General features: G+C 67.8%; 50 protein-coding genes and 2 pseudogenes. 18 read left to right on the top strand and 34 right to left on the bottom strand.

Translation table 11 applies throughout. The features are described 5' to 3' along the window. Positions 1-38: 38 nt before the first annotated feature. Together CA984_RS09550 and CA984_RS45370 are read left to right on the top strand one after the other, a co-directional pair. Positions 39-1,331: an NsdA family TPR-like regulatory protein gene (locus CA984_RS09550; protein ID WP_133061592.1), complete on the top strand. Its 1,293-nt coding sequence runs from the start codon at positions 39-41 to the stop codon at positions 1,329-1,331. 71 nt (positions 1,332-1,402) lie between these two features. After that, the gene (locus CA984_RS45370; protein ID WP_133061591.1) at positions 1,403-2,386 is read left to right on the top strand and encodes a PIN domain-containing protein; all 984 of its coding nucleotides are present in this window, start codon (positions 1,403-1,405) and stop codon (positions 2,384-2,386) included. A gap of 188 nt (positions 2,387-2,574) precedes the next feature. Here the strand turns inward: CA984_RS45370 and CA984_RS09545 are convergent, their stop codons facing one another. After that, positions 2,575-3,108, bottom strand: a complete 534-nt coding sequence (locus tag CA984_RS09545; protein WP_133061590.1) for a hypothetical protein — start codon at positions 3,106-3,108, stop codon at positions 2,575-2,577. 22 nt (positions 3,109-3,130) lie between these two features. Here CA984_RS09545 and CA984_RS45365 point away from each other — a divergent pair, with 22 nt between their 5' ends. The 3 genes and pseudogenes from CA984_RS45365 to CA984_RS49230 form a co-directional block, all read left to right on the top strand. Next, on the top strand, positions 3,131-3,358 hold the full coding sequence (locus CA984_RS45365) for a hypothetical protein (protein WP_133061589.1): 228 nt from the start codon (positions 3,131-3,133) through the stop codon (positions 3,356-3,358). 65 nt (positions 3,359-3,423) lie between these two features. Beyond that, positions 3,424-3,627 (top strand): DUF7660 family protein, encoded by a 204-nt coding sequence (locus CA984_RS45360; RefSeq protein WP_133061588.1) that lies wholly within the window; start codon positions 3,424-3,426, stop codon positions 3,625-3,627. Between the two features lie 4 nt (positions 3,628-3,631). Further along, positions 3,632-3,685 (top strand): annotated as a pseudogene (locus CA984_RS49230) (hypothetical protein); the annotation flags it as partial. 150 nt (positions 3,686-3,835) lie between these two features. On the opposite strand, the gene CA984_RS45355 reads toward CA984_RS49230, so the two are convergent. Both CA984_RS45355 and CA984_RS09540 read right to left on the bottom strand, forming a co-directional pair. After that, a complete protein-coding gene (locus CA984_RS45355) occupies positions 3,836-4,372 on the bottom strand; it encodes a hypothetical protein (protein ID WP_133061587.1) in 537 nt (178 codons plus the stop codon). 264 nt (positions 4,373-4,636) lie between these two features. After that, complete coding sequence (locus CA984_RS09540; RefSeq protein WP_207620797.1) at positions 4,637-5,500, bottom strand: YwqG family protein; 864 nt, start codon at positions 5,498-5,500, stop codon at positions 4,637-4,639. A 612-nt stretch (positions 5,501-6,112) separates the two neighbouring features. On the opposite strand from CA984_RS09540, the gene CA984_RS09535 reads away from it, so the two are divergent. Beyond that, a complete protein-coding gene (locus CA984_RS09535) occupies positions 6,113-6,898 on the top strand; it encodes a DUF4328 domain-containing protein (RefSeq protein WP_165781179.1) in 786 nt (261 codons plus the stop codon). A 167-nt stretch (positions 6,899-7,065) separates the two neighbouring features. On the opposite strand, the gene CA984_RS09530 is transcribed toward CA984_RS09535, so the two are convergent. The 5 genes from CA984_RS09530 to CA984_RS09510 all read right to left on the bottom strand — a co-directional run bounded on the left by CA984_RS09530 (position 7,066) and on the right by CA984_RS09510 (position 10,886). Next, entirely contained in the window at positions 7,066-7,539 is a 474-nt protein-coding gene (locus CA984_RS09530; protein WP_086570359.1) for a GNAT family N-acetyltransferase, read from the bottom strand. 361 nt (positions 7,540-7,900) lie between these two features. After that, a complete protein-coding gene (locus CA984_RS09525) occupies positions 7,901-8,308 on the bottom strand; it encodes a tyrosine-type recombinase/integrase (RefSeq protein WP_165781178.1) in 408 nt (135 codons plus the stop codon). Between the two features lie 60 nt (positions 8,309-8,368). Further along, positions 8,369-9,229, bottom strand: coding sequence for a site-specific integrase (locus CA984_RS47060; protein WP_108724544.1), 861 nt, complete (start codon positions 9,227-9,229; stop codon positions 8,369-8,371). Then, complete coding sequence (locus CA984_RS09515; protein WP_086570355.1) at positions 9,229-9,435, bottom strand: helix-turn-helix domain-containing protein; 207 nt, start codon at positions 9,433-9,435, stop codon at positions 9,229-9,231. Before CA984_RS09515 ends, CA984_RS47060 begins: the two co-directional genes overlap by 1 nt. Before the next feature lie 20 nt (positions 9,436-9,455). Then, on the bottom strand, positions 9,456-10,886 hold the full coding sequence (locus CA984_RS09510; protein ID WP_165781181.1) for a replication initiator: 1,431 nt from the start codon (positions 10,884-10,886) through the stop codon (positions 9,456-9,458). Positions 10,887-11,318: 432 nt separating this feature from the next. Between CA984_RS09510 and CA984_RS09505 the strand changes: the two genes are divergently transcribed. Further along, entirely contained in the window at positions 11,319-11,582 is a 264-nt protein-coding gene (locus CA984_RS09505) for a hypothetical protein (protein WP_133061586.1), read from the top strand. A 334-nt stretch (positions 11,583-11,916) separates the two neighbouring features. Beyond that, positions 11,917-12,870: an Imm10 family immunity protein gene (locus tag CA984_RS09500; protein WP_165781177.1), complete on the top strand. Its 954-nt coding sequence runs from the start codon at positions 11,917-11,919 to the stop codon at positions 12,868-12,870. Between the two features lie 669 nt (positions 12,871-13,539). On the opposite strand, the gene CA984_RS09495 is transcribed toward CA984_RS09500, so the two are convergent. The 10 genes from CA984_RS09495 to CA984_RS45345 all read right to left on the bottom strand — a co-directional run bounded on the left by CA984_RS09495 (position 13,540) and on the right by CA984_RS45345 (position 24,550). Next, the gene (locus CA984_RS09495; RefSeq protein ID WP_207620796.1) at positions 13,540-14,007 is read right to left on the bottom strand and encodes a DUF4279 domain-containing protein; all 468 of its coding nucleotides are present in this window, start codon (positions 14,005-14,007) and stop codon (positions 13,540-13,542) included. A 415-nt stretch (positions 14,008-14,422) separates the two neighbouring features. Next, a complete protein-coding gene (locus tag CA984_RS09490; protein ID WP_086570349.1) occupies positions 14,423-14,632 on the bottom strand; it encodes a hypothetical protein in 210 nt (69 codons plus the stop codon). Between the two features lie 621 nt (positions 14,633-15,253). Beyond that, positions 15,254-18,442 carry a S8 family serine peptidase gene (locus tag CA984_RS09480; protein ID WP_165781176.1) on the bottom strand — a complete coding sequence of 1,063 codons (3,189 nt, stop codon included), beginning with the start codon at positions 18,440-18,442 and terminating at the stop codon, positions 15,254-15,256. 257 nt (positions 18,443-18,699) lie between these two features. After that, positions 18,700-19,548: a CU044_5270 family protein gene (locus CA984_RS09475; RefSeq protein WP_086570342.1), complete on the bottom strand. Its 849-nt coding sequence runs from the start codon at positions 19,546-19,548 to the stop codon at positions 18,700-18,702. After that, on the bottom strand, positions 19,541-20,113 hold the full coding sequence (locus CA984_RS09470) for an RNA polymerase sigma factor (RefSeq protein WP_086570340.1): 573 nt from the start codon (positions 20,111-20,113) through the stop codon (positions 19,541-19,543). Before CA984_RS09470 ends, CA984_RS09475 begins: the two co-directional genes overlap by 8 nt. Positions 20,114-21,266: 1,153 nt before the next feature. Further along, positions 21,267-22,070, bottom strand: a complete 804-nt coding sequence (locus CA984_RS09465) for an inositol monophosphatase family protein (RefSeq protein ID WP_086570338.1) — start codon at positions 22,068-22,070, stop codon at positions 21,267-21,269. Between the two features lie 287 nt (positions 22,071-22,357). Beyond that, positions 22,358-22,546, bottom strand: a complete 189-nt coding sequence (locus CA984_RS45350; protein WP_133061585.1) for a hypothetical protein — start codon at positions 22,544-22,546, stop codon at positions 22,358-22,360. A gap of 129 nt (positions 22,547-22,675) precedes the next feature. Then, positions 22,676-23,149, bottom strand: coding sequence for a GNAT family N-acetyltransferase (locus tag CA984_RS09460; RefSeq protein WP_086570336.1), 474 nt, complete (start codon positions 23,147-23,149; stop codon positions 22,676-22,678). A gap of 364 nt (positions 23,150-23,513) precedes the next feature. Next, positions 23,514-23,813 (bottom strand): helix-turn-helix domain-containing protein, encoded by a 300-nt coding sequence (locus tag CA984_RS09455; protein ID WP_086570333.1) that lies wholly within the window; start codon positions 23,811-23,813, stop codon positions 23,514-23,516. Positions 23,814-24,139: 326 nt separating this feature from the next. After that, positions 24,140-24,550 carry a hypothetical protein gene (locus CA984_RS45345; protein ID WP_133061584.1) on the bottom strand — a complete coding sequence of 137 codons (411 nt, stop codon included), beginning with the start codon at positions 24,548-24,550 and terminating at the stop codon, positions 24,140-24,142. A gap of 398 nt (positions 24,551-24,948) precedes the next feature. Here CA984_RS45345 and CA984_RS09450 point away from each other — a divergent pair, with 398 nt between their 5' ends. Together CA984_RS09450 and CA984_RS09445 are read left to right on the top strand one after the other, a co-directional pair. Beyond that, positions 24,949-25,386, top strand: coding sequence for a GNAT family N-acetyltransferase (locus CA984_RS09450; protein ID WP_086570371.1), 438 nt, complete (start codon positions 24,949-24,951; stop codon positions 25,384-25,386). A gap of 394 nt (positions 25,387-25,780) precedes the next feature. Continuing rightward, a complete protein-coding gene (locus CA984_RS09445; protein ID WP_086570331.1) occupies positions 25,781-26,083 on the top strand; it encodes a hypothetical protein in 303 nt (100 codons plus the stop codon). A 130-nt stretch (positions 26,084-26,213) separates the two neighbouring features. On the opposite strand, the gene CA984_RS09440 is transcribed toward CA984_RS09445, so the two are convergent. The 5 genes from CA984_RS09440 to CA984_RS09420 all read right to left on the bottom strand — a co-directional run bounded on the left by CA984_RS09440 (position 26,214) and on the right by CA984_RS09420 (position 30,390). Further along, complete coding sequence (locus CA984_RS09440; protein ID WP_086570329.1) at positions 26,214-27,194, bottom strand: zinc-binding dehydrogenase; 981 nt, start codon at positions 27,192-27,194, stop codon at positions 26,214-26,216. Between the two features lie 215 nt (positions 27,195-27,409). Beyond that, entirely contained in the window at positions 27,410-28,060 is a 651-nt protein-coding gene (locus tag CA984_RS09435) for a class I SAM-dependent DNA methyltransferase (protein ID WP_086570327.1), read from the bottom strand. A 121-nt stretch (positions 28,061-28,181) separates the two neighbouring features. Next, positions 28,182-29,204 (bottom strand): hypothetical protein, encoded by a 1,023-nt coding sequence (locus tag CA984_RS09430; protein ID WP_242675835.1) that lies wholly within the window; start codon positions 29,202-29,204, stop codon positions 28,182-28,184. A gap of 434 nt (positions 29,205-29,638) precedes the next feature. Then, positions 29,639-30,025, bottom strand: coding sequence for a VOC family protein (locus CA984_RS09425; protein WP_086570323.1), 387 nt, complete (start codon positions 30,023-30,025; stop codon positions 29,639-29,641). A 5-nt stretch (positions 30,026-30,030) separates the two neighbouring features. Beyond that, positions 30,031-30,390 (bottom strand): DUF1801 domain-containing protein, encoded by a 360-nt coding sequence (locus CA984_RS09420; protein ID WP_086570321.1) that lies wholly within the window; start codon positions 30,388-30,390, stop codon positions 30,031-30,033. A gap of 168 nt (positions 30,391-30,558) precedes the next feature. On the opposite strand from CA984_RS09420, the gene CA984_RS09415 reads away from it, so the two are divergent. Further along, entirely contained in the window at positions 30,559-31,476 is a 918-nt protein-coding gene (locus tag CA984_RS09415; RefSeq protein ID WP_242675834.1) for a LysR family transcriptional regulator, read from the top strand. A 30-nt stretch (positions 31,477-31,506) separates the two neighbouring features. On the opposite strand, the gene CA984_RS09410 is transcribed toward CA984_RS09415, so the two are convergent. The 3 genes from CA984_RS09410 to CA984_RS09400 form a co-directional block, all read right to left on the bottom strand. After that, positions 31,507-31,755 (bottom strand): hypothetical protein, encoded by a 249-nt coding sequence (locus tag CA984_RS09410; protein WP_086570317.1) that lies wholly within the window; start codon positions 31,753-31,755, stop codon positions 31,507-31,509. A gap of 131 nt (positions 31,756-31,886) precedes the next feature. After that, the gene (gene mltG, locus CA984_RS09405) at positions 31,887-32,888 is read right to left on the bottom strand and encodes an endolytic transglycosylase MltG (protein ID WP_086570315.1); all 1,002 of its coding nucleotides are present in this window, start codon (positions 32,886-32,888) and stop codon (positions 31,887-31,889) included. Continuing rightward, the gene (locus CA984_RS09400; RefSeq protein WP_012887604.1) at positions 32,885-33,397 is read right to left on the bottom strand and encodes a SigE family RNA polymerase sigma factor; all 513 of its coding nucleotides are present in this window, start codon (positions 33,395-33,397) and stop codon (positions 32,885-32,887) included. Before CA984_RS09400 ends, mltG begins: the two co-directional genes overlap by 4 nt. Positions 33,398-33,854: 457 nt before the next feature. Between CA984_RS09400 and CA984_RS09395 the strand changes: the two genes are divergently transcribed. Continuing rightward, on the top strand, positions 33,855-34,361 hold the full coding sequence (locus CA984_RS09395; protein ID WP_086570313.1) for an SRPBCC family protein: 507 nt from the start codon (positions 33,855-33,857) through the stop codon (positions 34,359-34,361). 119 nt (positions 34,362-34,480) lie between these two features. Here the strand turns inward: CA984_RS09395 and CA984_RS09390 are convergent, their stop codons facing one another. The 3 genes from CA984_RS09390 to CA984_RS09380 all read right to left on the bottom strand — a co-directional run bounded on the left by CA984_RS09390 (position 34,481) and on the right by CA984_RS09380 (position 37,023). Continuing rightward, positions 34,481-35,050, bottom strand: a complete 570-nt coding sequence (locus CA984_RS09390) for a dihydrofolate reductase family protein (protein WP_086570311.1) — start codon at positions 35,048-35,050, stop codon at positions 34,481-34,483. A 210-nt stretch (positions 35,051-35,260) separates the two neighbouring features. After that, positions 35,261-36,373, bottom strand: coding sequence for a sensor histidine kinase (locus CA984_RS09385; RefSeq protein WP_086570309.1), 1,113 nt, complete (start codon positions 36,371-36,373; stop codon positions 35,261-35,263). Continuing rightward, positions 36,370-37,023 (bottom strand): response regulator transcription factor, encoded by a 654-nt coding sequence (locus tag CA984_RS09380; RefSeq protein ID WP_086570307.1) that lies wholly within the window; start codon positions 37,021-37,023, stop codon positions 36,370-36,372. The genes CA984_RS09385 and CA984_RS09380 overlap by 4 nt, the downstream gene beginning before the upstream one ends. Before the next feature lie 87 nt (positions 37,024-37,110). Here CA984_RS09380 and CA984_RS09375 point away from each other — a divergent pair, with 87 nt between their 5' ends. The 3 genes from CA984_RS09375 to CA984_RS09365 all read left to right on the top strand — a co-directional run bounded on the left by CA984_RS09375 (position 37,111) and on the right by CA984_RS09365 (position 42,185). Beyond that, a complete protein-coding gene (locus CA984_RS09375) occupies positions 37,111-38,481 on the top strand; it encodes a S41 family peptidase (RefSeq protein WP_086570305.1) in 1,371 nt (456 codons plus the stop codon). Positions 38,482-38,661: 180 nt separating this feature from the next. After that, the gene (locus tag CA984_RS09370) at positions 38,662-38,940 is read left to right on the top strand and encodes a hypothetical protein (protein WP_086570303.1); all 279 of its coding nucleotides are present in this window, start codon (positions 38,662-38,664) and stop codon (positions 38,938-38,940) included. Between the two features lie 191 nt (positions 38,941-39,131). Further along, positions 39,132-42,185 carry an AfsR/SARP family transcriptional regulator gene (locus CA984_RS09365; protein WP_086570301.1) on the top strand — a complete coding sequence of 1,018 codons (3,054 nt, stop codon included), beginning with the start codon at positions 39,132-39,134 and terminating at the stop codon, positions 42,183-42,185. On the opposite strand, the gene CA984_RS09360 is transcribed toward CA984_RS09365, so the two are convergent. Then, positions 42,149-42,625 (bottom strand): SRPBCC family protein, encoded by a 477-nt coding sequence (locus CA984_RS09360; RefSeq protein WP_086570297.1) that lies wholly within the window; start codon positions 42,623-42,625, stop codon positions 42,149-42,151. The genes CA984_RS09365 and CA984_RS09360 overlap by 37 nt on opposite strands. A gap of 333 nt (positions 42,626-42,958) precedes the next feature. Between CA984_RS09360 and CA984_RS09355 the strand changes: the two genes are divergently transcribed. Continuing rightward, positions 42,959-44,188: a lipase family protein gene (locus CA984_RS09355; protein ID WP_086570295.1), complete on the top strand. Its 1,230-nt coding sequence runs from the start codon at positions 42,959-42,961 to the stop codon at positions 44,186-44,188. A 121-nt stretch (positions 44,189-44,309) separates the two neighbouring features. Here CA984_RS09355 and CA984_RS09350 read toward each other — a convergent pair. Together CA984_RS09350 and CA984_RS09345 are read right to left on the bottom strand one after the other, a co-directional pair. Beyond that, positions 44,310-44,423 (bottom strand): annotated as a pseudogene (locus CA984_RS09350) (mycothiol transferase); the annotation flags it as partial. A 121-nt stretch (positions 44,424-44,544) separates the two neighbouring features. After that, positions 44,545-44,931 carry a glutaredoxin domain-containing protein gene (locus CA984_RS09345; RefSeq protein ID WP_086570294.1) on the bottom strand — a complete coding sequence of 129 codons (387 nt, stop codon included), beginning with the start codon at positions 44,929-44,931 and terminating at the stop codon, positions 44,545-44,547. 428 nt (positions 44,932-45,359) lie between these two features. Here CA984_RS09345 and CA984_RS09340 point away from each other — a divergent pair, with 428 nt between their 5' ends. Beyond that, a complete protein-coding gene (locus CA984_RS09340) occupies positions 45,360-46,823 on the top strand; it encodes a multicopper oxidase family protein (protein ID WP_086570291.1) in 1,464 nt (487 codons plus the stop codon). Positions 46,824-47,439: 616 nt separating this feature from the next. Here the strand turns inward: CA984_RS09340 and CA984_RS09335 are convergent. Then, on the bottom strand, positions 47,440-49,638 hold the full coding sequence (locus CA984_RS09335) for a molybdopterin-dependent oxidoreductase (protein WP_086570289.1): 2,199 nt from the start codon (positions 49,636-49,638) through the stop codon (positions 47,440-47,442). A 460-nt stretch (positions 49,639-50,098) separates the two neighbouring features. On the opposite strand from CA984_RS09335, the gene CA984_RS09330 reads away from it, so the two are divergent. After that, positions 50,099-50,482, top strand: coding sequence for a VOC family protein (locus CA984_RS09330; RefSeq protein ID WP_086570368.1), 384 nt, complete (start codon positions 50,099-50,101; stop codon positions 50,480-50,482). A 191-nt stretch (positions 50,483-50,673) separates the two neighbouring features. Here the strand turns inward: CA984_RS09330 and CA984_RS45340 are convergent, their stop codons facing one another. Then, positions 50,674-51,222, bottom strand: coding sequence for a hypothetical protein (locus CA984_RS45340; RefSeq protein ID WP_133061583.1), 549 nt, complete (start codon positions 51,220-51,222; stop codon positions 50,674-50,676). Positions 51,223-51,455: the final 233 nt, after the last annotated feature.

Here is a 51,455-nt window from a genome sequence, read left to right as displayed (position 1 = left end):
TCCCCCTCTTGAGCCCCCAGCCGCGAGGAAGACCCGAGATGCCAGACAACATCCCGAATGTCCAACTCCGAGCGTGGCGTAATGAGCACCAGCTCACTCGCGCTGATATGGCTGACCGAATTAACGCCACTCCGGCCGGTATCGCCGAACGGCTGAATTGCGATGAGGAGCGGATCAGACGGTGGGAGGCCGGCGAGGTCTCCTGGCCGCACACCTCCTACCGGCTTGCCCTCACCCAGTTGACCGGCTTGCAGCCCGAAGCCCTGGGATTCCGCCAGAACCGGCGCGGTCAGAGTCGCCTGATCGAAGCCACCGTGATGCCCCCCGTGGACGCGCTCCGGGCCGAGGCCGACCTGTACGGCACCATGGAACTCGCCCAGCAGCTCCAGGCATCCGACGTCGGGAACGGAACGCTCGAAGCGCTCTCCGAGGCCGTCGATCTGCTGTGCCGCGCCTATCCGGTCGTTTCCGCCGCCACATTGCGCGATCGGACGCAGAAGCGTCTCGCCCAGGTCAACGGCCTACTCGGTGGACGGATCACCCTCGCTCAGCACCGCGAACTCCTCGCCATCACGGGATGGCTGACGGCCTTGCTCGGGTGCGTTCACTACGACCTGGGAGAGCGCGAGGAGGCCGAGACCGCTCGACGCGCTGCCTACGAGATGGGCCGCCAGGTCGGGCACGGTGAACTCATGGGCTGGGCCTACGAGATGTCCGCGTGGTTCGCCCTGGTCGAAGGCCGCTACGAGGATGTCGTGACCGCCGCCCGCATGGGCCAGGCCGTCGCCGGCCAATCCAGTGCCCAAGTCCAACTCACTCTGCAAGAGGCCCGCGGACTGGCCCGCATCGGCGATCGCCGCGAAGCGGACAGGGCCCTCACCCGAGGAGCCGACGCGCTCGCCAAGCTTCCTCTGCCTGGGAATCCTGACCATCACTTCGTGTTCGACCACGCCAAGTGGGTCTTCTACGCCGCCACCGCATACACCTGGCTTGGTGACGACGACCGCGCCGAAGAACACGCCCTTGAGACGATCCAGATGCATACACGCCCTGACGGCACTTCCAACGCCCCCATGCGCGTTGCCGACGCCCATATAGATCTCGGCATCGTTCACGCTCGACGCGGCAACCTTGATGCCGCCATCGAACAAGGTATGGCAGCGTTCGACATTGATCGTAAATCTCTCGCCGACCTCGTCAATCGAGCCGGAGACCTTGACCGCGTCCTACGCCAACGCTACCGACGCGAAGCCCTTGCCGATGAGTTTCATGAGCGTTACGTGACTGGCCGCCGGGCACTTAATACACTCCGCTACGACTTGCTTGACTAACATGCCGTTCGAGTCGATGATGACTCCAAAAATCTCAAGACTTAAACGGTAGTGCATGCCATAATTTATCCATGCTTCACCTTTTCCTCGACACGTCAACTTGGCTTGACCTTGCCAAGCACCGGAAAGGCCAGCGCTGGATTGTCCCCATCCGAGTATTTGAGCATCAGAAAAAGCTGGAGCTATTAGTTCCACAATTAGTCACAGATGAGTTCAATCGAAACCGTCCGCGCGCCGAGTCAGCTGTAACCGCTAGCGTCCGCGAAAGATTCCGCCTACTTCGAAACGATCTACATGAGTATGGCGGAGAAGAATCACACACCTGGCTGGAAGAAATGACACACCAGGTCCCCCTTTTAAGCGCTGCCACTCTCCAAAACTTCCGCGAAATAGGGTCGCTACTGGAGGGCGGGAGACGAGTAGAGCCGACCGAACGAGACTACGAACGAGTCGTCAAACGGGGCATAAACAAACAAGCACCACTTCACCTCCAGAAAAACAGCGTGGCAGACGCACTGTTAATCGAACTATACGCCTCTTCGTATGAATCCCGAGCACAAAATGATCAGTACGCGTTCATAACGAGCAACCACCAAGATTTCTCCATCCCCAATGGGGACCGCCGAGAACCGCACCCCGACCTGGAAAAATACTTTAACGGGACGAAATCTCATTATCTCTATGGCATCGACGGCTTAAATAAAATTCTCGAAGAATACTTCGGCGAAGAGTTTATCGAAGAAGCCGACGATACCGAGTTTTTACACCAAGACACGCGGACGTTTACCGAAATCCTGGAGGCGGAGTATGAATTCTTCGATAAAATATCTCACGTTCGCAAGATAATCATAGCCGAGCGGGATGCGGCTGCCAAAGGCATACCCATTCCGCCCGAAGTTGAAGCTCGATTAGATGCGGCGAACCGAGCCATGGAAGAACGATACGGCGCCGAGAATATCGGCCCCTGGGATGACTGGGGATGGGGCTTCGTTCACGGCAAGCTCTCAGCGTTGCGATGGGTTCTCGGTTCCGAATGGGATTTCTTGGACACGTAGATTTGCCGAATTGTTCTTATAGGTATCAAGCGGCGGCGCGCCGCCGTACCCGGCCCTCCGCCGCCCGCCGGCCGGGCGTGCGGCGTGGGCGCCGGTCCCGGCCGGCGGCGCCCCGGGCCGTAGCCGCACCGCGCGCCCGCCGTACCCAACCAACGCGCCGACCTCAGCGACGCACCGCCGCCCACACCTCAAGCCCAGGCAAGACACCTCAGCGGTAGGCCGTCATTACGGACCGCGCGACCGTTGTACCGCAGGCCCGAAGCCCACCCGAGCAGGAACTCCGTCATGCTCTCGTGGATAGGACCCAGCACCAGGTCATGACGGTAGAGCACAAGCACCGGCCAGTCCTTCGGCTCGCCCACCGTCAGCCAGCCGAACGCCTCGCCGTCAATTGTGGTGCCCCACTCGATGAAGCCACCGGACTCCGGCCACATCGCCAGCGGATAGCCCTCAGGCGAGTCATCGCGCAAGTCGCGGTACTCCTCCCCCCACTGAGCCGGATCCCTCCTGTCCTCCTGGGGCAGCCCCCGAGGGTCATAGATCGCCAGCCACCTAGCGAACTGGCAACTGCCATACCGCTCAAGGAAGGCCATGTAGTCAGCAGGAAACCTCAGCCCCATATCAGAGGCCAGTTCCTCCCAGCTCCCGATACCGAAGACCGGTTCTGCGGGTGGAGGAACCAATGCGACGAGATGCTCAAGGACGGTCTGATCGTCACTCATGGCCTGACTGTAGTGACGCACCATGACAACCAGCCTCCGGCGGGGGCGCTCCGGCTCCGGGATGTCCACCAAGGGCGCGTTCATCGCCGCCGGTCTCTCGATGGCTGAGGTAGGGGGCCTGCTCATCCCGTCTGCCGTCGACCCGGGACAAGCCGAGCAGACCACGGGCCGGGGCGCCAGGTCGTTCGTCCAGCAGGGCGCTCCACCTGGCGCCCCGACCCATGCCCTGCTTCCCCTGCGGGCGGGTTGACGGCAGACGGGATGAGCAGGCGGGCTGGATGTGCGGGTTTGCTGGGAGCCCACCACTATGGAGCCATGGGACAGAACGACATATCGCCGGCCGCAGCCGAAGCCGTCGAGACCCGCGAAGATCTCGCCCGTTATGTTGAGGCTCTCCATACAGAGCTGACCAACGGAGCGGTCTGGGAGAACGACCGCCTGGGGCGTTTCTTGGAAGCGCTGGCCGCCTGGGTCAGCGTCCCCTGGCTACTACGCGAACACGGGCCGTCCCGCACCTGACGATGCCTCCTGGTCGTTCTTCGCCAACGCGCTGGGGGCGGCAACGATCTACGAGTAGGCCGTGCCCGTTGCGTGCCCGTCAGTAGAGGGAATGAGGGGGACTCATGGGGAATCCTGGGCAGCCGGAGCACTCTCCCGCAGGTCAGCGTTTCCCCAGTTCAGTGGCCAGACACACTAGAGACTTCCCAAGCTGACAATGCAGATCGCTCTATTCCACGCCAGCTTGCCTGGGTCGTTCAGAGTTCAGCCAGTATTGAAAGGATGAACTCGTAGATTTGAGCACGGTGGGATCACGTAGCGGCTCAGGCCAGATTTGCAGGAAGTAGTGATCACCTATTTCGATCGCGACCTCTTCGTCCATACCTCTGACGTGGTACCGCAAACGATACGCTCCGGGACCGGCGGGCAACGGAGGAAGAGAATATTCCCTCCCTTCCCACTCCTCCAGAGAAACACGGCCTGATGGGGACTCATAGCTGATCTCGACGATGTCCTCGTAACCATCGAGGTCAGCACCCGGATCCCGATCGGCGACAGCCACCGTGAACTCCACCGTTCCCCACTGAGGACCCACAATCAGGGAGGCCCTGCCTTTCTCCACTCGGATGATCCCCACAGGGTGGCCCGGCACGCCATCAAACTGGCCGCACGCGTCACACCCCTCATCCACGAGATAGACCTGACTGTAATCCACCCCCACATCCAGCTGCTTGACCTGCACGACAGGAGTCTCATCTCTGGTCATGGGCGGGAAGCATAGACTTCGCCACCGACAAGATCGCCTATCAGCGGCAGCGCAACCAGGCTGCCGTCAAGCGATAGACGACGAGCGAGCTTCCCGTGCCAGATGCGTGCCAGAACAGGCGGGGAACCACGGTCACTCAGGGGGACTCACGGGGACTCGACCCGCCCTGACCTGCACCCCTGTTTTCTCAGCTCAGGACAGCAAGCTCAGTAGATGATTCCCAAGCTGACAGTACGGTTCGGTTCCTGACCGCGTCGCTCGGCTTCACGACCATTGGCTGACTCCTCTGACGGGCCGGTCAGGGCACTGCGAGCAGATGAAGAGGTACGTCGATCCCGCGTCGCCGATCATGATGCCAGCGGGCCCCATACGTTCGGGATCGAAGTCCGAGCTGAGAAGATGCCGTTCTTTGAGCGGTACCCATCTGATCGCGGATCCAGGATCATGCTCCCAACTAGCGATCGTCAGCAGGTGCTCCATCTCATGGTCTTGATCGCACTCGACGCTCTCCGGGGACTGTACCCAGTCGACCCACCCGCCGACCTTCGTTCCCGGCGCGACCGACAGATGGTACTGATAGCTCCATTCCTCTGGGCCGTCCAGAGACGATTCCCATGCATCGATCTTCGCGTACAGCTCCTCCGACGCTTCCCAGACTGCGGGATACTCCTCGACTCGCTCAGGCGAAAGCACGCAGGGCCGCGGACGATAGCCCTTCTCACTGGCTACGGGCTCCGGGGCCTCGGCGAGGTCCGTGAGGAGATGCGAATCGCGCCAGACCACGTGCACCACGGGCCGGTAGTCGGACTCGTGGACAAAGGGGCACCACAACACCTGGCACACGTCCGTATCCGGCGGGAACGGCAGTTCCGGCACATCCCGGGCGTAGATCTGGAGGATCGGCACCATCGCGATCGACTGCAAGGCCGAGAGGTCCTCATGGTCGGAGGACCCACAGAACGGCCATGACTCACCGGCAGGCCAGAGCAGCGGCCCACCCATGGAACTGTCCGTGACGGCCGGAGCTCCGCGGCGAGGATGCAGTCGGACCGTGGTCCTGCTCCGGCCGGCCAACTCAGGAAAGAGGGCCACCACATCCACCGGTGCGGGCGGTGTCGTCAGTCCCACGCCTTCTCACTCCGATCATCCGGAACACTGTGACCACACACCGTAGGACAGAGGTCAGACAGAACGGGTCTCTGCCTCTAGGCATGATCAGTGGGCCATTAGCGGGCCATTAGCCAGGGTGACGAGGGGTCAACCACGGTCACTCACGAACAGCCGAACGCCCAGCTCAGCCGCCCCGCAAGGCGTGATCGATGCACTTTCCAAGCTGACAGCGCGGGTTCGATTCCCGTCACCCGCTCCACGCTTCAAGCCCAGGTCAGGGACGGATTCCCGACCCGGGCCTTTCCTCCCTGCCCCTCTTCTCGAAGGTCAGAGCGAGATGATCTTTTCTGACACATGAGGAACGTTAGCTGGCACTCAAGGCACGTGGAATCGACGTGGTGTGGGTGGGCGACACCACCGGCGCCACGGCACTGTGTGGTGGCTGCCGTTCCTGCTCCTTCAGTCGCATACGTGAAGGCAGGCTTTACGCACTGCCCGCTCTCACCGAGACCATCACCGAAAGTTCAAAATCCTGGCTTCATCACAAGAGGATGCCGGATCGGGCAACTGATCCTTTCCTGGTTCTTGGCCCGACATACTGGTTCGTCCAGATTCCGAAAGGGCCACGCCATGTATCCGCCCCCCCTCCCCTACCAGGGCTACCCGCCACCGCCGACGCCCTTACGCCCAGTCCGGGGCGTCGCCATCTTCGCCGTGGTGGCCCTGGTGTGCGACTCCCTCATCGGGATCGTCGCGGCCGTGATCGACCTCTGGTACGCCTCGCTTGTGGACCACATGATCGTCGACCTCGACTCCGTGTCCGAGGCGGAGATCGACACGGGCGATTTCGTCTACGGCCTGTCCGGCATCTTCGAGACGGTCGTCTACCTCGTGGCCGTCGTGGCGTTCCTGGTGTGGTTGTTCAGGGTCAGGGCGAACGCCGAGATCCTCTCACCTGGCGGCCACCGGCACAGCCGACCGTGGCTGATCTTCGGCTGGATGGTGCCGATCGTCAACTTCTGGTTCCCGAAGCAGATCGTGGACGATATCTGGTACGCCTCCTCCCGCGTCTCCTCGCCTCCTCGGGGGCTGTTCAACGTTTGGTGGGCGGCCTGGCTGATTGGTACTTGGGGGACCAACGTGGCCGTCCGTCTGCTGTTCAACTCCGACGGGCTGGAGCCGTTGGCCGCCGCCGCACGGTTCGACGTGGTGAGCATCGTGCTGATGCTCATCGCTGCCGTGCTGGCGATCGGCGTCATCCGCAAGATCACCGAAGCCCAGGAGGAACACCGCTCAGCGGCCGCCGCCGGCATGACCCCCGGTGGTATGCCTTCCGGCGGCATGGCTTCCGGCACCCCCGGTGGTATCGGCGGCATGGCGCCCGGCGCTCCCGGCGGCGACCACCCAGGGTACTGACGGTCGCGCCGCCGGGCGCCGATCGAGGACCGGGTCAGGCCGGACCCGGGTCGTCGGCGGGCCCGGCGGCAGCTCGGCGAGCAACGAGCCGAACGCTTTGTCATACCGCCGCAGGTCGTACTTAGAACGATCTGGCGTCCTGCTGACTACGACCGCAGTGCTCGCCGTTACGAAGGAGGCGTCAGATCCAGCACCCCGACCGTTTCGCCCTCACTCTTCTCACCTGTGAGCTGGAACCCGAGCTTCCGGTAGAAGCCCTCGGGCCCGCCCTCTCCCGGCTCCCACGTGACATACATTTGCGTGCCGCCGCGGTTCCTGAATTCGGCGGCCACTGATTCGACGGCGAAGCGGCCGACACCGCACCCTTGTACGTCGGGTGTCACGTTGAGGCGCCACAAGCCGGACCGAAAGTCGACCCCCTCGCCGTTCCAGTCGATATCAAGGAAGGCCATGAGGAAGCCCACAGGACGGTCGCCGTCGAGGATGAGGCGCGGCCAGGCCACCTCCGGGTGGACGTAAGCCTCGGCCAGCGACTTCACCACCGGCGAGACGAAGCGCTCTTGGTCGGGGCGGACTTTCACGGCGATGGCCGCCTCGATGTTGGCAGGGGTGATAGGCGCCAACCGAAGGCTTCGAGTCATGCGAGAACCATATGGGCTGGTTACGCACGGCCCCGTGCGGCCGGCGCCCCTACCCCTCGGCGTGAGCGACGCCTCTCCGGACGGTCCTGATAAGGAAGCAGTCACAACCTTGATCGCTTGCCAGATGCGTGCCAGAACAGGCGGGGAACCACGGTCACTCAGGGGGATTCACAGGGACTCGACCACCCCTGACCTGCACCCCCGTTTTCCCAGCTCAGGGCAGCAAGGTCAGTAGATGATTCCCAAGCTGACAGCGCGGGTTCGATTCCCGTCACCCGCTCCACTTCAAAGGCCCAGGTCAGGGATTGATTCCCGACCCGGGCCTTGATTGTCTCTAGGGCGTTCTCGATCTTCCGTGCAATTAACCGACGGGGGCGAGCACCCCGGCTGAGCCGTCCTCATCGTCGTCCCGCTTCTCAAGCTGCCTGTCGATCGCATCCGTGATCGCCTTGTCGGCACCCCGTACGGCGTGCTGATAGATCATCGCGGCGCGTACGTTGTCGTGTCCCATCCGGGCCATCAGGTCCTTGAGACCCACACCCGACTCGGCGGCGAGCATGTTGCCCGTGTGCCGGAGATCATGAAAGTGCAGACCTGGCATACCCATCTCCTTGACCACACCGACCCAGCGCGTACGGGTGTTGAACCCGCTGCGCCAGAGCGGGCCACCCTTCGCGCCGGGGAAGATGAGCGCGCCAGGATCGGCCTGGACGTAGGTGGCGATGTGCTCGCGCAGCACCGAAATGATGCTCTTGGGAATGCCGACCACGCGCCGGCCCACCTTGGATTTGGGCGGACCGAGGAGCAGACCGCCGGTCGAGCGCTCGACCTAGGCCGCCCGGATACGCACCGTTCCCTCGTCGAGGTCGACGTCCGTACGGCGCAGCGCACTCACCTCACCCCATCGCAGACTGGCGAAGGTGGCCAGGAGCACCAGGGCACGGAAGCGTCGATCATGGGTGCGGTCGGCCCACCCGTCCGTCCACATCTTCCACAGCGCCCTTTCAGCGTCGGCACGACCGGTGAAGACCTCGGGATGGGTCCGCATCCCTCCGTGCCGTTGGAAACGCAGCCGGTAGGCGTTGTCCTTGAGCTTGCGGACGTTGCCCACCGGACGACGGCCCACGAGGTCGGCCAGCTCGAAGACCTGGGCCACGGTCAGCACCGGGCGCTCCTGGGCGTGCTCGTCGCCGGCTCCGCGGATCCGGCACGGGTTGCGCGAGATGATGTGGTCCTCTTCAACCGCCGTCATCAGCACGGCCCGCAGCAGGCGATATGCCTTGGCCGCCACGCTGACCGAGACCCCATTGCTGAGTAGGTCGGCCCGCCACTGCCGAATCATCGAGGTGGAGAGCTTGCCGAACTGGACCCCGCCCAGGTACGAGGTGATGTGTTTCTTGAGCAGCCAGCGATAGAGGTCGACGGTGCGGGGGCGGAGGCCTGCGCGCTGGGAGATCCACGTCCCCGCGTAGTCCTGAAGCTTGATCTTCCCGTGATCCGGGTCCGTCCACTCCCCCTTGATGATCTGAGCCTCGACGAGGGACAGCGCCCGTTTCGCGTCACCCTTGCGGTCGTAGGTGTCCGAGCCGGTCCGCATACGCCCGTCCGGGCCGGGATAGCGGATCTGGAAACGTCCGGATGGGAGCTTGCGGACGTTGCCGAAACGTCGGTGACCGTCCTTGTTGGCCATCAGGCAGCCTTTTCGGTGACCTCGTGAGTCATCAGGGGCTCAACCGTCCCCGTGACGACGAAAGCGAGCAGTGCGGACTCCCGGATGCGGACGTGGCGGCCGATCTTCACGAACTCGATCCGGCGTTCCGCGATCAGCCGGCGGATGAAGCGCTCCGAGGTGGGAAGCAGTGCGGCAGCCTCGTGCACCTTGAGTAGTTCGTCCAATGGATTCTCCTGTCAGGCTGTCAGGCGGCCAGTGAAGTTGCCGAAAGATCTGGAACGGGTTGTCCGTCTGCTCTGGCCTGAAGTTCGATCAGGCGTGCGCGGGTGCGCCGGCGGTTGGCGACCTCACGCAGTAGCCGTTTGGCCAGCGGGGTGCGGTTGGGATCCTTGGAGGAGACCGACCGCCAGACGTAGCGGTGCGGGTCGGTCACCGTCTCGTCGGGCAAGCCGAGCATGTCGAGCACCCAGGCCCGGCAGTCCTGCTTGTGTTCGCGCAGGGTTTTGTTGGACCACTTGCGGGAGACCAGGACACGGCGGCCCGCGTAGCCGAGGTGTTCGGCCTTGCGCGCCTTGCCCTTGCATCGGCCCGGCAGCATGCCCGCCTTGGCCCCCTTGGGCTGGATGCTGTAGCGCAGCCAGTTCGGGCACGTCGGCGAGCAGGGTTCGTAGCGCAGCGCCTCGACCATCCGAACGGCGTGGTCACGACGGGCCTGGTTGTCTTGGTCGTCAGGGTCGAGGGGGTCGCCGAGGTTCTTGGTCAGGTACTTGGTGAGGTAGCCGATGCGCTTGTGAGCGTCCGGTGATCCGGCGACGATGCCTTGGACATCGACTTGAGGGCCGAAGCGGACCACGTGCAGGGGTTCGGCCGTCTCGCCGGTGCCGAGTTGGTCGAGTGCCTCGTCCCAGGTGGGCAGCAGTTCCTCCGTGGCGGGGTCGAGGTAGTCGCCGCTCTGCCCGTCCGGGTAAGTCTCCCCGTCGCCGAGGTCGGCCCACTGACTCCAGACGGGCAGGTGGTCACCGTCGAAGCGGACTTCATCGACTGATGGCCACCACACTTGGTGGTAGGTCGCCGCAGCGATGGCCTTGATCTCCGCGCGGGGCATGGTGCCGCGGATTGCCATGTGCAGGTGCGGCGCGAGCCGCTTCTGTGGCTCGACGGTGGCGAAGTACTGCACGTCGTAGCCGGCCACCCGGCGCAGGTTCTGCACGAACCGGTCGACCAGCTTGGAGAAGTGCAGGGCGTCGCGGGCCGCCGCCGCATAGTCGTAGGTGCTCGGATCGACCGGCACGCCCAGACCGGAGCGGATCTTGCCGTACGAGGGCAGGGTAAGGGTGACGAACAGCGACGGCCGATACACCCTGCCATCGGGGGCGATGAAGGTCCGTCTGAGAGTGGTGTCCTGCTTGGCCCGCTTGGGCAGGTCCGGCGCATCTTGGCGCCGCCTCGTCGAGCGGGAACGGTTGGGAACCGTCCGCCCGCCCAGGACATTGCCCCGCATCCCAGCGGCGTTGATCTCCGCGTCGATCCCGGCTATCGCCTCGTCCCAGTCGAGGGTGTCTTCCCCGTCCCGCTCGGCCTCGTCCCGTTTGGCCTGCACGTCGGCCCGGAACTCGATCAGCCACCGCTGGTCTTCGGTGGAGGGATGGGGTTCGGCGACAGGTTCGTGGTCCAGGTGTCAGCCCTCGCGGCACTGGGCCTTACGCAGCTGCTTGTTGCGTTGAGCGCGGGGCGGGCATTTGGCTTCCTGGGTGGTCCCGCAGGGGATGTTGAACGACTCGATCATGCCGGTGTGGGTGTCCAGGCGCCGCAGTTCAAGGCGACGGCGCGCCGCGCCGCCGCACGGCCCTCCCACCGCCCGCCGTCCGGGCATGCGGCGTGGGCGCCGGTCCCGGACGGCAGCGGGAATCGGCCCGCCCGCCGCACCGCCCGACCGCCGTACTCGGCCATCGCCCGCCATAGTGGGGCCGCACCGTCGTCCACAAGGTCGATCCAGCCATCGACCTCGGTCCTAGCCCTATTGGGGTGCTTCGTATTAACGCCGGCTGTGCTGCCCTACGACTGAAAGTTCGCGTATTGGGGGCATGATCTCGTAGCATCCGTCGCTATGCTGCGAAACTTATTTCTTGGCGTAGGAACCCTTTTTATGCTCGCTGGCTTGGGCATGGTCTTTTTCGATCCTCTGGAGATCAGCTGGAGCGCCAGCGGCACCGGCATTATCGCTGCCCCCGTCGCTGTCACCCTGGTGGCACTAATCAAGCCCGCCCTTCTCGTCCTTGCCGGAGTCGGCATGATGGTCGGTGGCCTTGCGGCTGCAACCACGGATCGTGGGAAAGATGCCTCCGGCAGGGGCACTCCGACTCCGGGATGATCAGCGTTGCATCGAAGGACCATAGGTGGTTGAGGTGAGCCGGATCTTCCCGTCTGCCACGTCCCAGGCAAGCCCAACAACTCGACTCCTCCGGCTCAAGGCCGTCTGTGAGCGTTGGCATCCCATGACCGAGGAACGTCCACCGGCTGACGTACACGCGAAGACGGCCTTGCCCCTCCGTCCCCGAGCTGTTGCCCCTCCGGGGTGGGACGAGGCAGGCGGGAAGATCCGACGGACGAAGCATGCGCTTGAGCGCATCCGTGATCAGACGTAACCACCTGGAAAGACGCCCGATGAACTCCTGTTATCGTTTGATGGAAAAGGCATGGTGAGTATGTCATCCGACCTCACGCACGAACTCTGCATCGAAATCGGGCGAACCGTGCGGGCCAGCGCCCCGGACGGATGGCAGGAGGTCGATATCCTTCGCTGCCAGCTCGGCACCTTCGGCATAACCGCGATCACTTATCGGATGGCGGACGGTTCCCAGCAAATTCGAGATGGCAAGGACCTCGGCGACCTTTTCCATCAGCTGAAAGTAGCCGAGTACAGGCCGAGTGAGGGGACGTGGTTCGTCTGCCGGCTCGGCTACAGCCTGCGCGGAAAGTCGTACGACTCCATGATGGAGACCTTCAGCATGGAGTCGCCTTTCTCCCAGGACTACACCGCCATGATGCCGCCCGCCTTCGGGATGGAGCTGCCTTTTGCCCAGGACATCGAGGTGCCCGCCTGGGCCTACGTGGAGGAACTGACCATGTTCCCGCGCAGGCTGGATCTCACCCCGTCGTGGATGTGCGCCGCCTGGCCCGAAGGTGTGCCCCTGCCTGAGGGCGACTCCACCCTCACCTCACCGGTAGACAGCGAACCCGGCTCGGCCTGGCCTCCTCTGGGAACCATGGTCGCGCGAACCGCCGGCCGCGACGAGGACCCGGAGACGATCGTTTTCGGAATGGCCGAACACGAGGACGGCACCGGGAATGCCTTGATCTTCATGATGTCCACCGAGGAACCAGACGAGCAGGAGATCGGACTTGGTATGGATACGTACTGCATCGTCCGCGAGGACCAGGCAGGCACCACCTACGGCGGCGTGACTCACTGCGGGATCGGCTCCGGCCGCCTGACCTTCCACTTCACCTCAGAGGCCGCGAAGGAACTGAACGTGGAGCCCGTCGTCCGGATCGATCTCCAGATCGATGACGACAGCATCGTACTTCTCAGAAGCAGCCTGCGGGAGATCTTGCTGTCTGGCCGTCGCGACCAGCACCCCCTCGGCATGCACCTCTGATCGCCGGGCCGTTAGCGGGCCATTAACCATGGGTGACGAGGGGTCAACCACGGTCACTCACGACCAACCCGACACCCCGGTCAGCCGCCTCACAAGGCGTGATCGATGCACTTCCCAAGCTGACAGCACGGGTTCGATTCCCGTCACCCGCTCCAAGCAAGAAAAGCCAGGTCAGGGATTGTTTCCCAACCTGGCTTCCGTTCTTTCCGGGCCTCATTTCGATCTTCCGTGCCCGTTACGTGCCCGATCCCCCTTGATCTTTGTTCTTCCCTAGGGCCTCCTCGCGATCATCGGTGTACCTGTCTAGATGCACGCGGAGTTCGGAGATCACCACTTCGGGCAGGGCCACGGTGCGCCTGCCCGCCGCGGACTTAGGTGGGCCGATGGTCACCGATCCGTCCTTGAGCTCGGTGGTGGACCTTGTGATCTTGACCGTCCGGGCGGCCAGGTCAAGCGGCGGCGCGGCGCGCCGCCGTACCCGGCCCTCTGCTGCACGCCGTCCGGGCGTGCGGCGTGGGCGCCGGTCCCGGCCGGCGGCGCCCCGGGCCGTAGCCGTACCACGCGCCCGCCGTACCCAATGAGACTCGCCGACCCCAGCGACGTGCCGCCGCGCGGAACCGTTCAGCGGTGCTGTGGCAGGTGCCCAACCCGAACGGTATCGCTCAACGATCAGAGGGTGTCCCCGTACTCGTCAACGTCGAGTTCCGCCCGCGTGGCCTGCAAGAAGTCGAGGACACGGCGGTCAAGGTGCCAACCCAGCGGCCGAGGTCGAGTTGGAACTTCTGTCATCCACTCTTCCTCGGAGTCCTCGTCTTCCTCATCTTCACCGAAGAAGCGGACCACTTGCAGGACGGCGGTGTGTCCAGGCTCATGCCGGTCCAGCTCTTCGGCGAGCGCCCCGATTGCCGAGGCGTATGGCTCCAATCGGTCAACCAAAGCTGTGATCATGTCGTCAACGGGCAGGCTCGATCTGGGAACGCTGATCTGCCAGATGTGAACCGCTGGGCGAGGGGGATCCGAGCTCTTACTACCTCGGATCGTGATCTCGTCAGCTTCGAGGCCCAATCGCGCGGTCATCTCCTCTGCGGACATGCGCTCGCTCTTGAGGGCGAAGTACACGTATTGATCCACTTCCACAGGACGACTCTAAATGGTGGCGCTGTACTCATACCGCCCTACGATCACCTGGCGATGGTTGATCTCCGTACAGGGCTGGGGGCGATCGACGGTCCGGGGTTTCGTGCCTCAACCCCGGCCCACCGAGCACCAGAGCGCCGAAGGGGCAGACATGCCCCGTGCCCGTTGCATGCCCGTCAGGAGGGTGACCAAGGGGGAATCACGGGTAGCCGAAGCGCTCCCCCGCAGGTCAGCGTCTTCCCAGCTCAGCGGCCAGGCGCGATAGAGACTTCCCAAGCTGACAGCGCGGGTTCGATTCCCGTCACCCGCTCCAAGACTGAAGGACCAGGTCAGGAAGAGATTCCCGGCCGTGGGTCTTCGCTGGCTTTCTGAAGTAACCCTCTGGGCCAAGAGGTCTTCGAGCACCTGCTCATAGTCAGCGCTTCCTGGTGCGATAGTGAGTGGCACGCTCCGCGGCCATACGTTCCCGTCGCTCCTGGTCCAGGAACTCTCGGGGACTCATCACTCGCCGCTTCTCATGCCTGATCGCCAGGCGGATCGCCCAGTAAAGAAGGAAGAACAACAGCACTGCCGGAACAGCCCATATCACCAGCAAGAACAGAATCTCGGTGAACCCGATCGCCATCTGATCCTCCCTTCAGGGGAAACCAGCATGCCTGATCTTGCAGATTGCGTCCATCGATGACTTCGCCAGGCCGTCCGCCTAAGGTCAGCTTTCATGTGCCATCGACACCGTTCCATGTTCACCGCCCCAGAAACCGGGCTTGATCACGTGCCAGATCCGTGCCAGAACAGGCGGGGAACCACGGTCACTCACGGGGACTCACAGTCACTCGACCCGCCCTGACCTGCACCCCCGTTTTCCCAGCTCAGGACAGCAAGGTCAGTAGATAATTCCAAGCTGACAGCGCGGGTTCGGTTCCCGTCACCCGTTCCACTTCAAAGGCCCAGGTCAGGGATGATTCCCCGACCAGGGCCTTGATTGTTCTCTGGGCCTCGCCGACCCTCCGGGCCCATCACTCCCAATTCCGGGGGCCGAGCGGCTCGCCGAGCAGGAAGCCCGCGCCAACATGAACGCTTACAGCCCGGACGCCCCTTTCCAGGATGACGCCGTGCGCGGTGAGACGGTCGGCCGGTGTGGTCAGCTCGACGGGGTCCCGGGCGAGCCGCTCTGCCTCGAACGGTACTGCCCCCAGATCCGGCCCGAAAGGCAACCGAACCTGGGGGAGCGTCACCTAGCCGTCGGTCAGCCGACGGCGTAGGCGCGAGTGATCGTCTGGGTCAGGCCGGTGCCCGCCGTGCCGGTCACCACCGCGCGGAGGGAGACGAAACCGGGCGTGCGCGGGTTCGGCAGCACGGCGGTCCAGCCCGAGCCCGTGCGGACGATCGGGACACGACGCCACTTCGCCCCGTCGTCGATGGACATCTCCACCTGGACCGACTCGGTCGCTGCCCCGGTGGAGCCGGGGTTGCGCTCGATCCACAGAGGCAGGCGGGTCACGCTGCCCGGCTTGGCGCGATTCGACTCATCCAGGCCGGCGGGGCTGTATCGGACCGCCGTCAGCGGCAGCGGCCGCTCCTTCGCCGTGGTCGCGGACCGGAACCTCCATACGGACTCCACGCCGGTGGAGAGTGTCGAGTGCGGAACCTGCCTGCGCATCGACGCGGTCAGCGTGTAGGCGCCGGGCTCGGGGGGAAGGCCGGCGTGGAGCTCGCACGCTTCCCTCTGGTAGACCTCACAGTTGGCGATGTCGGCCTTGGCCAGCACCTGCCCGTCTCTGGCGAGGGTGGCGGTGCCGGTGGCGGCGGTGTCCGAGCCCGTTCTGCCCGGCCCCCCGCCGGCGAACAGCCCCACCCCGAAGAAGGTCAGCTTGTCGCCGGTACGGCTGCCGCCCGGCAGCAGGAACGACGGACCGGTGACCGCGGTGTTCCAGACTTCATCGGTCTGCCCGCGCTTCATGAGCTTGCCGCCGTCGAAGGTCAGGGAGGTGCCGACCTGAAGACCGCTTTCGTAGGTCAGCCCGGGGGTCCGGTAGTGGATGAGCGTGCCGGGCAGGGGGATGTCACCGACCAGTGATGCCATGGACGAGCCCGGGAAGCCCCCGATCTGTAGTCCGGCCATCGGCGTCCCCACGGCCGCCACTCCCGAGGACCGGTAGGTCGCGGAGACCTTCGCCAGATCCTTCTGCCTGGCGTCGTAGACGGGGTTCTCCGGGACGCCGTCGGTGCGGCGGTCGACGAGATCGTAGACGTAGGGACTGGGAGACACGTCCTTGCTCAGCCACGTGGTTCTCAACGTGTAGGTCAGGCCCGGCCGGTGAACCGGCACGACGAAGAGCTCGGTGTTGACGTTCATGTTCGTCGACGACCACGAATTCCATGCGCCGTGGGCCAGCCCGAGGTCGAAACCGCGCCGAGGCGTGGCGGTCGGATCGTCGAGTGTGACCTTGGTCGCCTTGCCCTGGCGTGTGTCCACCGTCAGCCGGCGGCTGCCTGCGTCGACCTTCAGCGGGGAGTTGGCGACGGTGAAGTTCGACTTCCCGTCGATCCTCTCTCCGATCAAGGTGTAGAGGTCCCAGTCGCCCTTGGGGAGCCGTACCGTGGCCATGCCGTTCCGGAACACCGGCTCGGTGACGGTCCCCGTCTTCGCGTCATAGATCTGAGCCGACCAGGGGTCGACCTGCTGGCCCTGCTTGCCGATGACGGCGATGGTGACGTCGTAGGACTCGGGCTCGACGTACGCACCCGCCAGGGTGCGGATCACGCTGTCGCCCGAGGTGGCGGTGATCGTCCCGGCGTAGTCGCCGGGGGCCTTGCCGCTCGCGTCGATGCTGAGCGTGACCGACGCCTGTCCTCCGGCGGGCACGTCGAGCCGCCGGGAGCCGAGTTCGAGCACTTCTCCCTCTACGGTCAGGTCGAGGCTGACCGGGGCGTCGCCGGAGTTGGTGTAGGTGACGGTCCCGGTCTTCTTGCGTCCGTCCGGACCGTCCCAGGGAAAGGCGGCCCAGGTGCCCGCCGGTTGGGCCACGACCTGCTGCTTCAGCGCGCGGACCACGTCCACACGCCCGGTGCCCTGCTGGAACGGCGTGGCGCCGGACGAAGGGGCGGCGCTGCCGACCAGAGCGACCTTGAGCTGCTGCCCGGTCCAGTCGGGATGCCGCTGGGCGAGAATGGCCGCGGCCCCGGCCACGTGCGGTGCGGCCATGGAGGTACCGCTCATCTCGACGTGAGCGCCGTCGGCGGTGCCCTCGGCCGCCGCCGCGACGATGTCGACCCCCGGTGCGGTGAGGTCCGGTTTGACGGCGTGGTCGCCTACGCGGGGGCCGGTGCTGGAGAACCCGGCCACCCGATCCTGCCTGTCGACGGCGCCGACCGCGAGGGCGGCGTCGGCGCTGGCGGGGCTGCTCACCGGCCGCCTCCCGCCGTCGTTCCCGGCGGCGACGACGAACAGCGTGCCCGTCTCCGCCGACAGCGTGTTCACCGCCTGTTCCAGGGGGTCGATCTCGGGCTGGTCGGCGTCACCCAGGCTCAGGTTGACGACCTTGGCCTTGACCTCGACGGCGGCCCACTCCATACCCGCCAGGATGGCGGACTCGGAGGGACCGGACTCGTCGCCCACCTTTCCGATGGCCAGCCGTGCGCCGGGGGCCACTCCCCGGTACTTCTCGCCGTTACCCGCGACGATCGAGGCGACATGGGTGCCGTGACCGAGGTTGTCGCGGATGTCGGGATCCTCGCTGAAGTTGCGCTCCTGCGCCACCACGCCCTTCAGGTCCGGATGGCCGGGGTCGTAACCGGAGTCGAGGACGGCGACCGTGATGCCCTCGCCGGTCATCCCCTGCTTCCACGCCTCGGTGGCGCCGATCTGCCTGGTGCTCCGGTCGAGGCTGAAGGACCGGCGGCCGTCCAGCCAGATCTTCGTCGTGCCCGCGGCCAGAGTACGGCCGCCGCCCGCCATCTCCTTCCACGCCTGGGCCGCGCCGCTCTTGGGCAGACGGAGCGTGGTCATGCCAAGGCCGGCGAGCTGCCGGGTACCCTGCGCGCCCCTGAGCGCAGGGGCCGGGCCCGCGTCCGAGCGCGTGATCAGCGGGATGTCACGGATCTCGGCGTCTCCGTACCGCCACTGCAGCAGTTGGGTGACGTCGAACAGCCGCCGGTCGAGCACCCCCTGGGCGACCAGGGGCTGGGCGTCGGACGGAATCACATACAGGTGCTTCTCACGTACCTGGCTCGTGAAGCCGACCTCCTGCCGGCCGGGTCCGGGCTCCACCCGATGCCCGTGGCCGGTGACCACGACACGGTCACCGGTGATCAGGGTCACCCCGTTCGCCGGTTGGGAGGGAGGCTGCGGTGTCTGCGCCGGTGCTGGTGCCGGTGTGATGCCCACGATCGTTCCTGCCATGGCGACGGCGAGGAACGACTTACCTAAACTCATGATCTGCCTTTGTGTGAGGGGAAATGGTCTCTTCCTGCGTTCAGCCATGGGCACGCGCCCGCCAGACTGTTCGGCCATGGGCACGCGCCCGCCAGGCCGTTCGGCCATGGGCACGCGCCCGTCGGACGCGAAACCTCCCGGGCCGCCCCGGTCGAACTCCACTCATGGACCTGGGGGCAGCCTTCAGGACACGGCCGAGTCGCCCCGCCGTCTCCGTATGGGTGGTGGTCGGAGCCTCAGCCGTCGTCACCCAGCCCCTACCGGGGAGACCGGTCCGTCCAGTCGGTGGTCACCGAGATGAATTCATCAGTCCCCGCCACGCCTCCGTCGCCGGTGAGGAGGAGGTTGGTGCGGGTCACCCGAGCGGTCTCGGGATCGACGACCAGTTTGATCGGCGACTCGCCGTCAGGATTAGGGATCAGCAGTTCCTGCCCGCCTTCGACCGCGCCCCTGCTCTCGACCCCCGGCGTCGCGGCCAGCGCCTGGAACGCCGCGGAACGGACCTCCGAAGGCGTCGGCAGCTCCGAGATCAGCGAGAGCAGGGGGAGGAGCGGATCGCCTCGCTGCTCGGACCGGCTCATGTCGTCGGCACGCCCCTTCCGCTCGGTGATCCGTGCTTTCAACGCCTCTGGATCCGTCGGCAGCCCTTCGAGGTCCTCGAAGCTCACCTCGGCCCCCTTGAGGCTGAGCGGGAGCGGGGCCGGTACGGCGACGCCGGGAGGGTCACCCGGCTCGCCCTTGGTCCAGCGCCGGCCGTCACGCCTGGTCCAGCTCTCCATCGCCGGGATCTCCGGGTCCGACCACTCGGATCTGACGTACCAATAGGTCCCGGAACCTTGCGGCGTACGTTCCGCACTGGCGGCGGCCATGAGCAGGACCTCCCTGCCCGAGACCGGTGCGCCGGCGGGCGTGGTCACACCCGTGGCGATCACGGCGACGACCGCCGCGGCGGCGGTGGCCAGGCCGACTCCCGGCATGAGCCACCCGATCCGCCGTCGCGTGCGGCCTCGCATCCTGTCCTGGAGCCGGCTCCTGCTGCGAGTGATCGCCTCGGTGGACGGCTCGGGCTTGGTCAGCAGGGTGGCGAGCGTGTCGAGGTCATCCATGGACTGTCTCCTTGTCGATGAGGGCGAGGATCTTCGCGCGCGCTCGGCTGAGCCTGGAGCCCACCGTGCCGATGGCGATGCCGAGCGCCTGGGCCACCTCGTCGTAGCCGAGCTGGCCCAGGGCCACGAGAAGCAGGACGTCGCGCTCGCCACCGGACAGGGCGGCAAGCGCCTTGGCCAGGTGCGGCTGCATGCGCTCAGCGGCGACGGAGGCGACGACCCGGCTCTCGTGGCCTTCCACGACGGGTTCCGGCCCCAGCCGGGCCAGCGCCCTGTAGTGGCGTGTCTCCTTGCGCCGGTGCCTGGCGATCAGGTTGGTGGCGATGCCGAACAGCCAGGGCCGCAGGCTCCCGCGTTCCGGGTCGAACCGGTTGCGCCGATCGAAGGCCAGCAGGAACGTCTCGGCGGTGATGTCCTCGGCGATCTGCGTGTCCAGGCGACCGGCCACGTACAGGTAAACGTCGCGGTAGTAGCGGTCGTGCACGATGACGAACAGGTCAGGGTCCCGCCGGCACTGGGCGACGAGTTCGGCATCGGTCACCTGTTCGCCTACTTCGGCGATCAAGTTCTTGTCTCCGACATATGCCCGCCTTACGGGTGATGGTTACGATCACTCGTTCTTCGCCGCAAGCCAGGATCGTCTTCCCTCACGTGCGTTACACCCGACGCGAGGCCGTGGAGGTACGCGCTGCGCGGGCCTGGGCAAGGCGATTGCACCGCCTGTCCCGGCCGCGTGGCTGGGCGACTGTTGAAGGCCGGCTTGTCGAGCGAGACGCGACCCAGCAGGAAAGGAGCAGCTCCAGTTCCGCCGTCGAGGCCTCCCCAAGGAGACGGCCGTAGCGGGCGACCTCCGCATCGAGAGAAATCCGAAAGCACGGCCCGGGAACGCAGGGCCACCGACCGGCCCGGACAGGAGCCGTCGTCGAGCTAGCACAAAGATCGGCTCTGTACCGCTGGTCTCCGCATTCACCCTGGTCACGTCCAGCGCCTGGCCGACCTGCGACCATGCCGCCCGTTCGGCTCGCAGTTGAGACTGCGCGCCTCAGGATGGCCGACCAGGGGGGCGGCTGCGACGTCGCCGGATGTCCCCACAACCATGCCAGGAGCTCCGACGCACCGCCGTCTGCGGCGAGCGGTTCGCGCAGGATCGCGCCTGGGGAAACTCCAGTAGCGGTTCGCCTGACGCGACAGCTCCAAGCCGTCACCGCGCAGATCGCCCGTGTCGGAGACTGGACCGTCCGCTGTCACGGTCAACGGACGCTCCCCGCACGCGTGGGGCCCACCGCTTGGCGGGAAGGTCGGCGTGGAACTCGCACGTCGGCCCCGCGGCCGCGGAGTAGTCCCACTGACAAGGAAGAGGTCATGGCCGTGATCGCGCGCCAGATCCGTACCAGAACAGGCGGGGATGCACGGGAAACCACGGGGAATCACGGTTACTCGACCCGCCGTGATCTGCTCCCCCCGTTTTCCCGGCTCGGGGCAGCCGGATCAGTAGCCGACCCCAAGCTGACAGCGCGGGTTCGATTCCTGTCACTCGATCCGACAAAGAAAGCCCAGGTCAACCGGCGGGGCCGGGCCTTCCCGGATTCGTTGACGTCCGTGCGCCTCCCAGAGGGGCCCGCTCACGGCAGCCGGCTGCGCGTTGACGTTGATCGGGCACCAGGGCCCAGTGGGGTCCGATCACGATTCCCGGTATGGCTGGACAGAAATCGCACAGGCTACCGGTCAAAAGGGAACTGGTTGGCGATCAGTTCCAGCAGGGCGGCGTGCGTCTCCCCGTCGGCGGCCGCGACGAGCCCGCCCACACCGGTGTGCAGTGGTTGACCGTGTAAGCCGGTCACCACACATCCGGCGGCCTGGCACAACGCGATCCCGCTGGCGAAGTGCACGCTGTCCTGCAGATGGCCGTCAGTGACGTACGCGGCTCGCCGGCCGGAGGCGACCCAGGCCACTGCCAGGGTGGTGGAGACGACACGCGGGCGAAATCGCTCGATGAACCCCGTGTCGGCAAGCAGACGCACAGCCTGGAAGCTCGGTCCGTTCGGGAACGGCGGATCGAGGTTGACATCCACCAGTCGCGAATCAGGCGATGGCGCAAGTCGCTCGTCCACGCCGTCGTGGCGGAGGTACGCGTGATCACCGTCCGTCCAGAAAACCTCTTCGGAGAACGGATCGGCTGAGGCCGCCACCATGATGTCCGAGCCCACCCGCAGGGCGACGTTCACCGCTACCAGCATGCTCCGCGCGGCGTAGTTCAGCGTGCCGCACAGGGGGTCGACCAGCCACATGCGCTCCGCGTCCCCCGAACCCGTGCGTCCGCTCTCCTCGCCCGTCACGGCATCATCTGGTCGGGCGGTGCGGATAACGTCAAGAATGGCGTTCTCCGCTTCGATGTCAGCGGCCGTAGCGAAGTCACCCGCAGATTTCGGGAAGCGCGTCAGCGATGCGCCGTACATGGCCACCACGACAGCAGCTCCGGCCTGCGCTGCCTTGAGGGCCACTTCCTCGTCTCTGATCGACATGCGCGAAGGATAGACGAGTCATGTCCGTTGAGCTCGCACTTGATCGCGTGCCGGAACCGACAGGGATCGGCGGGGTCTCACGGGGGCTCATGGTCCTCGACCCGCCCTGGCCCGCATCCCGCTTCCCCAGCTCAGGGCAGCAAGGTCAGCAGATGATTCCCAAAGCTGCCAGCGCGGGTTTGATTCCCGCCACCTGCTCCAAGCAGGAAAAGCCAGGTCAGGGATTGTTTTCCGGCCTGGCTCCCGTTCTTTCCGGGGCTCATTTCTTTCCGGGGCTCATTTCGATCTTACGCGCCCGATCCCTCCTGATCTCCGTTCTTCCGTATAGCCTCCTCGGCGAGCCTGCCCATGCTGTCGGCGACCATCTTGTCCCGCTCCTCCTCCGGGTGCAGGTAAATCAGCGCCGCCGCACCATGACCACGCCGTACCGAACAGACCCGCCGTACCGGAGCCGCTCCGCCGTACAGCTGCAACACCCACGATCGCCTGATCGTGGGTGATCGTCATAGATGGTTGGGGCGACCGGTGGGCTGGGACTTCGTTGCCTAGCCCCAGCCCACCGAACTGTTGCCTAGCCCCAGCCCACCGAACCACGGTGCTCGCCGTTACGAGGGGTTCGTCAGATCCAGCACCCCGACCGTCTGGCCCCCGCTCTCCTCGCCTGTGAGCTGGAACCCGAGCTTCTGATAGAAGCCCTCGGGGCCGCCCTCTCCCGGCTCCCACGTGACATACATATGTGTGCCACCGCGCCGCCTGACTTCGGCGGCCACTGATTCGACGGCGAAGCGACCGACTCCACGTCCCTGCGCGTCGGGTGTCACATTGAGACGCCACAGGCCGGACCGGAAATCGACCCCCTTACCGTCCCAGTCGATATCGAGGAAAGCCATGAGGAAGCCCACGGGACGATCTCCGTCGAAGATGAGGCGGGGCCAGGCCACCCCTGGGTGGACGTAAGCCTCAGCCAGCGACTTCGCCACCGGTGATACGAAGCGCTCCTGATCGGGGCGGACTTTCACAGAGATAGCCGTCTCGATGTTGGCGGGGGTAATAGGCGCGAGGCGGAGGCTTTCAGGCATGCGAGAACCATATGGGTTCGTTACGCAGGGCCTCGTGCAGACAGCGCCCCCGGCGCGAGCGACGCCTCTCCTGACGACCCTGATGAGGAAACGGTCGCCACCTCTGCGGTGTGCCCGTTGCGTGCCCGTCAGCAGAACGAGCGAAGGGGAATCGCGGGTAACCGGAGCACTTCCCCGCAGGTCAGTGTTTCCCCAGGTCAGCAACCAAGATCGATAGAGACTTCCCAGGCTGATAGCGCGGGTTCGATTCCCGTCACCCGCTCTATGCCAGAAGGCCCAGGCCGAAAGCGCAATCCCGGCCCGGGCCTCACTCATTTCCGGCGCTACTTCGACGCCTCGTGATCCCGAGTGCCGCCCCGGCGGATCAGCTCGCCTCTCGCAGCGGCTGGAACTGGACGCTCAGCCGCATCTCCAGAGCCTCCGCGAGCCGCTCCAGCATGGGGATGGTCGGCATCGTCCCCCCTGCTTCGAACCGTGCCACCGCCGGCTGCTTCAGCCCAGTCCGCTCAGCCAGCTCGGCTTGAGTCAACCCGAGCTGCTCACGCCGCAGCCGTACCGCCTCACCCAGCTCGAACCGGATCCTGGCCGCCTCATATCCCGCCCCCACCCCAGGACGACTCATGATCTCAGTTTTCTTGTCGGCCCAGGTCCTGCGCTCCCCCATGCCGCTCACTCCTCATCTGCAGTATGGGCCTCAGCTATGCACCGCTGCATGACCCGCCTCGCACGCTCGATCTCGGCGGACGGATAACTGCCGACTGGCCGTTGCCGCCCAGATGACCCCCATGCTCAGGCGCGGGCTCCGAGGGCACACTGTCGCGGTGCCCTGAAGCGACCTCAGCGTGGTCGAACCCCGGCCCGGAGGGGTGGACGATGTCGAAGATACGGCGCCTCGCCCTTCAACGCCGACTCTCCGATCATCACGGCAACGAGTAGCGGATTTCCTGCGTGGAGACTTCCAAGCCGGCCGAGCGCATTGGACGCCTTAGATCATCCGTCCTCAGAGTGGACGATCCGATTGGTGATCAGGTGGAGAAGAGGAGACACTTCTTCCCCGATGGACACATACTGCGGCGGATCGCCCACATAGTGCTCAGAGAGAAGTCCCGTGGCGCTGAAGTGAGCGATCACTGCGGCCTTGATTTTCGGACGTGGCACAGTTTCAGGAAGCCGGAAGGCGATCACATCGAGTGAGTCGACCCTGACCCTTGGGTAGCGGGCCTTCACACGGCCGATATCGGGATCAGAGTCGTGGAGATGTAGCCAGGTCCTGACCTCCGGGGGAAGGCCGGTAGTGCCTACATAAATCACGTGGCGTTCAAGCAGCCAGACGTAGACCCAAGATCCGGAGTCGGCGAGGTCTCCACTGCGGATATGCAGCTCTACTAGGTCACGTCCCATTTCAGGATCTTTCCACAAACGGCGTTTGGTGGCCTCTCCGAATTTCGCACCTCGCGGAACCGAAGATTCGGAGTCCGAGCAGTATGAGAGGTGGGAGACCTCCTGCTGCAATGAGTACTGCCATGGAGCCACACAGCCGCTTACGATCACGCCCCTGTGCCGTCGCCTTGCCCTTGTTTCCGCTCGGTCTCCCGCCCGTCATCCGGTCGTGCGGCCTGGGGGCCGGTCCCGGTCGGCGACGGCTCGGGGCGCCCGCTGTACGCCCGCCGTACCCAACCAACCGGCCGTGTCAAGCTGCGCCGCCGCAGCACTGCCTTGAGCAGGGCATGGCGAACATCAGAAAGCCCTCGCGCGGGGGTCCCGGCTCCCACCGATTTCACCTCGGTAGGGTCAGGCCCATGACCATCGAAATCGAACTCGTCCAGGAGGCGACCGACGAGGTGGTGGCCGCGTTCGAGCGGTTGCTGCCGCAGCTGTCGACGACCCCCAAGCCGCTTGATCGCGATTCCGTGGCGCGACTGGTGACCTTCGACGCGAACACCGTACTGGTGGCCCGCGTCCGAGGGACGATCGCGGGAACTCTGACCCTCGTCACCTTTCCTCTCCCGTCTGGTGTTCGCGCACGGATCGAAGATGTTGTGGTCGATGAAACCGCGCGTGGGCAAGGTGTTGCGGCAGCGTTGACGGACAAGGCACTTGAACTAGCCAGAAAGGCCGGCGCCCGTACGGTTGACCTGACGTCGAGGCCGTCAAGGCAAGCGGCCAACCGGTTGTACGAGCGCGCGGGCTTTCAGCGACGGGAGTCGCTGGTCTACCGGTTCGCTCTGGATGGATAGACGCAGAAACAGCGAGGGAGGGCGGCCTCCGGCTCCGGGTCGATCGCAGTGTTCCCCATGAGGGCCGTAGGTGGCTGAGGTGGACCCGATCGTCCCGCCTGCCGTCCGTCCCGGACAGGCCGAGCGGATTAGAGGCCACGGGCGAAGGCCGTTTCTCCGGTAGCGGCTCCACCTTCCCCCTGGCCATGGTCGCGTGCCGGAACAGGCGGGGCGGCAATCCCTCTTCCAGCTCAGCCCGATCAGCTGGAGAAATCCCTCCACGGCCAGGCGCTCCCACAGCGCCGGGACTGCGCACGGCTCGAAGTGACGGCCAACCCGGGATCACTATTCTCCTGGCATGGCGCGAAGAAGAGACCAGACATCCCCACACGGGATCTACGCGGCCGGAGAACAGGTGTTTCGGTTCTATCCCGACGGCGTCGTGCTTGACGTACTGGTGAAACCCGCTCCGGGGCCGGCCGAAGGTCAGGTCATCGCGACCTGGCTCCACCGTGAAGCACCGGCACCGCTCAACGGCATCCACCTCGCGCACTACGACTTCTCCGGCGGCTTCATCTCCTTCACCACAAGAAGTCACTTCCGAGACGAGACTGTCGGCGTCCGTGGACGCTGGCGCGCGGACCATCTCATACTTGACCGGCGTGACGGAGGGCGATCGCGGACCGGCCTGCACTTCCTCCGCATCTGGCCCACCTGAACAATGGCGCGGGGCTCAGCCTGCGAGTTCCGTCCTCCCGGGGACACGTCACATTCACCACGAAGCAGGCCCGCTCGACTCAGTCGATCGGACAGGCGTCTCTTCACGGGACCACCACGCCGGCCGTACCTCACCGGTCGGTGTCGGGGACGAGAACGACCTTGCCTGTCGTCGCCCGCGACTCCAGGGCGGCGTGCGCCGCGGCCGCCTGCGACAGAGGGAAGGTCTGGAAGGCGGGCAGCATGATCCCGTCGGCGGCCGCCGCGAGTGCGCGAGCCTCGTCGGCGGGCGTGTCCTGCCCCTGCAGCAGCATCATCAGGGCGTCGGTGAAGCGCACGCCGCGCTCCTTCAGCTCCGTCTCATCGGGACGGAACTCCTCCCGTGAGGCCGCACCGATGGTGATGTAGCGCCCTCCCCCGGCCAGCAGCCCGAAGGCGGTGCGCCCCTTGTCGCCCTCGACCCCGTCCAGAACGACCGTGACGCCACGCCCGCCCAGGGCGTCGCGGACGGTGGCCGCCCAGTCCGGCAGGTTGTAGTCGACGGCGACGTCGGCTCCGAGCTCTCGTACGGCCGCCGCCTTCGCCGGTCCGCCCGCCGCGCCGATGACCGTGGCGCCGAGGCGGCGGGCGAACTGGACGAGCAGACGGCCGACACCACCGGCCGCGGAGGTGATCAGGACCACGTCGTCGGAGGTGAGATCGGCGATGTCGAGCAGGCCGACTGTGGTGGTGCCAGTGACGACCATGGTGACGGCGGCCTCGTACCCCAATCCGGCCGGAATCCGATGCAGGGACGAGACGTCGGCGACGGCGAGCTCGGCGTAGCCCCCCGGCCTGCCCCGCGCGGTCACCACCTCGGCACCGATCCAGGCCTCGTCGACGTCCGGTCCGGCCGACTCGACGACGCCGGCCACCTCTCCGCCGAAGATCGCGGGGAGTTCGGGAAGCGGCGGACCGATCTCCAGCCCCTCCCGCATCGCTGTCTCGATCTGGTGGACTCCCGCGGCCCTCACCGAGACGCGGACCTCGCCCGGCCCCGGTACGGGATCGGGCACGGTCTCGTAGCGGAGGTTCTCAGCGGGTCCGAACACGTGCAGCACGACGGCGCGCATGACCGTTCCTTCCGGTAGATCTACTGAAGAACCCCCACTCTGCGACCTCTACCGAACTTGAGGTCAAGTCTGCGGCGGACACCGCGCCCTGGCGGAGATGTCCCCCACGCGACAGGACGAGATGCTTCCGGTCCTCCACGCCTGGCTGGGGCGGATGTGGCCGGCGGCGTCGGCGAAGGTGCGTGCCGATCGCCGATGGGCTCGCTTGCCTGTCACTATGGTTCGGACTTGCGGGCCAGAAGGCAGACATGCGGCCTTTTCCGCCCCTCGCCGGGCTCCTCCAGCAGTCGCGCGCCGACGACGAGCCCGGCCTCGGCGAGCAGCTCGGTGATGCGGTCGGGCGGCAGCAGATAGGACTCGTAGGACACCGGGTGGCCGTACGCCTGCTGGAGATGGAGGCGCTCATCGCCGACATGGGTCCCCAGCAACAGGTGGCCGCCCGGCGCCAGCGTCCGATGGAACTCGGCGAACACCACCGGCAACTGCTCCGGCGGGGTGTGGTGGGTCGAATACCAGGCGACGATGCCGCCCAGTCCGCCGTCCCTGAGATCCAGTGCGGTCATCGACCCCTCGTGGAACCGCAGGTCCGGGTACCTCTGCCGGGCCACCTCGACCATCTTGGGCGACAGGTCGACGCCGAACACCGGCACGCCCAGCGCGTTCAGGTGCGCCGCCACGTGTCCGGGGCCGCATCCGATGTCGGCGACCGGCCCGTCTCCGGCGGCCTGTACGAGTTCGGCGAACGCGGCCAGCATCGCGCGGGTCAACGGCATTGACGCGAGCGCGTTCCCGTAGCGCTCCGCGTAGTCGACGGCGACGGTGTCGTAGGACGCCCGAGTGGCGGTCAGGTAGGCGGGTTCGGTCATGCGGATGACCGTAGCCCGGTGCTACGGCGCGTGGCGCGGAACCAGGTCAGAGGCGGTCGATTGCCTGGCCGGCATCACATCACTCGACATCGACAGGTTTCCCTCACTCCGGCCTGCGTGATCAGACGGGCAGGGTCGCGGCCAGCGGTACGCCGATCTGGATGTCGAAGTAGGCCACGAGATCGTCCACTCCGACAGCGCCCCGATCCGCGTCGATGATCACGACTGTCCCCGCCACGATGCCGGCGAAGCCGGTACCGGACCGCCGGGCCTGTTCGATGCGCTCGGTGACCGGGCCGCGAACCGCCTCGGTCAGAAAGGTGAGGCCGTGCGGGAACTCCTCGCTGAGCGGATGCCGTTGCCGCCCCGACTCAATCCGGCTGCCGATGCCGAACCGGGCCGAGACGATCTGGTCATCACGGAGTGTGACACGGAAGTAGCCGTTCGACCGGGGGCGGTTGCAGCTCTCCTGGGGCGGATAGGCGCAGTCGTAACCGCCGGCCCGGAGATCATCCACAGCCGAGCTCATCGTGGTCGCGTAGTGCTCGGCGCCGAACGGCCAGCGCCGCACGGAGGCGTCCCGGGCGGTGACGACCAGCCCGTTGATCGCGGAATGGCTGTAGTCCGCGTACTCGTCCCGCCACGCGGTCCGGGGGATCTCGTCGGTCCGCTGCACCATCCGGTTCCGGAGGTCACGATCGAAATCGTCGATCTCCTGCCGCACGCGGTCACCGGCACCGGACCAGATCGCGGCGAGCGCCGGCGCCGCGGCGTCGGCGACCTGATCGCCTCTCCTCTGGTCCACCGGCTGCTCGGCGGGCGGGAACCACGCCCAGGCGAGCCGGTCGTCGTGGTCGAGCAGGAACTGCGCGACCTGCGGATAGACCGTGTTCGCCGGGTCACGGTGACCGATCCGGCACCACAGGGCGCGGCCGTCCGCGTTACTCCGGACCTGCGCGCAGAACCAGCCGGCTTCCGTCAACGGCCGGGTGACGGACCCGGCCGTACCGCCGGTCGGGGCGGGTTCGGCCCGTGAGTTCTCACCCGCCGCGTCGTGGTCGTACACGCTGCCGGGCGGCAGCGACGGCGGCTCGGTCGACCGGGTGCAGCCGGTCGACGCGAACAGGCCAAGGATCATGATCATTGAGGCGGTCACGATCGTGCGAATGGCCGGCCGGCGTCGGCGCGGGGTCGCGGGGAACGGAGGGGACACGGAGTTCATCGAAGCCGCTGGACCACTGACTTGGCAATTTCGGTCACCAGGCGCGGGTTCACGGTGACGCCGGGGCGGTCGGCGGGTGGGCACGGCGACGTCGAGACGGTCGGCGGGTGAGCACGACGACGACAATCCGGGCACCGTCCGGGGCGCCGATCGGGCCGGCACGGTTCGCGGTGGCGTAGTCCCGCTGCCTGTCCCGTCGTCGCACCAGCACCCGTCCGGCAGGAGCAGAACTCGGTCATTGACCCCCGGCGCGCGGGTTCGGTTCCCGTCACCCGATCCGCTCTTCCCGGGCGAGCTGATCCAGGTGCCCGACCAGAAGACGGCGGAAGTGAGTGCGCGCCACAGCCATCCGGCGGCTACCCTTCGGCGTCCTGCGGGTACCAGCGCAGTTCGACGGTGTTGCCGTCAGGGTCCTGCACGTAGATCGAGGTCGCGTCGCCACGGGCGCCGAACCGGCCCACGGGCCCTTCGAGGATGGTGAAGACGCCCGACTCGATCACCTCATGCCAGTCCAGCGGTTCCACGACCAGGCAGATGTGGTCGACGTTCGACTCGTTCCGAGGACGGCGGACCAGGTCGATGATGGTTTCCGGAGTGATCCTCACGGAGGGGAACGGCACCTTGCCGGCCCGCCACTCGGCGACGCGTACCGGCTCCAGGCCGAGGGGCCCGCAGTAGAAATCCAGGGCGCGCTCGACGTCCTCGACATTGAGCACCAGGTGATCGAAGGCTTTCACACGCACCGTCGTTACCTCGCTTCCAGGTTGCAGGCCTGACGCAGCCAGTCGGCGAACAGGGCCGGGTCGATTTCGTCGACGGTACGGAGCTTCACCGAGGCCATCTGGCGGGCACCCGCGGTGAGGCGCCCGGACGGGTCGGCGAGTTCCTGTCCGCGCCACAACCCGAAAGTGATGTACGACCCGTGCGCCTTGAGGAGGCAGACGGGGTTCTTCCCCGGGCTGTCGCCGAGGCTCCAGGTCGGGTGGCCATGCCACATAGCGCCGGCGCCGGGCAGGGCCGCGTCGATGACGGGACGCAGCTTCTCGCCGATCTCCCGCAACGTGTCGTCGAGATCGGTCAGGTAGTCGGTGACGTTCGTTGTGCTCATGGCGTTCCTGTTCCGGTGGTGCTGAGCATGCGATGGTTCCGCGTTGTGCGGGTCGGGGCCGGTCCCAGGGCCCTTCCCCTTGTGACCGGATGACGCTCTATACGATGCGCCAGGCACCGACGGCCATCAAGCAACGATGGAGCTAGGATCGTTGACTCAAATTCAACGATGGAGCGTCACATGCTGGAGCGGCACGAGATCGAGACCTTCTTGACGCTCGCCGAGGAGCTGCACTTCGGCCGTACCGCCGAGCGCCTGCGGGTCACGACCGGGCGGATCAGCCATGTGGTCAAGAAGCTGGAACGCCGCATCGGCGCTCCGCTGTTCGACCGCACGAGCCGCGTCGTCCGTCTCACCCCGATCGGGCGGCGACTGGCCGATGACCTGACACCGTTGGCGGCCCAGATGGACGAGGCGGTACGGAGGGCCGTCGACGCCGGCCGCGGGGTCACCGGACAGCTGCGGGTGGCGTTCCTCGGCGAGTGGACCGCACCGATACTGCTCAAAGCCGTCAGCCTGTTCGCCGAACGCCACCCCGACTGCGAGGTCGACGTTCACGAGGCGCAGCTGTTCAATTCGCGATCGAGCCTGCTTGACGGCTCCATCGACATCCTCATCGCCTCGTACCCTTTCGACGGCATGGCCTGCGGGCCGGCCTTGCTGTCGGAGAGGCGCGTGCTGGCCGTGGCCGCCGAGCACCCGCTGGCCCGCGAGGAGTCGGTGTCCCTCGAAGTCCTCGCCGAACACCCCATGGTGCAGTACCCGCCGGTCACCTCGGCGGAGTTCAAGCGCGACCGCACACCCGACCGCACCCCGTCGGGCAGACCCGTCCCGAAAGGGCCGGCGGGCAACACGTTCTCCGAGATGCTCTCCCTCGTCGCGATGGGCAGGGGCGTCCTCCCGGTGGGCGAGCACAGCCGGCGGTACTATCCCCGCCCGGACGTCGCGTACGTGCCGATCCACGACGCGCCACCGATCGAACGAGGACCGGTCTGGCTGGAAACCAACACGACCGCGCGGGTGCGCGAGTTCGTGCGGGCCGCGACGGACGCCAACCGCCGGACCGCGGCGCCGTCTGCGTCGTGATCGATGCCCCGGTTACGGAGCCCCGGACGATCATTTGTCCGGACAGGCCGCTTCGGTCCATACGGCCGTCAGGTCCTCGCACGTCAAGACGGTTGCGCCTGACATCAGGACCGTCTCGTGGCGGCAGCCGTCCAGATGCGGAGGAATCTTGTCCATGACCAGGACGGACCACGCGGCCACGCCTGTCGGCACGGTGGACCCGTAGCGGGTCACGCCGTGGTAGCGGACCGTCAGGTCCTCCTCATGCTTCCAGCAGGTGTGCCGGAAGCCGAGTTCCATGAAGTCCCCGTCCTCACTGAAGGTGACCCGTTCGAGGGCCAGGTCTTCGACGCATCGCCGACCGGCGAAGTCGTAGTGGTCCGGATCGGCGGCGAACGCGCAGGCACCCGGCGGCGGTCTCGGACCGAGGACTACGGCGCACCGCCCCGGCCCCCGGGCCCGCGGTTCTCACCTATCCCCCGGTGACGGTTCTTGTCGTATTCCTCGACCAGCTTGAAGAACTCGGATTCGGAGTCGGCGAACTTCGTGGTGCCCTTCTCCGGATCGGTCGTCACGAAGTACAGCCAGGACCCAGCGGCCGGCTTCAGGGCAGCCTCGATGGCGTCGGCGCCCGGGTTGCAGATGGGACCGGGCGGCAGGCCGAGGCGCGCATAGGTGTTGTACCGCGACCGGCTCTTGAGATCCTTGTTCGAGGCCCTGATGCCGAACTTGTTCAGGCCGTACAGAACCGTGCTGTCCATCTGCAGCTTCATCTCGGGCGTGTGGTTCAGCCGGTTGTAGACAACCCGCGCGATCTTGGGCATGTCGCGCTTGTTGGTCGACTCGGTCTGGACGATGCTGGCGACGGTCAGGATCTCCAGTGGCGTACGGCCGACATGCCTGGCGCCGTCCACCAGGTTGCTGTCCTCGGCGGCGCGATTGAAGCGTGCCACCATCGCGGCGAGGAGCTCGCCGGGGCTCGACTCGGACGAGACCTCATAGGTCGCGGGGAAGGCGAATCCTTCCAGCGCGCCCTTGGCGTAGGCCGGAAGGCCAAGCGTCCTGCCGTCCTCGGCGGCCCGCCAGAACTCCTCCACCGGCCTGCCGGTGGAGGCCGACAACTTCTCCATGACCTGTGCGAGCCGCAGCCCTTCTCTCACGGTCAGGGTGATCTGACCCCGGCCGGTCCCCACAAGCGCCTCATCGGAGCCCTGCTCCGTGATGCCCCTGGGGACCGCCACCCGTGAGGACAGCCCTTCGACCACGAACGTGGATCCGACCGCCATCGCGGCGACGGCCACCGCCGCCGCCAGGGCGAGGCCACGGCGACGGGATCGGCCCCCGTGGACCCGGAGGAACCGGCCCGGTGGGGGCGGCTGCTCCTCGTGGGCCATGTCGGAAAGGGTCTCGCGCAGCAGATCCTCGATGCTCATCGGAACTCCCTCACGGTGCTCAGCTCGGGTGCGGCCTTCTTCAGGCGCTCCAGGGACCGGTAGATCTGGCTGCGGACCGACCCCACCCTGACACCGAGCAGCCGCGCGATCTCGGTCTCGGACAGGTCCTCGAAGTACCGCAGCACGAGCACGGTCCGCTGCCGGGGCGTCAGCCGGGCAAGTGCCCCGCGCATCACCAGGCGGAGGTCTGCGACCTCCGCGTGTCCGTCGTCGATCCGGTCGGGCAGCCACCCGGTGGACACCTCCGCGATGCGGGAACGGCGCCGCCACCAGCTCACCTGCTCGTGGTACATGGCGCGGCGGACGTACCCCTCGACGGCCGCGGGGTCACGGAGACCGCGCCACTTCGCGGCCGTCTTCGCCAGTGCCGACTGCACCAGGTCCTCAGCGGCGTGCCGGTCACCGGTCAGCAGGTACGCGGTGCGGAACAGCGCCCCTGACCGATCGACGACGAACTCCCGGAAGTCCGCCTCAAATCCTGGATCCACCCGTCCTCCTCGCGATGTCGTCAAACAAGGACGCGGGCAGGACGTCGATCTATGCCGACACGGCCGGACCGATCCGCATCAGGACCCGTATGCCCCGCACCACCGGACAGGTCATGTGGTTGAGAACAGTCGTTGCGGAAGGCCGCCACGGAGCGGTCCTCTCCCCGTCGACCGCCCTGCCTTCCATCCGCGTCGTGGTGCCGGAGCCGTGTCGGCCCGGCGTCGGCGGCGGGCGCGGACGTGGGCGTGGACGTGAGCGTGGGCGCGGGCGATCGGGTCGCGGACTTCACCAGCGGGCGGAGTACGGCCATGCCCGGCGAGATGGGCGACGGGGACCGCAGGGGGCCCTGCCCCGCTCCACCAAGAACTGTTTGGAGCGACGCACCAAAAAGAGAGCGCCGCTCTTGACTTTACTGCTCAGAAAAGAGAGCATTGCTCTCGAAAGCAAGGAGCAATCATGAACAAGCTGTTCTACCGCGGCCCCTCCCTCGCGACCCTGCACACCGACTACGCGGTCCGGCACCGGATCGACACCGAGGCCCCCGTGACCTCCGAGTCCAGCGTCGTCGTCGACGCCACCCCCGCCCAGGTCTGGGAGGTGATGGCCGACCTCCGGAACTGGCCCGCCTGGGCGCCGGGCTACGAGGTCCTGGAACTCGGCGAGATGGCGCCCGGCGCCGCGTTCCGCTGGCGGCTCGGCGGAGTCAGGATCACATCGAGGTTCGCGGTCGTCGCCCCCGGACGGGAGCTCACCTGGAGCGGCGTGGTCTTCGGTTACAAGGCCGTCGACCAGCAGGTGCTGGAACCCCTCCCCGGCGGCCGGACCCGGGTGACCATGCGGGAGTCCCTCGCGGGCCCGCTCGTCTCCCTCTTCTTCGGCGTCGACAAGCTCCGCGCCGGCCACGACCGCTACCTGGCCGCCCTCGCGACCGAGCTGACCAGGCGGTCCGCGGCACACCGCTGAACGACGGCACGACACTCACCCCACGAGACGGGTCAGCGGCAAGAGGCGGTCGTAGGCGAGGGACGGGCCCGTGCGCCGGTTGGGAATCACCCTCAGTACGGTGGCACGCCGATTGGGGATCATCCCTCCGCGGCGGCACGCCGGTGCCGGAGCAGCACGACCTGGGAGTCGAACGTCCGCGACTCGACGAGTTCGAGGCCGGCCCGGTGGCTCTGCTTCTGGAAGACCGGCTTCCCGCCGCCCAGGATCACCGGATGGACGAAGATCTGGTACTCGTCGATCACCCCGTGCTCGGTGAGGTGGGCGGCCAGCGCGGACCCGCCGAACAGCAGCAGCGTGGCACCGGACTCCTTGAGCGCGGTCAGCTCCTCGACGACGTTCTCGCCGATCACGCGGGTGTTCCACTCGGCCTTCTCCAGCGTGCGGGAGACCACGACCTTGGACGCCTCGCGCCAGATCGGGGCGAACGCCAGATCGTGCTCGTGTGTCGAGTGCTGCTCGGCCCGCGGCCAGTAGCTCGACATCATGTCCCACACCACGCGCCCGTAGAGGAAAACCTTGTCACCGCCGCTCAGCTCCTGCGAGTAGGCGGAGAGTTCCGGCCCCATCCGGGGCCAGTCGAACTCGCCGTCCGGGCCCTCGATGAAACCGTCGAGGGACTGGTGCACGAAGTGGATGAGCCTGCCCATGATGGCGTCCCGTCTCTGTGGATCTCCCGCGCCCTCGTGGCGCGCTCTCACCCGGGAGTCGGAGCCGTCTCCGGGTCCTCGACATCCGGCGACGGCTTTCCTCGAAATTATTTTGAATCCTCCAGAACCGGAACCGGAACCGGAACCGGCGCCGCCGTACGGCCGGGCGCCCGGCTGCCGGAGCGGTGAGGCCCCGCGCCGGGTGGGGCCCTATCCGGCCTGCCGGCGTTCATCCCGGTCAGGCCCCCGGTCCCGATGTCCCGCGAAAGCCACGACGAGTTCCAGCCCGCCCCCCGGGTTGGGGCTCGCCCGTACCTCGGCCCCGTGCGCCTTCGCGATCGACGCGACGATCGACAGCCCGAGCCCGGCGCCCTGCTCACGGGTCGTGTGCAGTCGCCGGAAGGGCTCGAAGAGATCGCCGAAACGTTCCTCCGGCACTTCCGGGCCGGTGTTGCGGACGGTCAGGACTCCGCGTGAGAGCGTTGTCTCAACGGTTCCGCCGGAATGGTTGTAGCGGATCGCGTTGTCGACGAGGTTGGTGACGAGCCGGTTGAGCAGGACCGGATCCCCGTAGACGACGAACGGTTCGGTCCGTGTCGTCACGGTGACGTCGCCCGAGCCTCCCTCGGCCAGGACGAGCCGTACCACCTGGTCCAGGGCCACCGGCCTCCTCTTGTCCAGGCCGTGTTCCGCCTGGGCCAGGACCAGCAGGGCGTCGATGAGGTTCTCCGTGCGGTGGTTGTGGAACAGGAGCTTGTCGCGGATCTCGCCGACGTCCTCGGGGAGGCCGATCTCGATCGCCGCCCGCTGGACGGCCAGCGGGGTCCGCAACTCGTGGGACGCGTTCGCGATGAAACGCCGCTGCCCCTCGACGGAGCGTTCGAGCCGGTCGAGCATCGCGTCGAACGTGTCGGCCAGCTCCTTCAGCTCGTCCTTCGGCCCGGCGAGTGCGATCCGTTCGTGCAGGTTCGACACCGACAGCCGCCGGGCGGTGGCGGTGATCCGGTGGACGGGCCGCAGGATCCGCCCGGCGACCAGCCATCCGACGACCACCGACACCAGCGCCAGGATTCCCACCGTCAGCGAGGTCACCCCCCACTGGTAGCCGACCACGTCGTCCACCAGCGCGGGCAGCGGCGCCAGCCGGTCGACCGGCATCCCCCGCACCGGCGCCACCGGCGCCACCGGCGTCGCGGAGAGCCGCTCGATCCGCGCGTGCAGCGCCTGGCGCAGCAGCAGGTTGACCGTGACCAGCAGCACGACCGAGGTCAGCAGGAACAGCCCGGAGTAGATCAGCGTGAGCCGTACCCGGACCGTCGTCACAGCAGGTATCCCGCGCCGGGAATCGTCTGGATGCACGGCGGTGCGCCCAGCTTCGCCCGTAGGCGGCTGACCACGACCCGCACCACCGTCGTGAACGGGTCGGTGTTCTCGTCCCACGCCTCCTCGAGCAGCCGTTCGGAGCTCACGACCGCGCCGTCCGCCCTCATCAGCACCTCAAGGACGGCGAACTCCTTGAGCGACAGGTGCAGGTGCCGCCCGTCCCGCGACGCCTGCAGCCGGTGCGTGTCGACCACGATCCCGTGCCGCGCCAGCACCGGCGGCACCTGCGACGGGCTGCGCCGCCCCAGCGCCCGCACCCGTGCGACCAGCTCGGCGTAGTCGAACGGCTTGGGCAGGTAGTCGTCGGCCCCCATCCCGAGACCCGCGACCCGCTCCGGCACCGACGCCGCCGCCGTCATCATCAGGATCCGCGTACGACTGCCGCGCGCCACCAGCTCGCGGCACACGAGGTCGCCGTGCATCCCGGGCAGGTCCCGGTCCAGCACGAGAACGTCGTAGTCGTGCACCGCCAGCCGCTCCGCCGCGGCGGCTCCGTCGTACACCACGTCGACGGCCATGGCGTGGCGGCGCAGTCCCATCGCCACGAGATCGGCCAGGTCGCGTTCGTCTTCGGCCACCAGAACCCGCATACCGACTTCGTACCCGAACCGGGGTAACAGCGGCGTTAACGGTTCCGTTCACGGCCGGACAACCCGCTTCCGGCCACGCTGGCTGCCATGATCAAAACTCTCTGCACCGCCGTCCTGGTGACGGTCTGCTCCATGTCCGCGTCCGCGTCCGCAGCCACGTCGGTCCCGACGCCCCAGCCGAAGACGGCGTCCGCGCCGGCCGCCACCGCGGGCGAAGGGTGCGCCGTCATCACGGCGCCACCGCCGGAATCGGCGCCCCCGACCTCGGTGAACACGCTCCGGCAGGCGTACTTCTGCGTGCTGGACAACTACTACAGCGGCCCGGACATGGATTCGACGGCGCTGCTGAAGAGCGCCTTCGCCGCCTACACCCGGGACCTGATGCGGCACGGCGCCGACCGGGCCGACCTCCGGCTGCCCGCCCTCACCGGGAACCGCGACACCGACTGGGCCGCCTTCGCGAAGGTCCTCGGCGCCGGCGACCCCGCCGCGCTGCGCGCCGCGATCACCGGCATGGTCGCCGGACTGCACGACAACCACGCCCGCTGGCACAGGCCGGCCCCGCCGGGGGAGGGCGGGCCGACCGGAACGGGCATCGTGGGCGCGTCGGCCATGCAGGGCCCGCAGCTCGACCCGGCGGCCCGGCCGCCGCTGTTCATCACCCGCGTCCTGCCCGGCAGCCCCGCCGCCAAGGCCGACATCAGGCCCGGCGACATCGTCGTCAAGGTCAACGGCGTGCCGGCGTTCGTCGGGGACACCGTGAACCAGGGCCTCCTCGACGCCTTCGCCTCCGACAAGCTACGGCTCACGCTCAAGCGCCCCACGACGGGACGGACCCGCACCGTCGAGCTCAGGGAGGGGCCCATCACGCGGCAGCCTCCGGCGGTGACGTCGAAGACGCTCCCCGGCGGCGTCGCGTACGTCCAGCTGCCCGGATTCTACGAGGGCGCCGCCGACCAGGTCATCGCCAAGCTGCGGGGCGAGCCGGAGGCGGTGGTCCTCGACCTGCGCGGCAACGGCGGCGGATCGCCTCGCGAGGTGACGCGACTGCTCGGCGCGTTCGCGCACGGCAAGATCACCAGCTATTTCTGCCCCCTCAAGGGCGACTGCGTGCCCAACCGGACCGACGACAGTGTCCCGCTGCTCGGCCTGCGCCTGGTCGTCCTCACCGACCGCGGGTGCGCCTCGGCCTGTGAGGACTTCAGCGCGGCCGTCAAGGGCAACGGCCTGGGCACCCTCATCGGGACCCGCACGGCCGGAGCCGTCTCCGGCCCCGCCGAGGGGTACCTCCTCGACGACGGCAGCGTCCTGCTGCTGCCCAAGGTCCGGCACCTCGGCCCCGCCCGCGAGATCATCGACACGATCGGCGTGCCGGTCGACCACTACGCCCCCATGACCGCCCTCGACCTGGCCACCGGGCGCGACCCGGGCGTGGCCAAGGCGCTCGCGGTTCTCTGACCTGACGGGCGGACGGCCGCGGACCTGGCGGGCGGGCCGACCGGCCGGGCCCGACCCGGCGGAACAATCGTGATCATTCCCCCTCCTCAGCCGCCGGCGTGATTATGATCATGGTTCCGGCGAGGGCGGTCCGCCGCCCCCGCCGGAACGGCCGACCTCCCACCCCGAAGGGATACTCATATGTCCACCAAGCTCGCCAGACTGGCCGCGACGTCGTTCGCGGCGCTCGCCCTGGCAACCGCGGGAACCGCGCTGGCGACGCCCGCCGGAGCCGCGACCACCGGCGCCGGCGCGTCGAGCGCCCCGGTCACCGTCGCGTCCTCATGGATCAAGTACGGCGACTACTCCACCCAGGCGAAGTGCAAGGCGAAGGGCGCGGAACTGCGCAGTAAGGGGACATACCTGTCCTACTACTGCGAGTACACCGGCTTTTTCACGCTGATGGTCCTGACCAGGTAATCGGCTGAACACGCGCGGCCCGGAGGGGGTCCCTCCGGGCCGCGCCGGCGTCCGCGAGCCGGGAGGGCCTCCGCGTCCGCGGCGAGAGGTCATGCCGTGACGGAGATGACCGGGGCGGCGACGCCGGCGACGCCGGAGGGTCACCGCGGCGAGCACGGCGAGGGCTAGTTCGTGCCCTTAAAGTCGGTCGTATGCGTTTTGGAGTGCTGGGACCGGTGACTGCCTGGACCGACACGGGACAGGTCGTGACGATCCCCGGCCTGAAGGTGCGCGCGCTGCTCGCCGACCTGCTCGCCCACGAGGGACAGGTGGTGTCCGCCGACCGGCTGATCGACGATCTGTGGGGTGACGAACCGCCCGCCAACCCGGTGGCGGCCCTGCAGGTGCGGGTCTCCCAGCTACGCCGCGCGCTGGAGGCGGCCGAGCCGGGCGGGAAGGACCTGGTGGTCTCGCGCGCTCCCGGCTACGCGCTGCGGGCCGCCCCGGACGCCGTGGACGCCGCCCGCTTCGCGCGGCTGGTGCGCGAGAAGGAGCCGGCCGAGGCGCTGGCGTTGTGGCGGGGGACCCCGTACGCGGATTTCGCCGACCTCGCGTTCCTGCGGCCGGTGGTCGCGCGCCTGGAGGAGGCGCGGCTGGCCGCCGTCGAGGAGCACGCGGAGGTACGGCTGGCGGCCGGGGAGCCCGTCGAGGTGGCCGGACTCGTGGCCGCGCACCCGCTGAGGGAACGGTTGCGGGCCGTACACATGCGGGCGCTGTACCGGGCCGGGCGGCAGAGTGAGGCCCTGGCCTGTTACGCCGAGCTGCGGGAGCGGCTCGCCGACGAGCTGGGGCTCGATCCGTCGCCCGAACTGGCCGAGCTGCACGCGCGGATCCTGCGGCAGGATCCCGCGCTGAGCGGCAGGGCCGAGCGGCCGGCGACGAACGTGCCCGCCGCGGTCGGCGAGCTGATCGGGCGCGGCGAGGCGGTGGCCGAGGTGCGCGCCCTGCTGGAGACGGGCCGGCTGGTCACCCTCACCGGTCCGGGAGGCGTCGGTAAGACGAGCCTGGCGCTGGAGGTGACGCGGCAGGTGACGGGCGCGCATCCCGACGGCGCGTGGCTGGTCGAGCTCGCCTCCCACGACCGGCACACGCCGTCGCTGGCCGAGGCCGTGCTCGTCGCGCTCGACATACGCGAGGACTCCGCGGGCGTCCTGCCGCGGCTGGTCGGCGCGCTGCGCGACCGGCGGATGCTGCTGGTGCTCGACAACTGCGAGCACGTGGTGGACCAGGCCGCCGAGCTGACCGAGGCGCTGCTGCGTTCGGCGCCGGGGCTGCGGATCCTGGCGACCAGCCGCGAGCCGCTGAACGTGGCCGGTGAGTCACTGTGGAGCGTGCCCGCGCTGGAGCTGCCCGACGGGTCCGAACTGCTCACCGTGGCGAAGGCCGACGCCGTACGGCTGTTCATGGCACGGGCGACCGCTTCGGCCCGCGGGTTCACGCTCGACGCCCGGAACGCCGAGGCGGTCGCGCAGCTCTGCCGCAGGCTGGACGGCATCCCGCTGGCGCTGGAACTGGCCGCGACCAGGGTCAGGGCACTCGGCATCCAGGAGCTCGTTGCCAGGCTGGACGACAGGTTCCGGCTGCTGGCGGGCTTCCAGCGCGGGGCTCCGGCGCGCCAGCAGACGCTGATGGCGATGATCGACTGGAGCTGGACGCTGCTCACCGGCTCCGAGCGGGTCGTGCTGCGCCGCCTGGCCGTGCACGCCGACGGCTGCACGCTGGAGGCGGCCGAGGCGGTGTGCGCCGAGGCCGGCGTCGACGTGCTCGACGTGCTGGCGCAGCTGGTCGACCGGTCGCTGGTGGCGGTCGTGGACGGGCCGTCGGGGGTGCGGTACCGGCTCCTGGAGTCGGTGGCGGCCTACTGCCTGAACCGGCTGGACGACGCGGGAGAGAACGCGCGGGTACGGCAGGCGCACGTCGACCACTACACGGCGCTGGCCGTACGGGCGGAGTCGTTCCTCCGGGGGCCCGAGCAGGTGCGCTGGATGCGACGGCTGGACGCCGAGGCCGCGAACCTGCGGGCCGCCCTCGACGCCGCCCCGGCGGCCGACGCCCTGCGGCTGGTGAACGCGCTGGCGTGGTACTGGTTCCTCCGCGGACGGCTCGGCGAGGGGCTGCGCTCGCTGGAGTCCGCGCTGGCCGTCGAGCCCGACGCGTTAACCGCCGACCGGGCGCGGGCGCGGGCCTGGCACGCGGGGTTCGCCCTGCTGCTCGGACAGGACGTCGACTGGAAGCCTGCCCTGGACCTCGCCGAGCCGGGCGAACGGGCCAGGGCGGAGCTGTTCGTCGGGCTGTGCACGAACGACCTGGCGTCCTCACAGGCGCTGGTCGACAGCGCGCTCGCGGCCTTCTCCGAGACCGGCGACCGCTGGGGCGTGGCGGTGGCCCTGAGCAGGCACGCCCGCGACGCCTTCACCCGGCGCGACCTGGAGGCTCTGGAACGCGACGGCGGCGAGAGCGCCAAGGTGTTCCAGGAGCTGGGGGACCAGTGGGGCCGGCTGCAGGCCACCGAGTGGCTCGCCGGGCTGGCCGAGATCCGCGGCGACTACGGGCGGGCCACCGCGCTGTTCGCCGAAGGCCTGCGGATGGCCGAGGAGCTCGGACTGTGGCCGGAGGCCATGCGGCGGCTGTCGTGGCTGGGCTGGATCGCCATGAACACCGGCGACTACGAGCGGGCCATGGAACAGTGCGGGCAGGCGCTGCGCCTGGCCACCGGGCAGGGCTACCGGGAGGGACAGATCTTCGCCGAGATGGGGTACTGCTACGCCGCCCGCCGGGCCGGCCTGCTGGAGCTGGCCGAGACGCACCTCGGCCGCCTGCTCGACGGCGTCCCACGCGACGGCGAGCCCCCGCTGTTCCTGCCCAGCGTCCTGGCCGAGCTGGGCTTCGTCCACAGGTCGCGTGGTGACGCCGAGGGGGCGCGCGAGCTGTTCCTGGAGGCGTTCGCCGCCGCCCGGAAGGTCGGCGACCCCCGCACGACGGCGTTCACCGTCGAGGGTCTGGCCGCTGTCTCGGCGCCCGGGGAGTCCGCCCGGATGCTCGGTCTGGCCGCCGAGGCCAGGCGGGCACACCGCACCCCGGCCTCCCGCTGGGAGGAGGACGAGGTGCGGCGGATCACCGCCGGGGCCGTGGACGCGCTGGGCGAGGAGGCGTTCGCCGTCGCCTACGCTCACGGCCGCGCGCTGACCTTCGACGACGTGGCCTGAACCGCCAGGTGCTCGTCCAGCCGGTCGAAGAACTCCAGCCAGCCGGCCCTGGCCTGCTCGGCGTGCTCGGCGTCGGTGTTGACCCCGGACTGGTGGAAACGCATCGTCGTACCGCCCTCGCGCTCCTCCAGCATGAGGGTCGCCACCGAGGCGGGCCCGTCGCCGGGGTCGTCCGGGTCGCCGGTGGTGAAGACCAGCCGTCCCGGTCCGGCGACCTCGCGGTAGACACCCCGCAGCGTGACCTCGAAACCCTCCTCGCCGACCAGCGTGGCCTGCCAGGCCCCGCCCGGGCGGACGTCCAGCACGACCCGGTCGGCCGGGGTGGTGAAGACGCGCGGGCCGAACCAGCGGGCGAAGCGCTCCGGCTGGGTCCAGGCGGCGTACACCTGCTCGCGCCGCGCGGCGAAGTCACGGACGATCTCGTACTCGGCGGTCTTCATCTGGTTTCCCCTCGGGGTTCCGCGGATCGCTTCCGACGAGATCCACAGTGCCGGACGCCTCTTACGATCCCCTTCCGACGCCCTTACCGGGCTCTGATCGGTGGTGCTCAGCGGGCATGTGAATGTCTGGCACTTCCGGTGCTTTCACGGCGGTTACCACCGGGCCTCCAGGCCGCGGCCGGTGACGGCCACGCTGTCCGTTGCCGGAAGGACCGGGAGACGGCGTCCGCCTCGGCGCGCCCCTGAACGCGCCTGCACCGTCACGGTCCGGTCGTTGATTACTGTATGTAATCAAACAGATGCATTCAGTCGTCAACGCCAAAGAGGATGACCATGAGCGAACAGAACGAACAGCAGATCGCGGCAGCCTTCCGGGCCGCGCCGCCCATCATTCTGGCTCCCGGCCCCCAGGAGCCCCCCACCCAGCTCCCACCGCCGCCCAGCGACGTGTGGGACCTGCCCGGCGGCACCGCCTGGGTGTACCACGGCGAGGGCAACAGCGGCCTGACCCGGCCCGTCATCATGGCGGACGGCTTCAACACGGGGCCCAGCAACCCTGACTTCTCCTGGAACGCCCTGGAGTTCGGCGCGTACCCGCTCCTCAGCGAGCTGCGCCGGCGCGGCAGGGACGTCGTCCTCCTCGGTTTCACCGAACGCAGCGCGTCGATCATGGACAACTCGGAGACCGCCGCCGCGGCGGTGCACGAGGCGATCGCGCGGCGGCAGGGCGACCATCCGCTCGCGGTCGGCGGCTTCAGCATGGGCGGCCTGGTCACCCGGCACGCCCTCGCCAAGCTGGAGACCATGAGGATGGACCACCAGACGGCGCTGTACTGGTCCTACGACAGCCCGCACCGCGGGGCCTGGATCCCCATCGCCCTCCAGGCGTTCGCGCACTACATCCGCGCGCTCGACAGCCGGTTCTCGGACCAGATGAACAGCCCGGCCTCCCGCCAGCTGCTGTCGCAGCACATCGCGGAGTGGCGCGACTCACCCGGCGTCGACAAGGAGCGGACCGAGTTCCTCACCGAGCTGGACCGCGTCGGCGGCTGGCCGCGCGTACCCCGGCTGATCGGCGTCGCCAACGGCGTCGGTTCGGGCGCCGGCAACGGCGTGAAGCCCGGCCTGAGCGCCCTGAAGGGCAAGGGCCTGGCCATCACCGGCACCGACCTGCGCACCCAGCCGACGGGCAGCGACTCGCTGGTCGCCAAGCTGCGGGTCGTGACCCTGCAGCGGCCGGAGATCCACGCTCCGGGCCTCCCCGACATCGACGGCGCCCCCGGCGGCACGCTGGAGGGCTTCGGAATCCTCGCCGACGCGCTCAACGAGCTCGCCCACCTCGGCTTCGGCGTCGAGGTCCCGATCCGCTCGCACTGCTTCGTCCCGGCGGTCAGCGCCGTCGCCATCAGGGACATCGACTCCCACGACGATCTGTACGTCGACATCGACAGCCTCTCGCCCGACGACAGCGAGCTGGACGAGTTCAAGCTCGCGTCCGAGAACGAGGGGCACACCAGGATCACCGAAGAGCTCTGCTCCTGGATCCTCGACCGGCTCCCGTAGCCCGGCGGCTCACAGGCGTCACAGGGCGGCTCCCCGGGAACGGGGGGCCGCCCTGTTGATCCAGACGGGGCTCCCCCGGATGAGCAGGGAGCCGAGATCCTCGGCACCGCCGTCCCCGAGGTCAGTCCCGGAGATAGTCGCCGGTCGCCCCGTCGAGGAGCTCTCGCACGATGTCCATGTGGCCGGCGTGCCGGGCGGTCTCCTCGATCATGTGAATGAGCACCCAGCGCATCGTCGCCGTCGCGGACATCCGTCCGTCCCGAAGGGCGAAGCAGACATACCGATGGGCGCGCACCCGACGATCACACGCGGGCACCACCTGATCATCGACGCCGCGGGACGTCACGCCGGCTCTGTCAGTCACGCTCTCCGGCGGCTCTCCCGGCGCCGGGCGTCAGGTGGGGGGCGTGCGTCCTGACCGCTTCAAGCAGGCGGCCCTTCGAGGGGTTCACCATCGCCTTTCCGGCCACGGTCACGGTCGGTACGGTCTCGTTCCCGTCCGCGACCGAGCGGACGAACGCCGCCGCCTCGGGATCTCCCCAGATGTTGACCTCGCTGTAGCGCAGCCGTGTGAAGCGCAGGCGCGTGCGCAGCTTCATGCAGTATTTGCAACCGGGACGCCAGTAGACGACCACGCCCTTGTGGTCCGCGTCCCTGTACGACGCCTTCCGGTCCCAGCGGGGCAGGTTCGTGATGACCAGCAACACGGACGCGATGACGAGGACAAGGAGTGTGGGAGACATAAGGGAAGTATCCCAAACATGGACAAGGCTCCCTCGCAAGACAGGGTAGTCATCAAACCGCCTATTTCCCGACACGCGTGATCTCGCCGGCGGCGGCCGTGACGGTCAGTCCGAGGATCCGCCGGCGCAGTCGGTCTGCCGGTGCCGGCAGCGGGTCGGCGGCGAGCAGCCGGTCGCGCCGGCCGGCCGCATTGACTTCGAACTCCTGAATAGCCTGCGAACCAGTCGAGCACGGCGGAAAATGTAAATAGCAATACGGAAGAAGACGCCAGAAAACGCCAATGCGAAGATCAGTCTGGCGGTCAACCAGTTAACGGGGTAAATCGGGTCAGATCGCGACGAAAGGCCGTATGGCCTTAAAACGGACGCGGATTACCGGTCCGGACGTCACAGGGTTCAGTCGATGCGACGCAGCGATAGGGGAACTGATGCTGACCAGACGGAACATGCTGGCCGTGGGCGCTCTGACGCTTGGCGGTGCGGTGGGCGTTAAAGGACTGCTCCTCGACGACCGCAGCGCTTTCTCAGCCGTGCCCGGCCTCCGCCCGCACGAGCACGGCATCCAGCCGGCACGGGTCGGAGCGGCGCTGACCGCCACGCCGTTCGCCGTGCGGATGCCCATACCCCCGGTGCTGAGGCCGACGGTGTCGACCAACGACGTCGACATCTACCGGATCGACATACGGCACACGAACCTCGAGGTCCTCCCCGGCGTCAGCACCCCGACCTTCACCTACGGCAACCAGTTGGTGGGCCCCACCATCCGGGCCAAGACCGGGCGCCGAGTGATGATCAGATACAACAACCTTCTCAACCGGCCGACGAACGTGCACCTGCACGGCGGCCACGTCGAGGCGGACAACGACGGCCATCCGATGGAGCTCATCCAGCCCGGGCAGGCGCGGTGGTACAACTACCCGAACAGGCAGCAGGGCGCGACACTCTGGTACCACGACCACAGCCATCACACCGAGGCGGAGAACGTCTACCGCGGCCTGCACGGCTTCTATCTGATCGACGACGACAGCGAGAGGAACCTCCGGCTGCCCCGGGGGGAGTACGACGTACCGATCATGATCCGTGACGCCCTTTTCGACGCGGACGGCGCCATGCTTTTCGGCGGAAACCCAGCCGAACGCAACGTCATCCTCGCCAACGGCAAACCCCAGCCGTATTTCCCGGTCGCCGCGCGCAAATACCGTTTCCGGCTGCTCAACGGCGCCACCGAGCGGACCTTCAACCTGAGCCTCGGCGGTGAGGAGATGACGCAGATCGCCTCCGACGGCGGCCTGCTGCCCGCGCCGGTGTCCCGGACCGCGATCCGGCTCAGCTCGGCCGAGCGGGTGGAGATCGTGGTGGACTTCTCGCGCTACCCGGTCGGCACGCAGCTGGTCCTCTCCGACGGGGCCACGCCGGTGCTCCGGTTCGACGTCGTCCGGCAGGCGTCGGACTTCAGCCAGGTGCCCGACCTGCTCCGCGCGCTCCCCGTTCTCCCGGCCGCGACGGTCAACCGCAACGTGACGCTGAGCTTCGACATCGCGGCCTTCCCCCCCGTGGGCCTGGTCGACGGCAAGACGTACGACCCGAACCGGGCCGACCTCCAGGTCAAACGGGGCAGCACGGAGATCTGGACGATCACCAACGGCGACGGCCAGTTCGGATTCCCCCACAACTTCCACATGCACCTCGTGCAGTTCCAGGTGCTGGACCGCGACGGTCAGCCGCCCTCGCTGGACGACGCGGGGCGCAAGGACACCGTGCTCATCCCGGCAGGCACCTCCGTACGGGTGAAGGCGACCTTCACCGATTACCTCGGACGGTACGTCTACCACTGCCACTTCCTGGAGCACTCCTCGCTCGGGATGATGGCGCAGATGGAGATCATCCCCTGACGTTCGACGGCGCGTTCCCCCTGCCGTCTCTCCGGTGAGCACCGCTTCCCGGAAAGCACCGCGGTCTCCGCGGTGGCAGGACTGTCGAGGAGGGCGGCGGAAGCCCCTGCGGGCAGCGATCCCGCAGCGGCTTCCGCCGCTTTCGCCATTTCCACTCGCTTCCAGCCCGCCCCGGATGGTTCCGGACGGTTCGGGATGGTTCGGGACGGTTTGGGATGGCTTCCGGACGGTGCGGGATCGCACCAGATGGTTGCAGATGGTTCCGGGCAGTTGCAGGCTGCTCCGGCGGCTTCCATCCGTCTCCGCCCACCTCCACGCGCGTTCACCCGTTGACGCCGTCACCCGCTCTCACCGGACACCGGTAGGGCGTCCGGCAGCCGGGCATCGTACGGCGGCCGCGTCGTGGGAGATGCCGTCACTCGCTCCACAGGAGAAGGTCCAGGTCAACCGGTAGGACCGGGACCTGGACCTCGGACTTGCCCTGGATCGCCAGCCGGCCCGCCGTACCGGCCGGCACCGATCCGCTCGCCGGCCGCTTCCGTGACGAGCCTGTCCGCACCCACGACTGCGTCCCGACAGGTCATCACGGCTCTGGCGCCGTCGTGGCCGCCGGGCGTCAGGCCGACGCCGAGGACAGCTCTCCCGCCTCACAAGGGCTGAGCGTGACCGGAACCCCGTTGAACACGGCGTTTCCGGAGAGGGCGTCGACCACCGACTCGTCGGTCAGCGTATTGGCGTTGACCCCGGCGTGCTCCGCCGCGACCCGCTGCGCGCTCCCGGAGTGTCCCCAGCCGTGGGGCAGGCTCACCACCCCCGGCATGATCGTGTCGGTCGGCTCCAGCGGCACGGTCAGCTCGCCCGCGGCCGAGCGGATCACGGCGTGCCCGCCGAGCCCGAGCCTGGTCACGTCGTCGGGGTTGATCTGCAGCGTGCACCGGTTGCTCCCGCCCACCAGCGGCCCCACGTTGTGCAGCCAGCTGTTGTTGGAACGCAGCTGGCGGCGCCCGATCAGCACCATCTCCGCGGGCCGTACGGCCAGCCGCCCGCGCAGCCGTCCGACGTCCTCAGCCAGCGGCTGCGGGGCCAGCTCCACCCGGCCCGAGGTCGTGCACAGCAACTCCTCAAGCCGCGGCTCCAGCGCGCCCAGGTCGACGCCGTGCGGGTTGGCCCGCAGGTCGGCCAGCGACAGGCCGTAGGGGCCGAGCCTGAGCATGGCGTCCAGCATCAGCTCGGGCCCGCTGTCGCCGTCCAGCCCGGCGCGCAGCTCCGCCACTTCCTTGCCCTCGAACGGTGAGCCCGGAATCTCGGTGGCCCCGCGGAGCACCTGGTCGAGGATCATCTCGTCGAGCATGGCCGGATCAGCGTCCGCCCCCTGGCCGGAGACGATCATCGTCAGCCGCGCCAGGATCTCGGCCTCCGACTGCTGTCCCGGCTCCAGCGGCAGGATCGGCGGGGAGAACCGGGCGTAGTTGCGCACCGTGACGGTCAGCAGCAGGAAATCGTAGTGCGGCATCTGCAGCATGCGCGGCGGCGGCAGGATGACGTCGGCGTGGCTGGTCGTCTCGTTCAGGTAGGGGTCCACGCAGACCATGAAGTCCAGGTCGCGGAAGGCCCGGTCCAGCCGGGGCCCGTTCGGCGCCGACAGCACCGGGTTGCCCGCCACCGTGATCAACGCCCTGACCTGCCCCTCGCCCGGGGTCTCGATCTCGTCAGCGAGGGTGGCCACCGGCAGCTCGCCGAGCGCCTCCGGCAGCTCGCGGACGCGGCTGTGCCAGTTTCCCGCCGTGTACGGCTGCCCCGTGCGGAAAAGCTCGACGGCGGCGGTCCTGGTGAACATGACCCCGCCGGGGCGGTCGAAGTTGCCGGTCAGGATGTTGACCACGTCGACCAGCCACTGCGCGACGGTGCCGAACTCGGCGGTACAGGTGCCGATGCGGGAGTAGACGGCGGCCGTGGGGGCGGCGGCCAGCTCGCGCGCCAGCCGTACGATCTCCCCGGCCGGCACCCCGCACACCCGCGCCGTGGCCTGGGGGGTGAACTCCTCCGCCAGCCGCCGGAGCTCCTCCAGGCCGTTCACCTCGATATCGATCTCCGTGAGATCCTCGGCGAGGAGGGTGTGCACGATGCCGAGCAGCAGGTAGGCGTCGGTGCCGGGCCGTACGAACAGGTGCTCGTCGGCGAAGGCCGCGGTCCTGGTGCGGCGCGGGTCGACGACCACGAGCTTGCCGCCTCGCGCGCGCAGGGCCTTGAGGCGGCCGGGGAAGTCAGGGGCGGCGCAGAGCGAGCCGTTGGACTCCACCGGGTTGGCCCCGAGGATCAGCAGGTAGTCGGTGCGGTCCAGGTCGGGCACCGCGATGGCCATCGGGTCGCCGAGCATGAGACCGCCGGCCACCTGCTTCGGTATCTGGTCGATGGTGCTGGCGGAGAAGACGTTGCGGGTGCCGAGTGACTGGGTGAGCGGTACCCGGTACATGAAGCCGGCCATGGTGTGAAAGGTCGGATTGCCGAAGTAGACGGCCAGGGCCTGGCGGCCGTAGGTGTCGATGACGTTCTTCAGCCCCTGGTCGACGGCCTGGAAGGCCTCCTCCCAGGTGGCCTCGCGCCACTCGCCGCCCTTGCGGATCATCGGGACGCGCAGCCGGTCGGGGTCCTCGTCGATGCGCCCCAGGCTCGCACCCTTGGGGCAGACGAACCCCTTGGAGAACGGGTCGTCCGGGTCCCCCTTGACCGACGTGACACGTCCGGCACCGTCGAGCGTGAGCCGCAGGCCGCAGACGGCATCGCAGATAGGACAGGTCCGGTGTGCGGTTCGCATCGGCGCTCCTGAGTTCGTCGAGAACTCATCATGGCCCGCACCGGGGGCGGTGGGATCTTCCAGATTGCTGTGCTGCGGACCCTCTGTCCCGGCGGACGGGTCAGCCGGGGAATCCGTGGGGCGGAACGCCGCCGGGGGCCGGGTGCCGGGTGCCGGGTGCCGGGTGCCGGGACAGGATGACCCGCGACGGGGGATCCGGCGCGCGGCGAGCACCCCTGGGGTCCGCGTGCCGACGTCCCGGCCGGACCGTTAACCCGTTGGGGTCCGCGTACCGGGGTCCCGGCCGGACCGTTCAACCGTTGGGGTCCGCGTACCGGGGTCCCGGCCGGACCGTTCAACCGTTGGGGTCCGCGTACCGGGGTCCCGGCCGGACCGTTAACCCGTGCCGTTACAGTGACGTAGCCGGTTCTGTGACGCATGATCCGGTCTGCGCAGACCCACCAGCCGGAAGGTGACGTACGTGCCGCACCACAGCAGGATCGACAAGATCGTGATCGATGTGCCGGAGGCGGACCATGACGCGGAAGTGGGGTTCTGGCAGGCCGCGACCGGCCAGACGATGACCCCGTTCGCCCACTACCCGGACTACCACGGCGCCCTGCTCCCCGGTCAGGAGATCGGGCTGCTCACCCAGCGTCTCGGGGAGGGGGAGAGCCGGGTACACCTGGACATCCATACCGACGACCTGGAGGCGGAGGTCGCGCGGCTGGAAGGGCTGGGAGCCAAGCGAGTACGGCAAGCGAACGGCTGGTGGGTCATGCGGGACCCGGCGGGCCTGCTGTTCTGCGTCATACCGGATACCAGTGGCGCGCTGAACGCGGACAACGCGCGGCGCTGGGACTGACTTCCCTCCACCAGGCGGACCCAAGGGCGCCGGCAGACGCGGAGAAGCACCGCCGACGCTTCCAGGAAGTGGCCCCGGGGTGGGGAAGATCTTTCTTCCCCACCCGGACCCCGGCTGTTCTCCGGCCGTCCGTCATCGGCGCGGCGGGAGAACAGCGCTCCCGTCTCTCGCGTTCCGCTCCGCTCCCACGGCTAGCAGACCTGACCGGCCAGCGCGGTCTGCCAGGGGAGTTCGACCGGCCCTCTCGTGCCCACGTTGAAGAGTCGCAGGGGAGAATAGACGATCGTGTCTCCGTCGTCCGACCGCACATGGATCGGCACCGACCATTCTCCCTTCTGAACATCGCCGCAGTCGGTGATCTCGTAACCGAGTTTGAAAGTCACAATCTTTCCGGGCTGGAGCACATAGGGACCGCGAGCCACGGGCGTGAGCAGCTTCAGTCCCGCTCCGCTCCGGCCGATCCCGATAATGGTCGTCGCTTCGGTGCCCTCTCCCCGCACCTGCACCTTGAGGTCGAAGGACCGCCTGGTCCAGTTCCCGCGCAAATTGGAGTGGCTCGAACTGCTCCTTGCCTCCAGCGTGAAAAGGCCGGGCGAGGCCGGGTTGGGCGGCGAGTCCGGCGTCGAGGTTCCGGCTGAGACAGGGGCGGCCGAGCACATTCCGCATATCAGCATGAATGCCAGGCCATAGGCGGTCCTGCGCGCTCCGGGGCGCCGGCCACCGCTCATTTCACAAGTCATGTCACAGATCATTCGCGCCCCGAGCCAAAAACAAACTCATGCCGTGGTCACGCTACCCCTAGACCTTCCGGTCGGAATCCTCGGACCGGGTCGGCCGGCGCCATGGTGAATTGTTATTGCCAACAGTTTTGAAATGAATTCGGCGTGTCGGCTCGTCACGCACCACGACCGCGGGTGAATTCGCCTGCCTCCCGCACTCTCGTCCCGTCATACCGCCCGCACCCTCGTCCCAC

Origin of the sequence: Streptosporangium minutum, assembly GCF_002149035.1 — a bacterium.
GTDB lineage: Bacteria > Actinomycetota > Actinomycetes > Streptosporangiales > Streptosporangiaceae > Streptosporangium > Streptosporangium minutum.
Note: the sequence above shows the minus strand (reverse complement) of the source record. Positions and strands in the feature narration are given on the sequence as shown.

Bases quoted from the DNA above. Each gene is read 5' to 3' on its own strand.
- CA984_RS09550 (WP_133061592.1), top strand. From the start codon at position 39: ATGCCAGACAACATCCCGAATGTCCAACTCCGAGCGTGGCGTAATGAG.
- CA984_RS45370 (WP_133061591.1), top strand. From the start codon at position 1,403: ATGCTTCACCTTTTCCTCGACACGTCAACTTGGCTTGACCTTGCCAAG.
- CA984_RS09545 (WP_133061590.1), bottom strand. From the start codon at position 3,108: ATGAGTGACGATCAGACCGTCCTTGAGCATCTCGTCGCATTGGTTCCT.
- CA984_RS45365 (WP_133061589.1), top strand. From the start codon at position 3,131: ATGACAACCAGCCTCCGGCGGGGGCGCTCCGGCTCCGGGATGTCCACC.
- CA984_RS45360 (WP_133061588.1), top strand. From the start codon at position 3,424: ATGGGACAGAACGACATATCGCCGGCCGCAGCCGAAGCCGTCGAGACC.
- CA984_RS45355 (WP_133061587.1), bottom strand. From the start codon at position 4,372: ATGACCAGAGATGAGACTCCTGTCGTGCAGGTCAAGCAGCTGGATGTG.
- CA984_RS09535 (WP_165781179.1), top strand. From the start codon at position 6,113: ATGTATCCGCCCCCCCTCCCCTACCAGGGCTACCCGCCACCGCCGACG.
- CA984_RS09530 (WP_086570359.1), bottom strand. From the start codon at position 7,539: ATGACTCGAAGCCTTCGGTTGGCGCCTATCACCCCTGCCAACATCGAG.
- CA984_RS47060 (WP_108724544.1), bottom strand. From the start codon at position 9,229: ATGGCCAACAAGGACGGTCACCGACGTTTCGGCAACGTCCGCAAGCTC.
- CA984_RS09505 (WP_133061586.1), top strand. From the start codon at position 11,319: ATGCTGCGAAACTTATTTCTTGGCGTAGGAACCCTTTTTATGCTCGCT.
- CA984_RS09500 (WP_165781177.1), top strand. From the start codon at position 11,917: ATGTCATCCGACCTCACGCACGAACTCTGCATCGAAATCGGGCGAACC.
- CA984_RS09490 (WP_086570349.1), bottom strand. From the start codon at position 14,632: ATGGCGATCGGGTTCACCGAGATTCTGTTCTTGCTGGTGATATGGGCT.
- CA984_RS09480 (WP_165781176.1), bottom strand. From the start codon at position 18,442: ATGAGTTTAGGTAAGTCGTTCCTCGCCGTCGCCATGGCAGGAACGATC.
- CA984_RS09475 (WP_086570342.1), bottom strand. From the start codon at position 19,548: ATGGATGACCTCGACACGCTCGCCACCCTGCTGACCAAGCCCGAGCCG.
- CA984_RS09465 (WP_086570338.1), bottom strand. From the start codon at position 22,070: ATGTCGATCAGAGACGAGGAAGTGGCCCTCAAGGCAGCGCAGGCCGGA.
- CA984_RS09460 (WP_086570336.1), bottom strand. From the start codon at position 23,149: ATGCCTGAAAGCCTCCGCCTCGCGCCTATTACCCCCGCCAACATCGAG.
- CA984_RS09455 (WP_086570333.1), bottom strand. From the start codon at position 23,813: ATGGGGGAGCGCAGGACCTGGGCCGACAAGAAAACTGAGATCATGAGT.
- CA984_RS45345 (WP_133061584.1), bottom strand. From the start codon at position 24,550: ATGGGACGTGACCTAGTAGAGCTGCATATCCGCAGTGGAGACCTCGCC.
- CA984_RS09450 (WP_086570371.1), top strand. From the start codon at position 24,949: ATGACCATCGAAATCGAACTCGTCCAGGAGGCGACCGACGAGGTGGTG.
- CA984_RS09440 (WP_086570329.1), bottom strand. From the start codon at position 27,194: ATGCGCGCCGTCGTGCTGCACGTGTTCGGACCCGCTGAGAACCTCCGC.
- CA984_RS09435 (WP_086570327.1), bottom strand. From the start codon at position 28,060: ATGACCGAACCCGCCTACCTGACCGCCACTCGGGCGTCCTACGACACC.
- CA984_RS09430 (WP_242675835.1), bottom strand. From the start codon at position 29,204: ATGATCATGATCCTTGGCCTGTTCGCGTCGACCGGCTGCACCCGGTCG.
- CA984_RS09420 (WP_086570321.1), bottom strand. From the start codon at position 30,390: ATGAGCACAACGAACGTCACCGACTACCTGACCGATCTCGACGACACG.
- CA984_RS09415 (WP_242675834.1), top strand. From the start codon at position 30,559: ATGGAGCGTCACATGCTGGAGCGGCACGAGATCGAGACCTTCTTGACG.
- CA984_RS09410 (WP_086570317.1), bottom strand. From the start codon at position 31,755: ATGGAACTCGGCTTCCGGCACACCTGCTGGAAGCATGAGGAGGACCTG.
- mltG (WP_086570315.1), bottom strand. From the start codon at position 32,888: ATGAGCATCGAGGATCTGCTGCGCGAGACCCTTTCCGACATGGCCCAC.
- CA984_RS09395 (WP_086570313.1), top strand. From the start codon at position 33,855: ATGAACAAGCTGTTCTACCGCGGCCCCTCCCTCGCGACCCTGCACACC.
- CA984_RS09390 (WP_086570311.1), bottom strand. From the start codon at position 35,050: ATGGGCAGGCTCATCCACTTCGTGCACCAGTCCCTCGACGGTTTCATC.
- CA984_RS09380 (WP_086570307.1), bottom strand. From the start codon at position 37,023: ATGCGGGTTCTGGTGGCCGAAGACGAACGCGACCTGGCCGATCTCGTG.
- CA984_RS09375 (WP_086570305.1), top strand. From the start codon at position 37,111: ATGATCAAAACTCTCTGCACCGCCGTCCTGGTGACGGTCTGCTCCATG.
- CA984_RS09370 (WP_086570303.1), top strand. From the start codon at position 38,662: ATGTCCACCAAGCTCGCCAGACTGGCCGCGACGTCGTTCGCGGCGCTC.
- CA984_RS09365 (WP_086570301.1), top strand. From the start codon at position 39,132: ATGCGTTTTGGAGTGCTGGGACCGGTGACTGCCTGGACCGACACGGGA.
- CA984_RS09360 (WP_086570297.1), bottom strand. From the start codon at position 42,625: ATGAAGACCGCCGAGTACGAGATCGTCCGTGACTTCGCCGCGCGGCGC.
- CA984_RS09355 (WP_086570295.1), top strand. From the start codon at position 42,959: ATGAGCGAACAGAACGAACAGCAGATCGCGGCAGCCTTCCGGGCCGCG.
- CA984_RS09345 (WP_086570294.1), bottom strand. From the start codon at position 44,931: ATGTCTCCCACACTCCTTGTCCTCGTCATCGCGTCCGTGTTGCTGGTC.
- CA984_RS09340 (WP_086570291.1), top strand. From the start codon at position 45,360: ATGCTGACCAGACGGAACATGCTGGCCGTGGGCGCTCTGACGCTTGGC.
- CA984_RS09335 (WP_086570289.1), bottom strand. From the start codon at position 49,638: ATGCGAACCGCACACCGGACCTGTCCTATCTGCGATGCCGTCTGCGGC.
- CA984_RS45340 (WP_133061583.1), bottom strand. From the start codon at position 51,222: ATGACTTGTGAAATGAGCGGTGGCCGGCGCCCCGGAGCGCGCAGGACC.